This is a genomic window from Kitasatospora sp. NPDC017646, assembly GCF_044329365.1.
GTDB lineage: Bacteria > Actinomycetota > Actinomycetes > Streptomycetales > Streptomycetaceae > Kitasatospora.
The window spans coordinates 1-56,134 of the sequence record NZ_JBIRJC010000028.1; the positions used below are offsets into that span (position 1 = coordinate 1).

At 74.4% G+C, this 56,134-nt stretch carries 53 protein-coding genes and 1 riboswitch (1 of these 54 cut by a window edge); of the genes, 34 read left to right on the plus strand and 19 right to left on the minus strand.

Annotated elements, in window-relative coordinates:
• Positions 1-196: 196 nt before the first annotated feature.
• Positions 197-1,162: a ferritin-like domain-containing protein gene (locus ACH4J0_RS31260; protein ID WP_396244247.1), complete on the minus strand. Its 966-nt coding sequence runs from the start codon at positions 1,160-1,162 to the stop codon at positions 197-199.
• 290 nt (positions 1,163-1,452) lie between these two features.
• Here ACH4J0_RS31260 and rimP point away from each other — a divergent pair, with 290 nt between their 5' ends.
• From rimP to ACH4J0_RS31310, 10 genes are all read left to right on the plus strand, one after another.
• The gene (rimP, locus tag ACH4J0_RS31265) at positions 1,453-1,992 is read left to right on the plus strand and encodes a ribosome maturation factor RimP (protein WP_396244146.1); all 540 of its coding nucleotides are present in this window, start codon (positions 1,453-1,455) and stop codon (positions 1,990-1,992) included.
• 53 nt (positions 1,993-2,045) lie between these two features.
• Positions 2,046-3,065 (plus strand): transcription termination factor NusA, encoded by a 1,020-nt coding sequence (gene nusA / locus ACH4J0_RS31270; protein ID WP_396244149.1) that lies wholly within the window; start codon positions 2,046-2,048, stop codon positions 3,063-3,065.
• A 77-nt stretch (positions 3,066-3,142) separates the two neighbouring features.
• Positions 3,143-3,454, plus strand: a complete 312-nt coding sequence (locus ACH4J0_RS31275) for a YlxR family protein (RefSeq protein WP_396244151.1) — start codon at positions 3,143-3,145, stop codon at positions 3,452-3,454.
• 212 nt (positions 3,455-3,666) lie between these two features.
• Positions 3,667-6,801, plus strand: coding sequence for a translation initiation factor IF-2 (gene infB, locus ACH4J0_RS31280; RefSeq protein WP_396244153.1), 3,135 nt, complete (start codon positions 3,667-3,669; stop codon positions 6,799-6,801).
• Positions 6,802-6,970: 169 nt separating this feature from the next.
• The gene (locus tag ACH4J0_RS31285; RefSeq protein WP_030289887.1) at positions 6,971-7,267 is read left to right on the plus strand and encodes a DUF503 domain-containing protein; all 297 of its coding nucleotides are present in this window, start codon (positions 6,971-6,973) and stop codon (positions 7,265-7,267) included.
• Between the two features lie 153 nt (positions 7,268-7,420).
• Entirely contained in the window at positions 7,421-7,861 is a 441-nt protein-coding gene (gene rbfA / locus ACH4J0_RS31290; protein ID WP_030289888.1) for a 30S ribosome-binding factor RbfA, read from the plus strand.
• A gap of 2 nt (positions 7,862-7,863) precedes the next feature.
• The gene (locus ACH4J0_RS31295; protein WP_396244156.1) at positions 7,864-8,967 is read left to right on the plus strand and encodes a bifunctional oligoribonuclease/PAP phosphatase NrnA; all 1,104 of its coding nucleotides are present in this window, start codon (positions 7,864-7,866) and stop codon (positions 8,965-8,967) included.
• A 52-nt stretch (positions 8,968-9,019) separates the two neighbouring features.
• Complete coding sequence (truB, locus tag ACH4J0_RS31300; protein WP_396244157.1) at positions 9,020-9,949, plus strand: tRNA pseudouridine(55) synthase TruB; 930 nt, start codon at positions 9,020-9,022, stop codon at positions 9,947-9,949.
• 213 nt (positions 9,950-10,162) lie between these two features.
• Positions 10,163-13,729 carry a serine protease gene (locus ACH4J0_RS31305; protein ID WP_396244158.1) on the plus strand — a complete coding sequence of 1,189 codons (3,567 nt, stop codon included), beginning with the start codon at positions 10,163-10,165 and terminating at the stop codon, positions 13,727-13,729.
• 65 nt (positions 13,730-13,794) lie between these two features.
• A complete protein-coding gene (locus ACH4J0_RS31310; RefSeq protein ID WP_396244159.1) occupies positions 13,795-14,739 on the plus strand; it encodes a bifunctional riboflavin kinase/FAD synthetase in 945 nt (314 codons plus the stop codon).
• A 74-nt stretch (positions 14,740-14,813) separates the two neighbouring features.
• On the opposite strand, the gene ACH4J0_RS31315 is transcribed toward ACH4J0_RS31310, so the two are convergent.
• The 3 genes from ACH4J0_RS31315 to eccE form a co-directional block, all read right to left on the minus strand.
• A complete protein-coding gene (locus tag ACH4J0_RS31315) occupies positions 14,814-16,946 on the minus strand; it encodes a MinD/ParA family protein (protein WP_396244161.1) in 2,133 nt (710 codons plus the stop codon).
• Between the two features lie 130 nt (positions 16,947-17,076).
• The gene (locus ACH4J0_RS31320) at positions 17,077-17,844 is read right to left on the minus strand and encodes a hypothetical protein (RefSeq protein WP_396244163.1); all 768 of its coding nucleotides are present in this window, start codon (positions 17,842-17,844) and stop codon (positions 17,077-17,079) included.
• On the minus strand, positions 17,844-19,250 hold the full coding sequence (gene eccE, locus ACH4J0_RS31325) for a type VII secretion protein EccE (RefSeq protein ID WP_396244164.1): 1,407 nt from the start codon (positions 19,248-19,250) through the stop codon (positions 17,844-17,846). The genes ACH4J0_RS31320 and eccE overlap by 1 nt, the downstream gene beginning before the upstream one ends.
• Before the next feature lie 201 nt (positions 19,251-19,451).
• On the opposite strand from eccE, the gene ACH4J0_RS31330 reads away from it, so the two are divergent.
• The 7 genes from ACH4J0_RS31330 to ACH4J0_RS31360 all read left to right on the plus strand — a co-directional run bounded on the left by ACH4J0_RS31330 (position 19,452) and on the right by ACH4J0_RS31360 (position 26,770).
• Positions 19,452-21,185, plus strand: coding sequence for a type VII secretion protein EccB (locus ACH4J0_RS31330; RefSeq protein WP_396244166.1), 1,734 nt, complete (start codon positions 19,452-19,454; stop codon positions 21,183-21,185).
• A gap of 181 nt (positions 21,186-21,366) precedes the next feature.
• Entirely contained in the window at positions 21,367-21,669 is a 303-nt protein-coding gene (locus tag ACH4J0_RS31335) for a WXG100 family type VII secretion target (RefSeq protein ID WP_360432021.1), read from the plus strand.
• A 99-nt stretch (positions 21,670-21,768) separates the two neighbouring features.
• The gene (locus tag ACH4J0_RS31340) at positions 21,769-22,059 is read left to right on the plus strand and encodes a WXG100 family type VII secretion target (protein WP_396244167.1); all 291 of its coding nucleotides are present in this window, start codon (positions 21,769-21,771) and stop codon (positions 22,057-22,059) included.
• A gap of 91 nt (positions 22,060-22,150) precedes the next feature.
• Positions 22,151-23,434 (plus strand): S8 family serine peptidase, encoded by a 1,284-nt coding sequence (locus tag ACH4J0_RS31345; RefSeq protein WP_396244169.1) that lies wholly within the window; start codon positions 22,151-22,153, stop codon positions 23,432-23,434.
• Between the two features lie 97 nt (positions 23,435-23,531).
• Positions 23,532-24,065: a SigE family RNA polymerase sigma factor gene (locus ACH4J0_RS31350; RefSeq protein ID WP_396244248.1), complete on the plus strand. Its 534-nt coding sequence runs from the start codon at positions 23,532-23,534 to the stop codon at positions 24,063-24,065.
• Positions 24,066-24,171: 106 nt separating this feature from the next.
• Positions 24,172-25,440, plus strand: a complete 1,269-nt coding sequence (locus ACH4J0_RS31355) for a hypothetical protein (RefSeq protein ID WP_396244170.1) — start codon at positions 24,172-24,174, stop codon at positions 25,438-25,440.
• A gap of 154 nt (positions 25,441-25,594) precedes the next feature.
• Positions 25,595-26,770 carry a hypothetical protein gene (locus tag ACH4J0_RS31360; RefSeq protein WP_396244171.1) on the plus strand — a complete coding sequence of 392 codons (1,176 nt, stop codon included), beginning with the start codon at positions 25,595-25,597 and terminating at the stop codon, positions 26,768-26,770.
• Here the strand turns inward: ACH4J0_RS31360 and ACH4J0_RS31365 are convergent.
• The 4 genes from ACH4J0_RS31365 to ACH4J0_RS31380 all read right to left on the minus strand — a co-directional run bounded on the left by ACH4J0_RS31365 (position 26,767) and on the right by ACH4J0_RS31380 (position 29,123).
• A complete protein-coding gene (locus ACH4J0_RS31365; protein ID WP_396244172.1) occupies positions 26,767-27,213 on the minus strand; it encodes a GNAT family N-acetyltransferase in 447 nt (148 codons plus the stop codon). The two genes, ACH4J0_RS31360 and ACH4J0_RS31365, sit on opposite strands and share 4 nt — an antisense overlap.
• A gap of 46 nt (positions 27,214-27,259) precedes the next feature.
• On the minus strand, positions 27,260-27,574 hold the full coding sequence (locus ACH4J0_RS31370) for a hypothetical protein (protein ID WP_396244173.1): 315 nt from the start codon (positions 27,572-27,574) through the stop codon (positions 27,260-27,262).
• A gap of 117 nt (positions 27,575-27,691) precedes the next feature.
• Positions 27,692-28,426 carry a sensor domain-containing protein gene (locus ACH4J0_RS31375; protein ID WP_396244175.1) on the minus strand — a complete coding sequence of 245 codons (735 nt, stop codon included), beginning with the start codon at positions 28,424-28,426 and terminating at the stop codon, positions 27,692-27,694.
• A 109-nt stretch (positions 28,427-28,535) separates the two neighbouring features.
• Positions 28,536-29,123, minus strand: coding sequence for a GNAT family N-acetyltransferase (locus ACH4J0_RS31380; RefSeq protein ID WP_396244177.1), 588 nt, complete (start codon positions 29,121-29,123; stop codon positions 28,536-28,538).
• 42 nt (positions 29,124-29,165) lie between these two features.
• Between ACH4J0_RS31380 and ACH4J0_RS31385 the strand changes: the two genes are divergently transcribed.
• Positions 29,166-30,041 (plus strand): hypothetical protein, encoded by an 876-nt coding sequence (locus ACH4J0_RS31385; protein ID WP_396244178.1) that lies wholly within the window; start codon positions 29,166-29,168, stop codon positions 30,039-30,041.
• Between the two features lie 53 nt (positions 30,042-30,094).
• Here ACH4J0_RS31385 and ACH4J0_RS31390 read toward each other — a convergent pair whose 3' ends face one another.
• Positions 30,095-30,952 (minus strand): M23 family metallopeptidase, encoded by an 858-nt coding sequence (locus ACH4J0_RS31390; protein ID WP_396244179.1) that lies wholly within the window; start codon positions 30,950-30,952, stop codon positions 30,095-30,097.
• Between the two features lie 12 nt (positions 30,953-30,964).
• Positions 30,965-31,121: riboswitch (cyclic di-AMP (ydaO/yuaA leader) on the minus strand.
• A 195-nt stretch (positions 31,122-31,316) separates the two neighbouring features.
• Between ACH4J0_RS31390 and ACH4J0_RS31395 the strand changes: the two genes are divergently transcribed.
• The 11 genes from ACH4J0_RS31395 to ACH4J0_RS31445 all read left to right on the plus strand — a co-directional run bounded on the left by ACH4J0_RS31395 (position 31,317) and on the right by ACH4J0_RS31445 (position 41,374).
• Complete coding sequence (locus tag ACH4J0_RS31395) at positions 31,317-31,607, plus strand: YiaA/YiaB family inner membrane protein (RefSeq protein ID WP_396244180.1); 291 nt, start codon at positions 31,317-31,319, stop codon at positions 31,605-31,607.
• A gap of 109 nt (positions 31,608-31,716) precedes the next feature.
• A complete protein-coding gene (locus ACH4J0_RS31400; RefSeq protein ID WP_396244181.1) occupies positions 31,717-32,541 on the plus strand; it encodes an alpha/beta fold hydrolase in 825 nt (274 codons plus the stop codon).
• Positions 32,542-32,595: 54 nt separating this feature from the next.
• Positions 32,596-33,171, plus strand: coding sequence for a TetR/AcrR family transcriptional regulator (locus tag ACH4J0_RS31405; RefSeq protein ID WP_396244182.1), 576 nt, complete (start codon positions 32,596-32,598; stop codon positions 33,169-33,171).
• A 218-nt stretch (positions 33,172-33,389) separates the two neighbouring features.
• On the plus strand, positions 33,390-35,570 hold the full coding sequence (locus tag ACH4J0_RS31410) for a SpoIIE family protein phosphatase (RefSeq protein WP_396244183.1): 2,181 nt from the start codon (positions 33,390-33,392) through the stop codon (positions 35,568-35,570).
• Between the two features lie 282 nt (positions 35,571-35,852).
• Positions 35,853-37,070 carry a sensor histidine kinase gene (locus ACH4J0_RS31415; protein WP_396244249.1) on the plus strand — a complete coding sequence of 406 codons (1,218 nt, stop codon included), beginning with the start codon at positions 35,853-35,855 and terminating at the stop codon, positions 37,068-37,070.
• A gap of 68 nt (positions 37,071-37,138) precedes the next feature.
• Complete coding sequence (locus tag ACH4J0_RS31420; protein ID WP_030289775.1) at positions 37,139-37,552, plus strand: roadblock/LC7 domain-containing protein; 414 nt, start codon at positions 37,139-37,141, stop codon at positions 37,550-37,552.
• Entirely contained in the window at positions 37,549-37,896 is a 348-nt protein-coding gene (locus tag ACH4J0_RS31425) for a DUF742 domain-containing protein (protein ID WP_270145152.1), read from the plus strand. Before ACH4J0_RS31420 ends, ACH4J0_RS31425 begins: the two co-directional genes overlap by 4 nt.
• Positions 37,874-38,500, plus strand: coding sequence for a GTP-binding protein (locus tag ACH4J0_RS31430; RefSeq protein ID WP_396244185.1), 627 nt, complete (start codon positions 37,874-37,876; stop codon positions 38,498-38,500). The genes ACH4J0_RS31425 and ACH4J0_RS31430 overlap by 23 nt, the downstream gene beginning before the upstream one ends.
• Positions 38,497-39,987 carry a cytochrome P450 gene (locus tag ACH4J0_RS31435; protein WP_396244186.1) on the plus strand — a complete coding sequence of 497 codons (1,491 nt, stop codon included), beginning with the start codon at positions 38,497-38,499 and terminating at the stop codon, positions 39,985-39,987. Before ACH4J0_RS31430 ends, ACH4J0_RS31435 begins: the two co-directional genes overlap by 4 nt.
• Positions 39,972-41,063 carry a cytochrome P450 gene (locus ACH4J0_RS31440; RefSeq protein WP_396244187.1) on the plus strand — a complete coding sequence of 364 codons (1,092 nt, stop codon included), beginning with the start codon at positions 39,972-39,974 and terminating at the stop codon, positions 41,061-41,063. The genes ACH4J0_RS31435 and ACH4J0_RS31440 overlap by 16 nt, the downstream gene beginning before the upstream one ends.
• 50 nt (positions 41,064-41,113) lie before the next feature.
• Positions 41,114-41,374: a hypothetical protein gene (locus tag ACH4J0_RS31445; protein WP_396244188.1), complete on the plus strand. Its 261-nt coding sequence runs from the start codon at positions 41,114-41,116 to the stop codon at positions 41,372-41,374.
• 97 nt (positions 41,375-41,471) lie between these two features.
• On the opposite strand, the gene ACH4J0_RS31450 is transcribed toward ACH4J0_RS31445, so the two are convergent.
• Positions 41,472-42,296 (minus strand): isocitrate lyase/phosphoenolpyruvate mutase family protein, encoded by an 825-nt coding sequence (locus tag ACH4J0_RS31450; RefSeq protein WP_396244189.1) that lies wholly within the window; start codon positions 42,294-42,296, stop codon positions 41,472-41,474.
• Positions 42,293-42,748 (minus strand): carboxymuconolactone decarboxylase family protein, encoded by a 456-nt coding sequence (locus ACH4J0_RS31455; protein ID WP_396244250.1) that lies wholly within the window; start codon positions 42,746-42,748, stop codon positions 42,293-42,295. The genes ACH4J0_RS31450 and ACH4J0_RS31455 overlap by 4 nt, the downstream gene beginning before the upstream one ends.
• A gap of 166 nt (positions 42,749-42,914) precedes the next feature.
• Between ACH4J0_RS31455 and ACH4J0_RS31460 the strand changes: the two genes are divergently transcribed.
• The 4 genes from ACH4J0_RS31460 (at position 42,915) to ACH4J0_RS31475 (ending at position 45,898) form a co-directional block, all read left to right on the plus strand.
• A complete protein-coding gene (locus tag ACH4J0_RS31460; protein ID WP_396244191.1) occupies positions 42,915-43,739 on the plus strand; it encodes an NRDE family protein in 825 nt (274 codons plus the stop codon).
• 66 nt (positions 43,740-43,805) lie between these two features.
• A complete protein-coding gene (locus tag ACH4J0_RS31465; protein WP_396244192.1) occupies positions 43,806-44,009 on the plus strand; it encodes a hypothetical protein in 204 nt (67 codons plus the stop codon).
• Positions 44,010-44,143: 134 nt separating this feature from the next.
• Complete coding sequence (locus ACH4J0_RS31470; RefSeq protein ID WP_396244193.1) at positions 44,144-45,061, plus strand: undecaprenyl-diphosphate phosphatase; 918 nt, start codon at positions 44,144-44,146, stop codon at positions 45,059-45,061.
• Between the two features lie 99 nt (positions 45,062-45,160).
• Positions 45,161-45,898, plus strand: coding sequence for a glucose 1-dehydrogenase (locus ACH4J0_RS31475; RefSeq protein WP_396244251.1), 738 nt, complete (start codon positions 45,161-45,163; stop codon positions 45,896-45,898).
• Between the two features lie 88 nt (positions 45,899-45,986).
• Here ACH4J0_RS31475 and sigJ read toward each other — a convergent pair whose 3' ends face one another.
• Complete coding sequence (gene sigJ, locus ACH4J0_RS31480; RefSeq protein ID WP_396244194.1) at positions 45,987-46,883, minus strand: RNA polymerase sigma factor SigJ; 897 nt, start codon at positions 46,881-46,883, stop codon at positions 45,987-45,989.
• Positions 46,884-47,104: 221 nt separating this feature from the next.
• Between sigJ and ACH4J0_RS31485 the strand changes: the two genes are divergently transcribed.
• Positions 47,105-48,535 carry a PLP-dependent aminotransferase family protein gene (locus tag ACH4J0_RS31485; RefSeq protein WP_396244196.1) on the plus strand — a complete coding sequence of 477 codons (1,431 nt, stop codon included), beginning with the start codon at positions 47,105-47,107 and terminating at the stop codon, positions 48,533-48,535.
• A 54-nt stretch (positions 48,536-48,589) separates the two neighbouring features.
• Here ACH4J0_RS31485 and ACH4J0_RS31490 read toward each other — a convergent pair whose 3' ends face one another.
• From ACH4J0_RS31490 to ACH4J0_RS31520, 7 genes are all read right to left on the minus strand, one after another.
• Positions 48,590-48,790 (minus strand): DUF6126 family protein, encoded by a 201-nt coding sequence (locus tag ACH4J0_RS31490; protein WP_396244198.1) that lies wholly within the window; start codon positions 48,788-48,790, stop codon positions 48,590-48,592.
• A 31-nt stretch (positions 48,791-48,821) separates the two neighbouring features.
• Positions 48,822-49,457 carry a helix-turn-helix domain-containing protein gene (locus ACH4J0_RS31495; protein ID WP_396244199.1) on the minus strand — a complete coding sequence of 212 codons (636 nt, stop codon included), beginning with the start codon at positions 49,455-49,457 and terminating at the stop codon, positions 48,822-48,824.
• 88 nt (positions 49,458-49,545) lie between these two features.
• Positions 49,546-51,258, minus strand: coding sequence for a pyruvate dehydrogenase (locus tag ACH4J0_RS31500; RefSeq protein WP_396244252.1), 1,713 nt, complete (start codon positions 51,256-51,258; stop codon positions 49,546-49,548).
• Positions 51,259-51,404: 146 nt separating this feature from the next.
• Positions 51,405-53,810 carry a glycoside hydrolase family 65 protein gene (locus ACH4J0_RS31505; protein WP_396244200.1) on the minus strand — a complete coding sequence of 802 codons (2,406 nt, stop codon included), beginning with the start codon at positions 53,808-53,810 and terminating at the stop codon, positions 51,405-51,407.
• Between the two features lie 64 nt (positions 53,811-53,874).
• Positions 53,875-54,624, minus strand: coding sequence for an HAD family hydrolase (locus ACH4J0_RS31510; RefSeq protein WP_396244202.1), 750 nt, complete (start codon positions 54,622-54,624; stop codon positions 53,875-53,877).
• 103 nt (positions 54,625-54,727) lie between these two features.
• On the minus strand, positions 54,728-55,528 hold the full coding sequence (locus ACH4J0_RS31515) for a VOC family protein (RefSeq protein ID WP_396244204.1): 801 nt from the start codon (positions 55,526-55,528) through the stop codon (positions 54,728-54,730).
• 203 nt (positions 55,529-55,731) lie between these two features.
• On the minus strand, positions 55,732-56,134 hold the 3' portion of the coding sequence (locus ACH4J0_RS31520; protein WP_396244205.1) for an SRPBCC domain-containing protein. It continues 47 nt past the right edge of the window; 403 of the gene's 450 nt are visible here — the last part of the coding sequence; its start codon lies beyond the right edge, outside the window — the gene reads right to left on this strand; the stop codon is at positions 55,732-55,734.

A 56,134-nucleotide genomic window follows, 5' to 3' on the forward strand; every position in this document is an offset into this window, starting at 1 on the left:
TCTCGCCGTTGGCAGTCTGAAAATCACCCGTTACGCCCCTCTCCGCGGCCACCCCCTCCACCGCCCCTCCCGCAGCGCGTCCCTCTCGCCTGGGTGGGGTGAGGGGGTGGGGGTGGGGGGAGGGGGAGGGGGAGATGGGGGTGGGGGGTGGGGGGTGTGGTGGGCGCGCAGGGCGTTGCCCGCGTGGTCGGGTGGGTCAGCTCGGGCTCGTGACCGTGGGGGTGGGGAGGGGGTCGGGGATGCCGGGGAAGGGGGTGGTGGGGGCGCCCCAGTGGTGGGCGCGGAGGGTGCAGTCGCGCAGGGCGGTGGCGGCGGTTTGGCGGTGGGGGGCGGGGAGGTCGGCCACGAGGTCGGCGTAGACGGCGGTGAGGCGGGTTTCCAGGTGGGCGGCGAGTTTGGTGGCGGTGGGGGCGTCGGCGACGGGGAAGGGGAGCTGGTAGCCGCCGGCGGCGGGGGTGGGGGTGGTGCCGAGGGTGGTGAGGAGGCGCTGCCAGGCGTCGCGTTGGGCCTGGTGGGCGGCGTAGTAGGTGCGGGCGTCGGCGCGTTGCTGGTCTTCGGGGAGGTGGGCGCCGACGACGCCGTAGCCGTAGACGGCTGAGTGTTCGGCGCTCAGGGCCCTCTGGAGGGCGGGCAGTACCGTTCCGGGGGTGGCGGCGGGGGTCGGGGTGGGGGTCGGGCCGGGCTGGTCGGGTGGGGCGCCGAGGGTGGTGGCGTGGAGGGCGTTGGCGGCGGCGACCGAGGCGAGCAGGCGGGCGAGGGGTGGCCGGGCGGCGTCGAGGTCGGCCAGGTGGGACTGGGCGGTCCGGCGTTCCAGGACGGCCAGGGCGGCTGGGGTGGGGGTGGTGCCCGGGGTCGCGGTGGGGGTGCCGGGTGTCGGGGGGACGGAGCCGGCGGGTGTGCCGTGGGCGAGGGCGGCGCGGTGCTGGGCGGTCTCGGCGCGGAGGGGCTGGAGGAGGGGGGTCTGGGCACCGGGGGTGGCGAGGAGGGCGTCGTAGGCCGACAGCAGGGCGTCGGTGGCGGCGAGGGCGCGCAGCCGGACGGGGCCGTCCGGGTCGGGGCCGGGGCCGTTTGCGTCGCCGGGCGTCACGTCGGTGCCGGTGCAGGCGGTGGTGAGGGTGATCAACCCGAGGGCCAGGAAGGTCCGTCGGCTGGGCGGCTGCATCGGGGTCACTCCGGCGCGGGTAGGGAGGGCGGCCTCCCCTGCCTGCCCTCGGTGGCCCGATCTTCGCAGAATCCCCATGATTGCGGGGGTCCCGTGCGGTGGGCGGGCCGGTGTGAGCTTGCTCGCAGTGGGTGGCGTCCGGCTGGTCGGGCGAGGTCCGGAATCGGTGGTTCGCGGCTTCACCGGCTAGGCTTTGGGCCGAGCTGCCGTGACCCGGAGTGCGCCCGAGGGGCGCGGAGGGCGCGGGGCGACCTCTGACAACAGCAGACGCGGCCGAGGAGTCCACCCGGATGAGCACCACCCACACCGACCGGCTGCGCGCGTTGCTGGAGCCGCTGGCCGTCCAGGCCGGACTGGACCTGGAGGACGTCAAGGTCACCAAGGCGGGCAACCGCCGGCAGGTGCAGATCGACGTCGACACCGACGGCGGCGTGGACATGGACACCATCGCCGAGTTCAGCCGGGTGGTCGGCGAGGCCCTGGACGCCTCGGACGTGATGGGCGACGAGCCCTACCTGCTGGAGGTCGGCTCGCCGGGTGCGGAGCGTCCGCTGGTGCTGCCCCGGCACTGGCAGCGCGCGGAGGGCCGGCTGGCCAAGATCCACCTGGTCGACGGCGGGGAGATCGTCGCCCGGGTCCTCGAGGCGGACGAGGACGGTGCGCTGGTCGAGGTGCAGCCTGTGAAGGGGCGCGGCCGCCCGAAGGAGCGCCGTCTGGCGTACGCCGAGGTGGCCCGGGCGCGGGTCCAGGTCGAGTTCAACCGCAAGGACGACGAGCAGCTCCTGGACGAGGCCGCCGACTTCGACGAGGGGGACGACGGCGCCGAGTGAGTCGGCCGCCGTACGACCATCATGAACGTGACGAAAGACGAGGAGGCGTAGCCGTGGACATCGACATGAGTGCCCTGCGCACGCTGGTCAACGAGAAGAACATCCCCTTCGACCTGCTGGTCGAGTCCATCGAGTCCGCCCTCCTCACCGCGTACCACCGCACCGAGGGCTCGCGCCGCCGCGCCCGGGTGCACCTGGACCGCAAGAGCGGCCACGTCACCGTGTGGGCCACCGAGGACCCGGCGGAGCTGGACGAGGGCGTCGAGCCGAAGGAGTTCGACGACACCCCGAGCGGCTTCGGCCGGATCGCGTCCAGCATCGGCATCCAGGTGATGATGCAGCGCCTGCGCGACGCCGCCGACGACCAGACCTTCGGTGAGTACGCGGGCAAGGAGGGCGACATCGTCACCGGTGTCGTCCAGCAGGGCAACGACCCGAAGAACGTGCTGGTCGACATCGGCAAGCTGGAGGCCATCCTGCCGCCGCAGGAGCAGGTCCCGGGCGAGGACTACCGGCACGGCACCCGGCTGAAGTGCTACGTCGTGGCGGTTCGCCGAGGTGTCCGCGGGCCGTCGGTGACGCTCTCGCGCACCCACCCGAGCCTGGTGAAGAAGCTGTTCGCGCTGGAGGTTCCGGAGATCGCGGACGGCAGCGTGGAGATCGCCGCGATCGCCCGTGAGGCCGGCCACCGCACCAAGATCGCGGTCTGGTCGCGCCGGGCCGGGCTGAACGCCAAGGGCGCCTGCATCGGTCCGATGGGCTCCCGGGTGCGCGCCGTGATGGGCGAGCTGCACGGCGAGAAGATCGACATCGTCGACTGGTCCGAGGACCCGCGCGAGATGGTCGCCGCGGCGCTGTCCCCCGCCCGGGTGACCAGCGTGGAGATCGTGGACGCCGCCCAGCGCTCCGCGCGGGTGATCGTGCCGGACTACCAGCTGTCCCTGGCGATCGGCAAGGAGGGGCAGAACGCCCGTCTGGCCGCCCGTCTCACCGGGTGGCGGATCGACATCCGGCCGGACACCGAGGGCCAGGGCGAGTCCCAGCATGAAGACGGCGGGGCCGCGGCGCAGTAGTCAGTGTTGTTCCTGGCGGCCCCCGCCGGTCCTCCGGGATCAGCGGGGCGGCGCCATGTCGCTTCGGAGGGGTAGACTTGCCTTCGTCTGGCCGGACGCACGTCCGAGCACGCCCGGAACGCACCTGCGTGGGCTGCCGCAAGCGAGCGGCCAAGCACCAGCTGTTGCGTGTCACGGCGGTCGAGGGCGTCTGCGTCCCCGATCCCCGTGGCGCACTGCCGGGCCGGGGCGCTCACCTGCACCTCGACCTGGCCTGCCTCGACCTCGCGGTCCGCCGCCGGGCGTTCCCCCGGGCCTTCCGGCTCCAGGGGACGCTCGACACGGAGCGGCTCCGCGGGTTCATCGAGGAGCGGGTCGGCGGAGCCCCTCGGGCGGACCGCCTCCCGTGACGGCCGCCGCTCACCGCGGCGGAGAACCACCGCAACAAGCACAGCGCTCGGGCAGCCGCGCGCCGTGCCACCAGTCAGGTACCTCGCGATGTGGAAGTAGGTCGAGATTGCGATGAGCACTCGATGAGTACGCGATGAGTACGCGATGGGTACGCCCATGAAGTAGCGACAGTCCGGCGGACGAGACCCCCGGACTCATAGACAGGAGTGAAGTGGCTAAGGTCCGGGTTTACGAACTCGCCAAGGAGCTTGGCTTGGAGAGCAAGGCCGTCATGGCCAAGCTCACCGAGCTCGGTGAGTTCGTCCGTTCGGCGTCCTCGACGATCGAGGCGCCGGTCGTGCGCAAGCTGACTGACGCGCTTGGTGTGTCCCCCACCGGTGGTGGCGCTGCCAAGCCGGGCCCGCGGAAGACCGCGGCGCCCCAGCCCGCGGCAGGTGCCGCGGGTGCACCCAAGCCGGGTGCCCCGACCCCGGGTCCGCGCCCTGGCGCGACCCCTGGTCCCCGTCCGACCCCGGCCGCTGCGGCTCCCGCCGCTCCGGCCGCCCCCGCGGCTCCGGCCGCTCCCGCCGCCCCGCGTACGGGTGCGCCGACCCCGGGCCCGCGCCCGGCCGCGCGTCCCGCCGCCCCGGCGGCTCCGGCCGCGCCCGCGGCCGAGTTCTCCTCGCCGGCTCCGGCCGGTGACGCGCCGCGTCCGGCCGCCCAGGCCCCGCGCCCGGCCGGCCAGGCCGGTGGCGGCGCCCGTCCGGGCCCGCGTCCGGCCGGCCCGCGTCCGGGCAACAACCCGTTCACCTCGGGCAGCGCGACCGGCATGGCCCGCCCCGGCGACCGCCGTCCGGGCGCGCCGGGTGCCCGTCCGGGTGCTCCGGGTGCGCAGGGCGGCGACCGTCCGCGTCCCGGTGGCGACCGTCCGCGTCCGGCCGGTGCCCAGGGTGCCGGTGCCCCGCGTCCCGGTGGCGACCGTCCGCGTCCGGCCGGTGCGCCGGGTGCCGGTGCGCCGCGTCCGGGCGGCGACCGTCCGCGTCCGGGTGGCGCGCCGGGTGCCGGTGCCCCGCGTCCCGGTGGTGCCCCCCGTCCCGACGGCATGCCGCGTCCGGCCGCGCCGCGTCCCGGCGGGCCGACCCCGTCCGGCATGCCGCGTCCGAACCCGGGCATGATGCCGCAGCGTCCGGCCGGCCCGCGTCCGGGTCCGGGTGGCCGTGGTCCGGGTGGCCCCGGCGGTCGTCCGGGTGGTCCGGGTGCCGGCGGTGCCCGTCCCGGCTTCCAGGGCCGTCCGGCCGGTCCGGGCTCGCGTCCGGCCGGTGGCGGTGGCTTCGGCGGCCCGCGTCCCGGTGGCGGTGCCCCGGGTGGCGGCGGTGGCTTCGGCCCGCGTCCCGGCGGCTTCGGCGGCCGTCCCGGTGGCCCGGGTGCCCGTGGTGGCACGCAGGGCGCCTTCGGTCGTGGCCCGGGCGGTCGCCCGGCGCGCGGTCGCAAGTCGAAGCGGGCGAAGCGCCAGGAGTACGAGGCCATGCAGGCCCCGTCCGTCGGCGGTGTGATGCTCCCTCGCGGCAACGGCCAGACCGTTCGCCTGTCGAGCGGCGCCTCGCTGATGGACTTCGCGGAGAAGATCAACGCCAACCCGGCCGCGCTCGTCTCCGTCATGTTCAACCTCGGTGAGATGGTCACCGCGACCCAGTCGGTCTCCGACGCGACCCTCGAGCTGCTGGCCGGCGAGATGGGCTTCCAGCTGGAGATCGTCAGCCGGGACGACGAGGACCGCGAGCTGCTGGAGTCGTTCGACATCGACTTCGGTGCCGACGAGGGCGACGAGGACCAGCTGGCCCCGCGCCCGCCGGTCGTCACCGTCATGGGTCACGTCGACCACGGCAAGACCCGCCTGCTGGACGCGATCCGCAAGTCCAACGTGGTGGCCGGCGAGGCCGGTGGCATCACCCAGCACATCGGTGCCTACCAGGTGGCGACGATGGTGAACGGCGAAGAGCGCCCGATCACCTTCCTCGACACCCCGGGTCACGAGGCGTTCTCCGCCATGCGTGCCCGTGGTGCCAAGTCCACCGACATCGCGATCCTGGTGGTCGCGGCCAACGACGGTGTCATGCCGCAGACGGTCGAGGCGCTGAACCACGCCAAGGCCGCCGGTGTGCCGATCGTGGTCGCCGTCAACAAGATCGACGTCGAGGGCGCCGACCCGACCAAGGTCCGCGGCCAGCTGACCGAGTTCGGCCTGGTGGCCGAGGAGTACGGCGGCGACACCATGTTCGTCGACATCTCCGCGCGCCAGGGTCTGAACATCGACCAGCTGCTGGAGGCCGTGGTCCTGACCGCGGACGCCTCGCTCGACCTGCGGGCCAACCCCGACCAGGACGCGCAGGGCATCGCGATCGAAGCCCACCTGGACAAGGGCCGCGGCGCCATGGCGACCGTCCTGGTCCAGCGCGGTACCCTCCGCGTCGGTGACTCGATCGTCGTGGGCGACGCCTACGGCCGCGTCCGCGCGATGCTGGACGAGAACGGCAACAACCTCAGCGAGGCCGGCCCGTCCCGTCCGGTGCTGCTGCTCGGTCTGACCTCGGTGCCCCGCGCCGGCGACAGCTTCATCGTCGTCGACGAGGACCGCACCGCCCGCCAGATCGCCGAGAAGCGCTCGGCCCGCGACCGCAACGCCGCCTTCGCGCAGCGTCGGGTCCGGGTGTCCCTGGAGGACCTGGACAAGGCCATCGCCGCCGGCTCCATCGAGCAGCTCAACCTCATCATCAAGGGTGACGTCTCCGGTTCGGTCGAGGCCCTGGAGGACGCCCTCGTCAAGCTGGACGTGGGCGAGGAGGTCGAGCTCCGGGTCCTGCACCGCGGTGTGGGTGCCATCACCGAGTCCGACGTGGACCTGGCGATGGGCTCGGACGCCATCATCATCGGCTTCAACGTGCGCGCCGAAGGCCGTGCGCGCGCCGCGGCCGACAAGGAAGGCGTGGACGTCCGGTACTACTCGGTCATCTACCAGGCGATCGAGGAGATCGAGAACGCCCTCAAGGGCATGCTCAAGCCGGAGTACGAGGAGGTGCGCCTCGGCGCCGCGGAGATCCGCGAGGTCTTCCGCTCCTCCAAGTTCGGCAACATCGCCGGTGTCCTGGTCCGCGACGGCATCATCCGCCGCAACGCCAAGGCCCGCCTGCTGCGCGACGGCAAGGTCGTGGCGGAGAGCCTCACCATCGAGGGTCTGCGCCGCTTCAAGGACGACGCGACCGAGGTCCGCGAGGGCTTCGAGGCCGGTGTCACCCTGGGGTCGTTCAACGACATCAAGGTCGAGGACATCATCGAGACCTACGAGATGCGCGAGAAGCCGCGCGCCTAGTCGGTGTCAGCCGGGGCCGGTCGACGGGTGGTATTTCCGTCGACCGGCCCCGGTCTCGCTGTGTAGGGTCCGGGGTGTTCGGAAGTCACCTTCCGACCGTCCCGGCGCGGGCCCGGTCGCGGGCCGCGCCTCCCCCCGAGGCCTTCCAGGTCGGCGAGACCTGTCACACATGTTCGTGGGAACACTCACCTTCGACCTGCTGCTGGGCGACGTCCACTCGCTCAAGGAGAAGCGTTCGATCGTGCGGCCCATCGTGGCCGAACTGCAGCGCAAGTACAGCGTGTGCGCTGCCGAGACCGGGAACCAGGACCTGCACCGCCGGGCCGAGATCGGCCTCGCGGTCGTCTCCGGCGAAGCCGGGTACGTCACCGAGGTCCTGGACAGCTGTGAGCGGTTGGTCGCCGGCCGCCCCGAGGTGCAGCTCCTCTCCGCGAGGAGGCGCTACCACAACGACGACGACGAATGAGGGCTGTGGAGCCGGCCGGCGGAAGTCGCCGTTCTCACACAGATCAGGACCGAGAGCGCCCGCAAGGCCGGGCGCGGGCCGGTACTTTGGGGCATGGGCCCCGACGGGTGCGCAGCTCGCCCGGGTACCGGGCCCACTGCACGAGGAGGCAACGTGACCGACACCGCTAGGGCGCGCAAGCTCGCCGACCGCATCCAGGTGGTCGTCGCCCAGACCCTGGAGCGGCGGATCAAGGACCCGCGACTGGGGTTCGTGACCATCACCGACACCCGGGTGACCGGCGACCTCCGCGAGGCCACCGTCTTCTACACCGTCTTCGGCGACGAGACCGACCGCGAGGCCACCGCGGCCGCGCTGGAGAGCGCCAAGGGCGTGATCCGCTCCGAGGTCGGCAAGATCGGGGTGCGCTTCACACCGACGCTGACCTTCGTCGCGGACGCGCTGCCGGAGAACGCACGGAACATCGACGACCTGCTCGACCGGGCGAAGGCCATCGACGCGGCGGTGCGCACCACCGCCGCGGGCGCGACCTACGCCGGCGACGCGGACCCGTACCGGGTGCCGGCGTCCGAGCGTGACGACGAGGACGAGTAGTCATGGCGGGTGAGTCGGCGCAGGCCGCCTCGCGAACCGGATCGACCACGGGGGCACCCTCCACCAGCACGGTGGAGGGTGCCCTCGCGGCGCTCCCCGGGCCGCGCGCCGAGGAGAGCGGCTTCGAGCTGGTCTGGCAGCAGGTGGTGGCGGAGATCGGCCGGGCCCGTTCGATCGACCTGATCTGCCACATCTGCCCGGACGGCGACGCGCTGGGCTCCTCGCTGGCGGCCGCCCTGGCCTTGCGCGCGCTGGGCAAGCAGGTACGGGTCTCCTTCGGCGACGACCCGCAGATCGTGCCCGAGTCGCTGGCCTTCCTGCCCGGCCAGGAGCTGATCGTGCCGGCCGCCGAGGTGCCGGACGTGCCCGAGCTGGTGCTCTGCTTCGACGTCGCCGCGCAGAGCAGGCTGGGCCTGCTGCACGACAAGGCCTTCGCCGCGCCCGTCCTGGTGGTGTTCGACCACCACGCCTCCAACCCGGGCTTCGGCACCCACCAGCTGATCGACCCCTCCGCGCCCGCCACCGCCGTCCTGGTGGACGAGCTGCTGCGCCGGCTCGGCGTCGAGCTCGACCAGTCCCTGGCCACCTGCCTGTACACCGGGGTCGCCACCGATACCGGCTCCTTCAAGTACCGGGCCACCACGCCCGCGACCCACGAACTCGCCGGGCGGCTGCTGGCCACCGGCATCCGGCACGACCTGATCTCCCGCCAGCTGTGGGACACCTCCTCCTTCGGGTACCTCAAGGTGCTCGCGGCCGCGCTGGACCGGGCCGTCTACGAGCCGGACGCGGCCGGAGGGCTGGGCCTGGTGTGGACCTGGGTGCCGTACCAGGACCTGGTGCTGTTCAGCGTCACGGTCGAGGAGATCGAGGGGCTGATCGACATCCTGCGCCGACCGGCCGAGGCCGAGGTGGCGCTGGTGCTCAAGCAGGACCCGGACGGCACCCTGCGTGGCTCCTCCCGCTCCAAGGGCGCGGTCGACGTGGCCGCCGCCTGTGCCGAACTGGGCGGCGGCGGGCACGTCTTCGCGGCCGGGTTCAGCGCCCGGGAGGACGTCGCCGCGGTGGTCGAGCGGTTCCGGGGCGCGCTGCGGCCGGTACGTTGAGGGCTCCTTGCAGGTCCTCAGAGCTCCTGCACGTCTTGAGAGAAAGAACCCGATGAAGCGCAAAGGCACCGGCCCGGACGGCCTGGTGATCGTCGACAAGCCCGAGGGCATCACCTCCCACGGGGTCGTCGCCAAGATGCGGTGGCTGGCCGGGACCCGGAAGGTCGGGCACGCCGGCACGCTGGACCCGATGGCCACCGGCGTGCTGGTGATCGGCGTCGAGCGGGCCACCCGGCTGCTCGGCCACCTGATGCTGACCGCCAAGACCTACGAGGCGACCATCCGGCTGGGCCAGACCACCGTCACCGACGACCGCGAGGGCGAGGTCACCGCCTCGACCCCGGCGCAGGGCGTCACCCGGGAGGCGATCGACACCGGGATCGCGGCGCTCACCGGCGAGATCATGCAGGTGCCGTCCAAGGTCAGCGCGATCAAGATCGACGGGAAGCGCTCGTACGCGCGGGTGCGCGAGGGCGAGGACTTCGAGCTGGCGGCCCGGCCGACCACGATCCACTCCTTCACCGTGCACGGGCAGCGTGCGGCGGTCGCCGAGGACGGCACGCCGGTGATCGACCTCGACGTCACCGTGGAGTGCTCCTCCGGCACGTACATCCGGGCGCTGGCCCGCGACCTCGGCGCCGGACTGGGCGTCGGCGGGCACCTGACGGCGCTGCGGCGCACCAAGGTCGGGCCGTACGGGGTGGAGTCGGCGCGCACCCTGGAGCAGCTGGAGGCCGCCGTCACCGGCGAGCCCGCCGCGCCTCTGGAGGTGCTGCCGATCGCGCAGGCCGCGGCGGCCGCCTTCCCGCGCTGGGACCTGGACGAGGACTCGGCGCAGAAGCTGTCGCACGGTGCCCGGCTGAAGGCGCCCGGGCTGGGCGCGGACGGGCCGATCGCGGTGTTCGGGCCGGACGGGCGCTTCCTCGCGCTGGTCGAGGAGAAGGGCGGGCAGGCGAAGCCGGTCGCGGTGTTCGTCGGCTGAGCCGGTCGTTGGTGGCTGAACCCCCGTCGGGAAACCGGCGGGGGTTCACCTTTTCGGGCCCTTCACCCGAACGGGCGGCGTCACCCGCCCGGGGGAGCGCACGAGGTGAACGACCGTGGTGAGCGGCGCGGGGGCGGTGCGGGCGCCCCAGCGGCGGGCAGGCTCCCGGCGGCGAGCGGGCGACGGGCCCGGGCGACGGTCGAAGGGGCGTTCATGCCGGGGTTTGCGGAGGGCGATCCGGGGCGGTACCTGCTGCGGATCCGCGACCTCAACGGGCGGCTGCACGGCTTAGGGTTCGTCGCCGACCCGCAGGGCGGGGTGCTCACCGCGCACGAGGCCGTGACGGGCCTGGACCGGGTGGTGCTGCACACCCCCGGCGGGCAGACCCGGGTGCTCGGCCCGGACGCGGTGCTGCCGCTGCCCGAGCACGGGCTCGCCCTGCTGCGCACCGACGGGGTCGGCGGGCTGCCGGTGCCGCCGCTGCCGGTGGCTGCGGTGGGCGCCGGGCACGAGGTGCTGCTGCCTGCGCTCACCGGCGAGGACGGCCGGGCGGTCGTGCTGCGCTGCGGGCTGCGGGGCGTCAGCGGTGCGGCGTACGGCGGGCACCGGCTCGCCGGGGTGCTGGTGCTGGACGTGCCCGCGGTGGACGGCGTGGTGGTGCCGGCCGGCTCGCCGGTGCTGGACGTCCGCAGCGGCGCAGTGGTGGCGCTGGCCGCGCCCGGCCCGGGCGGCGGGGCGCTGTCGGCGGTGCCGGCCGGAGGAGGGGCGGTGGTCGCGGAGGCGCTGGCCGGCCTCCTGGCGCGCAACGCGGCGGCCGTGCCCGGGTACGGCCCGGCGCTGAACCTGGCCGGGGTGCTGCGGCTGGCCGCCGCCCAGCTGGCCGGCGCGGGGGCCGGACCGGACCGGGTGGCCGGGCTGGCCGCCGACCGGGTGGACCGGCCGGACGGGCCCACCACCGACGAACCGGAGGCGACCGTCACTGTCCTGGTCGGCGCCCCCGGCAGCGGGCGCTCCACCGAACTGGCCGCGCTCGCCGTCCGCCGCTCCGGCGGTGCCCGGCCGTTGCCCACCCTCTGGCTGCGCGGCGCCGACCTGCGCGCCGAGGACCGCTCGCTCGCCGAACCGGTGGAACGGGTGCTGGCCGCCGCCGCGGCCGAACTCGGCGTCCCGGCGCCCGCTCCGGAACCGGTGGCGGCCCTGTGCGCGGCGGCCGGGCGTCCGCTGTTGGTGCTCCTGGACGGCCCCGAGGAGGCCCCGGCCGAACCGGACCCGCGCTGGCTGCGCGGCGCCGGGCAGTGGCTGACCGGCTGCGGGGCACGGCTGCTCACCGCCTGCGGCGAGGAGGTCTGGGAACGGCTGGCGGCCGAGCCGTGGGGCAGCGGCGCCCACGGCGTCACCCGTCCGGCGGAACCGGGGCCTGACGGCGACCTGGTCAGCGCCCCCACCGTCCGGATGGACGGCGCCGGCCCCGGCGCACCGACCCTGGCCGGGCAGCGCCTCGGCCCGCTGCCCGCCGAGGCGGCCGAGCGGGTGCGCCGCCGCTACGGGCTGCCGCCGGGCCGCCCGACCGCCGCCGAGGACGCCCGGCACCCGCTGGCCGTCCGGATGGCGGCGGAGCTGTGGGCGCAGGGCCTGCACGACGGGCCGGCGCGGCGCGGCGACCTGTTCGGCGCCCACCTGGACCTGCGCTGCCTGCGGGTGGCCCAGCGGCTGGCCGAGGACGGCCGGCCGCGCCGCCCCGGTGCGCACCGCCGCAGCGCCGCCCGGCCCGCCGGACCGCGTCAGCGGCGGGTGCGCCGGCTCGCGGCGGCGGTCGCCGGGCGGGTGCACGAAGCGGCCCGGCGGATGCTCGGCGAGGAGCCGGGCGCGCTGGGCCGGGAGGCCTTCGAGGAGCTGTTCCCGGTCGACGGCGGCTGGGCCACGGCGGTGCTCGCCGAGGGGCTGTTCGTTCCCGCCGGGCCGGGATTCCGCTTCGCCCACGGGGAGTTCGCCGACTGGCTGCAGGGCCGGCACCTGGACCTGGACGCGGCACTGCGGATGCTGCTCGGTGAGGTCGAGGACACCCCTCCCGGGCCGGAGGGCTCCGGCCCGGCCGTCCCCCGGCACCGGGTCGGCCCGGTCGCCGCCGCGCTGCGCCGGGTCGCCGAGACCTGGGGCGCGCCCGCCCTGGACCCCTGGCTGCACCGGATCTGGCGTGCGCTGGACCTGCGCCCGCCGGGCAGCGAACCCGCCTGGTGGGCGGCCCGGTTGCTCACCGCAGGGCTCGCGGCCAGCCCCGACCCGGTCGAACACCGGGAGCTGCTCGACCAGTTGGCCCGCCGGATCGCCGAACGGGCCGCCGCCGCAGGAAGCGGGCAGGCGCTCGACGGGCTGGAACGCTTCGGCCCGGAGTTCTGGACCGGCCTCGGCCTGCCCGTCGCGGCCGAACTCGCCCTGCTGCGCCGCCTGGTGGCCGTGGACGGCCCCGAACAGCACTTCCTCGGCGTGGTCGCGGAGCGGCTGCGTGCCGACCCGGTCACCGTGTTCCCGCTGCTCTGCGCCTGGTTCGAGGACCCGGGCGGACTGCCGGGCCGCCCGGGCGTCGGGATCGCCGACCTCGCCCAGGACCTGCTGTACGCCCACCGGTGGCTGGCCCTGGACGAGTTGGCCGACGCGCTGGCCGACGCCGCGCACCCGAGGGCGGACGCGCTGCTCAACGTGCTGGCCGCCGAGGAGCCGTCCGCGCTCTGTCGCGCGGTGGACCGCTGGAGCCACGACCGGCGGCCCGAACGGCACGTCGCGGCCGCCGTGCACGCGCTGCGGACCGCCCCGTACGCAGGCGGGGCCGGGGCCGAACTGCTGCGCTACGGCGCGCTGACCCTGCTCGCCCGTGAGGACGAACCCGGACTGCACGGCGCGGCCCTGGCCCTGCTGGTCGGTGACCCAGCGACCCGGGCCGAGCATCTGGACGCCGCCCTCGCCCTGCACCGGGCGGGCGGCGACGCCTTCCTCACCCCGTACGCGCTGGCCCCGGCCCTGGAGAGCGACCCGGAACCCGTCCTGGCCGCCCTCGCCGACCGGCTCGCGAGCCCCGGCACGGCCCCCGCCGAGACCCTGCGGGTGCTCGCCGACGCCCGCGCCCCGGTCGCCGCCCGGCGGGGCGCCGAACTGGCCGCCAGGCTGCTGCGCCAGCAGCCGGAACTGGCCGGGCCGGTCGCCGTCGACTACCTCGGCCGACGCCTGCGGCACGCCGTGATCGACGGGCAGGCCGCCCGTCTGGAGCTGCGGCTGCTGCTCGGTGCCGCGCTGGCCGCCCGGACGGCGACGGTCCGCGGGCCGTTCGCCGAGGTGCTGTCCGCGCCGGTGGCCGACCCGGCGGCGGACGCGCTGCGCTGCGAGCTGCTGGACGCCCTGCTCGCCACCGAGACCGACCGGGCGGTGCTCACCGCCGCCGTGGAACGCCTCGCCGAGCACTGCGCGGCCGAGAACCCCGTCCGGGCCCGGGCCGTCCTGGCCCGGGTGACCCCGGGACTGCCCGACGCGGACGACCTGTTGGTGCGCTGCGCCGGGCGCTCGGCGGCCTTCGCCCAGCTGCTCGCCCAGTGGCCGTGCGACGCGGCCCCGACCGCTCCCGACGGCCCACGGCTGGCCCGGATGCGGGCCCTGGTGGCCGCCGGACGGGACCCGCAGTACGCCGCCGCCGAGGCCGAGCGGAGCGTCCCGCCGCGGGCCCTGCGCACACCGGTGCGCTCAACCCCTATTCCGGTGCCTGAGCCGGGGCAGGCGCATGGCACGCTATAGGGGTTCGGGTTTTGAGCGTTTGAGCGTACCGAGGGTACGCACCGTACGGAACGAGGAGCAGTCGGGTGCAGCGCTGGCGTGGCCTGGAGGAGATCCCCGCTGACTGGGGACGCAGCGTCGTCACCATCGGCTCGTTCGACGGGGTGCACCGCGGGCACCAGTTGATCATCGGGCAGGCGGTCGAGCGGGCCCGCGAACTCGGCCTTCCCTCGGTCGTGGTGACCTTCGACCCGCACCCCCGCGAGGTGATCCGCCCGGGCAGCCACCCGCCGCTGCTCGCGCCGCACCCGCGCCGGGCCGAGCTGATCGCCGAACTGGGCGTGGACGCGGTGCTGGTGCTGCCGTTCACCACCGAGTTCTCCCAGGAGTCGCCGGAGACCTTCGTCCAGCAGGTGCTGGTGGAGGCGCTGCACGCCCGGGTCGTCATCGAGGGCCCCAACTTCCGCTTCGGGCACAAGGCCGCCGGGGACGTCGCCCTGCTCACCGAGCTGGGCCGGGCGGACGACTTCCAGGTCGAGGTGGTGGACCTCCAGGTGTGCGGCAGCGCCGGGGACGGCGAGCCGTTCTCCTCCAGCCTGACCCGCCGACTGGTCGGGACCGGGGACATGACCGGCGCCAACGAGGTGCTCGGCCGCCCGCACCGGGTCGAGGGCGTGGTGGTGCGCGGCGCGCAACGCGGCCGCGAGCTCGGCTACCCGACCGCCAATGTGGAGACCGTGCCGCACAGCGCCGTCCCGGCGGACGGCGTGTACGCGGGCTGGCTGACCGCCCAGGGCGAGCGGATGCCGGCGGCGATCTCGGTCGGCACCAACCCGACCTTCGACGGCACCGCCCGCACCGTCGAGGCGTACGCCATCGACCGGGTCGGCCTGGACCTGTACGGGTTGCACGTGGCCGTGGACTTCCTGGCCTACCTGCGCGGGATGGAGAAGTTCGACTCCATCGAGGCGCTGCTCGACCGGATGGCCGACGACGTCAAGCACGCGCGTGAGCTGACCGACGCCGACTGACGTCCGGCGCCGGCTCCTGGTCGGTGCTGCGGCCGAGGGCCCGCCGACTCCTGGTCGGCGGGCCCTTCGTCGTCCTACTGCTGGGGCGGCTGCTGGGGCGGGTAACCGTAGCCGGGCGGCTGCTGCTGGGGCGGGTAGCCGTACCCGGGCGGCGGCGGGGGCTGGGGGGCCTGCTGCTGCGGGTCGGCGTAGGGCTGGGGCTGGGGCCAGCCGTAGCCGGGCGGGGGCGCGGGCTGGCCGGGCTGCACCCCCCACGGTGCGCCGGGCGCGGGCTGGGGGGCCTGCTGGGGGTCGGCGTACGGCTGGGGGTGGCCCGGCTGCTGCTGGTGGGCGGCCTGCGCCTGCTGTTGCCAGCCGGCCTGCTGGGCGGCCGCCTGCTGGGCCCGGACGATGTCCTCGCCGACCAGGGTGGCCAGCTCGAAGTACGCCTCGCGCACCTTGGGCCGCATCATGTCGAGGTTGACCTCGGCGCCGGCCGCCAGGCTCTCGTCGAAGGGCACCACGACGACGCCGCGGCAGCGGGTCTGGAAGTGCGCGACGATGTCCTCGACCTTGATCATCTTGCTGGTCTCGCGCACCCCGGAGACCACCGTGATGCTGCGCTGCACCAGGTCGGCGTAGCCGTGCGCGGAGAGCCAGTCCAGCGTGGTCGAGGCGCTGGAGGCGCCGTCCACGCTCGGGGTGGAGACGATGATCAGCTGGTCGGCGAGGTCCAGCACCCCGCGCATCGCGCTGTACAGCAGACCGGTGCCGGAGTCGGTCAGGATGATCGGGTACTGGCGGCCCAGCACCTCGATGACCTGGCGGTAGTCCGAGTCGTTGAAGGTGGTCGAGACCGCCGGGTCGACGTCGTTCGCCAGGATCTCCAGGCCCGAGTTCAGGTCCTGCGAGGTGAACTGACGGATGTCCATGTAGCTGCGCAGGTGCGGGATCGCCGTCACCAGGTCGCGGATGGTCGCGCCGGTCTGGCGCTTGACCCGGCGGCCGAGCGTGCCGGCGTCCGGGTTGGCGTCGATCGCGATCACCTTGTCCTGGCGCTCGCTGGCCAGGGTCGCGCCGAGCGCGGTGGTGGTCGTGGTCTTGCCGACCCCGCCCTTGAGGCTGATCACGGCGATCCGGTAGCAGCTCAGCACCGGGGTGCGGATGATCTCCAGCTTGCGGGCCTTCTCGGCCGCCGCGGCCTTGCCGCCGAACTGGAACCGTGGCTGCTGGCGCTGCTGCTTGGGCTGGCTGCGCAGCAGCCGGTCCGAGGACAGCTCGACGGCGGCGGTGTAGCCGAGCGGGGCGCCGTGCGCGGTCTGCTGCGGGGCGGCGGCCTGCTGGAACGCTGCGGGCTGAGGTGCGGCGGCGCCCTGCGGCGGCCAGGGCTGTGCGGGGCCCGGCTGCTGGGGCTGCGCGGGCTGGCCGGGCTGCACGGGCTGCATGGGCTGGCCGGGTTGGGGCGCGGCCGGGGGCGGGTAGGCACCGGGCTGCGGCCAGCCGCCCTGGCGCGGGTCCACCGCGCCGGACTGCGGCTGGAGCGGCAGCGCGGGCTGAGGCTGAGGCTGGACGGGCTGCGCGGGCTGGCCCTGCTGCGGCTGGGCGGCCCAGGCGGCCTGCGGATCCCACCCGGGCTGCGGGTCCTGGAGCGACTGCGGCACCGGCTGGCCCGGCACCGACTGGGCCGGAGGCTGCGCGAAGTTCTGCGGCGGTACGGGCTGCGCCGGCTGCGGCGCCGGCGTCGCGACGGGCGCCGGGTAGGACTGCGGCTGCGGCGCGCCTGGCTGAGGCGCGCCCGGCTGCGGCGCCGCCGGGGCCGGAGCGGGAGCCGCCGTCGGGAACGGAACGTGCTGCGCCTCGGCCTGGACGGGCGGGACCGGCGGAACCGCTGCGGGCGCCGGGCCCGGCTCGGCCGCCGGAGCAGGCGCGGGAGCGGGGGCGGGGACCTGGGCCGGGGCCTCCGCAGGGACCGGAGCCTGGGGCTGGGCCACGGGCGCTGGCGTCTGCTCGGCCGCCGGTGCCGGTGCCGGTGCCGGTGCCGCTGCCTGAGCCGGGGCAGCCCCCGGCCCGGCCGGCTCGGCCGCGGGAGCCTGCCCGGCAGCGGGCGGCGCCGCCGGACCCGACTGCACGTACCAGGACGGGGGAGTGTAATCGGGCGCGTCGGACCAGTCGTCGTCGTCCTCCGCCGCGTTGTCGCCGACGTAGACGCCGTCCCGATCGCTGCTCACTAGGGCTCCCTCGTGTTCGCCGCCGCTTGTTCAGCGGTGCCGTTGCCGCAACAAAGACTAGGCCGTTCGGCTGCCCCTGTTGAAGGCGGCTTCGGTTCCGGACCGGGATCGACCGGCCCGGACGCGCCCCTCAGTCCATCCGGCGCGGGCCTCCGAGCACCTGCTGTTCGGCCTGCCCGGCCACCGCCCGGACGTACTGACGCCGCATCCGGGTCGCCCACAGGGTGAGGTCGTCGCCGAGGGTGGGCAGCGCGGCCACGTCCTCCGGCGGCAGGGACAGCACCCGGCCGGTCAGCTCGGCCTCCTGCGGGGAGATCCGCTGCACGCCGACCAGGTCGGCCGCGTTGAGCACCCGGGAGGCGTTCGGCCCCAGGTAGGGCAGCAGGGTCAGGGTGGTCTGCCAGGGCGCGGCGGAGAGCCGGCTGCGCGGCGGGCGGGCGCCGAGGTCGCGCACCACCAGGACCGGCGAGGCCACCGAGGCGCCCTGCGGGCCGAGCCGTCCGACCTGGTGGATCGTCACGCAGGGCTGACCGCCGCCGGCGGCCTGCGCCATCGGCCCCCACAGCTGTGCGCGGGCGGTCTCCACCGCGACCCGGGCGCCGATCGCGGCCGCCCGCAGCGCGATGACCTGCGCCGTCCAGATGCCGCCGACCAGCACCAGGTCGTACGAGCTGGGGCGGAACAGGCCGAGCACCGCGGGCAGTCCCTGCGGGTCGACACCGATCACCACGCCGTCGTCGCCGACCGGGAAGGCCAGCGCGCCGAGGTCGGCGGCCTCCAGCACGTGCTTCTCCCGGCGCGGTCCGCGCAGCCCGAAGCCGGGCAGGATCCGCGGTCGGGGGCGCCGCTGCTCGGTGCCCGGCTGAGGGCCTGGGGACGGATAGGTCTGGTACGCCATCAGGACGCTCCTCCCAGCGGCAGGGTGGCGAGCATGCCGGGGGCCTGTTCGAGATCGAGCCGGACCAGGCCGAGGCCGGTGCTCTGGGCCCGCGCCTCCACCTGGCGGCCGACCTGGCCGACCTCGCTCTCACTGCGCCCGGTCACCCGCAGGTGCCCGCTGACGGTCACCGAGCCGCCGGTGCCGTGCCCGGCGGTGAGGCTGAAGGTGCTGGCCAGCGCGGGGGAGCCGGTGATCAGGTTGACCAGGTCCGGTGCGCCGATCCGGCCGGGGGCGCCGCCGGGGCGGCCGAGCAGCGGCCAGCGGGAGATCCAGTAGGTGCTGTGCCAGCGGTCGTCGATCCGCCAGAAGCGGTTGCCCTCCTGGGTGCGGCGGGTGGTGCCGCCGCCGCTGCCGGTGCCCTGGCGTCCGGCCACCGCGATCGGGTTGGCGCAGGTGGCGATGGCCAGCGCGGCGATCAGCTCGCGCTCGTCCAGCACGGTGGCGTTGAACCCGGCGCTGTTGAGCCGCCCGGCGAGCTGGTCGGTCACCCGCTGGAGCGCCTTGCGGGCGCCCTCCTCGCCGCCGCCGCGGGCCCGGACGGCGGTGGCCGCGCGCTCCGGGTCGAGCTTGAGGGCGACCCAGGTCAGCCGCAGCCCGGGGGTGGAGGTGCCGTCCGGCAGCTCGCGGTAGGCGCGGGCGGCCAGTGACTGCTCGGGCAGGTGCGGGGCCGGGGCGGGCTGGGTGTGCTGGACCAGCTGCACCGACTCCAGGGTGATGTCGTCCACGGTGAGCGCCGAGCAGATGACGTCCAGCGGCAGCGGCAGCGCGGTGCGCACCGGGCGCAGCGGCTGGTCCTTGGCCTGGACGAGCAGCACCGAGCTGAGGAAGGTGCCGTCGCCGACCATGCCGGTCTCGCGGCGGACGGGGCGCCCGCCGAAGTCGGCCTCGGTGGCGTGGGTGCAGGTGCGCAGCCCGGGTTCGAGCTCCAGCGCGGGCGCCAGGGCCGGGTCGGTGCCGGGCGGCGGCAGCAGCGACTTCGCCTGCTTGCGGCGGGACTTGAGGGCGGAGCGCACCCGCAGCAGTTCCGGGATGGTGCGGCCGCGCAGCGGGACGACCGCCAGCACCAGCAGGAGCAGGGAGACCGCGCCGAAGCCGGCCGCGACCGGGCGGCTGATCGTCCATCCGACCGCGACCAGGGCGGCCGCGACTTCCACCAGGACGATCTGCTGGAGCTTCAACCGGCCACCGAGCAGGCCGGGTCGGGGGTTGACGCGCACCTGGACGGCGCCGCCGGCGCTGCCCGTCGTCGGCTGGTGGACGGCCGTGGCCCCGGCGGGCGGGCCGCCGCGTCGGGCCCGTCCGGACCGGCGCGACCTTCCGCCGCCCGCGGTGCCGCGGCGTTCTGGAGCGGTCTGGCTTGGCATCCCCCGGTGGCCCTCTCTGATCCGTTGTCGCGGCCCGGCTGGCTGGTTCGCGGACCGTACCCGTACCGTACTCACCGTCTGCTGCCGCATCGTAGAGGGTTCGGGCCGGTTCCCGCCCGGCGGGTGCGGAGCACGGGGACGGTCGGGCCGACGGGAGGCCGACCGCGTCTGGCACACGTCTGACAGAGGGGGACGACGAGGATGGCATCGCGCCGGGACGAGCTGAACGCGTACACCTTCGCGCGCAAACGCACGGTGGGGGCGTTCCTGCTGCCCTCCGGCGGCGGCAGCGACGAGGACGCGCCGCGCCCGGTGAAGGCGGTGCTGCCGAGCGTGCTGGTCGGGGCGGTGGTGGTGGCCGGGTTCGGCCTCTGGGGGGTGTTCAAGCCCGCCGCGCCGCTGCAGTGGGACAACGGCAAGAACATCATCCAGGGCAAGCAGTCGACCACCCGCTACGTGGTGCTGACGGATCCGGACGGCAAGACCAAGCGGCTGCACCAGGTGCTCAACATGTCCTCGGCGCGGCTGGTCCTGCCGGCGGACGCCAAGGTCGTCGTGGTGGACGACGGGGTGCTGGACCGCTACCCCAACCACGGGCCGACCATCGGGATCCCGTACGCCCCCGACAAGTTGCCGAGCAAGGACAACGCCAGCCAGGCGATGAAATGGGCGGTCTGCGACCGGCCGGGCTCGGACGACAAGCAGGAGACCGTCAACCAGGCGGTGTTCGTGGCGGCCGGCCCGGACGCGGCGGCGCTCACCGCGAAGGACCGGATCCTCGGCCCGGACCAGCTGATGCTGGTGCAGCAGGCCGACGAGCAGCAGGTCTCGACCACCTCGGGCCAGTCCGCCGGGGGCGCCGCGCCGGTGTTCCTGGTCGACGCGCAGGGCCGCAAGCACGTGATCGGCCCGAAGTCGGACGACAAGGAGCGCAGGGCGCTGATCACCGCGGTCTTCGGGCCCAACGCGGTGCCGCAGCGGGTCAAGCGGGAGTGGCTGGACACCCTGGTGAACGCCAGCCCGATCAGCTTCCCGGACGTCAAGGGCATGACGGACAGCCAGGGTGCCAACTCCGGTGTGAACCTGGGCAATGCGGCGGACCGCCGGATCGGCCGACTGGTGCACTACCAGGACCGCAACTACGTGGTCGGCAAGGACAGCCTCTTCCTGATCACCCCGTTCCAGGCGGAGCTGATCCGGCAGAACCCGGCCTACCAGGTGCTCTACAAGTACGACCAGGACAAGCGGCCGCGCAGCGACGACATGACCCCGGACGACCAGTCCAGGTTCAACACCGACGTGAAGCTGCCCGACACCCCGGACGACTGGCCGCTGAAGTCCGGTGCGCCGGTGAACAACTGGCAGGACCGCCAGGACGCCCGGCTGGTCGTCTGCAGCACTTTCGACGGCATGGCCGAGGACGGGCACACGCCCAAGCGCAGCGTCTGGGCCGGGACGTCCTACCCCGCGGCGTACAACAACGGCGCGGGGGCGGCGTACGTGACGCCCGGCCACGGCCTGTTCTACCGGGCGGTGGACAACGCGGGCGGCGGCAACCAGCCCGGCGGCAGCCAGCCCGGTGCCAACGCGGCCGGTGCCAACTCCGGTGCGCCCGACGGCTCCGGCACCGACTTCCTGATCACCGAGACCGGCCTGCGCTACTCCGTCCCGGCGAACGGTGACGGCGGCCACGGCCCCAGCCCGTCGCCGGGTGCGAGCGGCGCCGCGAAGACGCCGGTCCCGCAGCAGAGCACCCCGAACCCCGGCGCCGGTGGCCAGCCGACGCAGAACCCGGACGACCAGCCCGGCGGCAACCAGGCACGACTGGGCTACCAGAACGTCCAGCCGCTGCCGGTACCGAAGGAGTGGTCGAACCTGGTTCCGGCCGGTCCGCCGCTGACGGCGAAGAGCGCCGCGCAGCCGCAGAACGCCTGACCGGCCGGTCCCGGCAACGGACTTGGCCCCAGTGTCATGGTCTGGTAACTACTCAGCGCTCGATGTTGGGTGAGTTGCGTGTGCCGACTACAGTGCTGCTCGACATCACACGGGTGATGCGGCGGCAGGACCCTGGGGCCCTCCGCACACACAATGTTTGTCTCATGGGGGATGGTGGAGCATGAGTGACGGCCAGTTCACGGTGACCGCACAGGAGATGATGGACTTCGCCGGCAAGATCGAGACGGCGATCGGCCAGATCGAGCAGGAGCGCTCCGCGCTCCAGACCTCGGTCCAGAACGTCTCCGGCGGTTGGAAGGGCCAGGCGGCGGACGCCTACAAGGCCCTGCAGGACCAGGTCGACAAGGACGTCAAGGACCTGAAGGAATCGCTGACCGCGATCAAGCACGCCATCGAGCTCACCACCAAGCACTACGCGAGTGCCGAAGAGGAGCAGAAGGCGCTGTTCGGCCCGCAGAGCTGATCACGGCAGTCCTGATATCCGCTCCGTTCCGACCTTCCACCCGCCGGGGCGCCCGCGGCTGAGCGCGGGGTGCTCCGCATCCTCGTCAAGGGAGACATTGTGACCGACCACATCCTCGTCAACTTCCAGAGCCTCCACCAGGCGTCGCAGGACGTGCAGAACTCGGCCAACAGGATCGAGCAGATGCTGTCCGACCTTCGCAAGGAGGTCGTCAAGATCTCCCAGGGCTGGCAGGGCCAGGCCCAGCAGGGTTACAACGCCCAGCAGGCCAAGTGGGACAACGCCGCCCAGAACCTGAAGGACACCTGCGCCAAGATCTCCGGCTCCCTGGAGAGCGCCGCGCAGAGCTACCACGCGACCGAGAAGAAGAACGCCGGTCTCTGGGGCTGATCGACCGTTCCCGGACGGGAACGACAGGGGCGGGTACCCGGGCTTCCGGGCACCCGCCCTTCGGCGCGTGGTGCGGCACGGGGTGGAGAACATGAGGGGTGGCAGGGTGTCCGGACGCCGGTTCCGTAGGACGGCCGCGGCGCTGGCCGCGCTCGTGGTGCTGGGCGGTCCGCTGACCGCCCCGGCGTACGCGGACGGGCCCGGGCTGGCCTCCGCCGGTGACTGCCCCAGGCCCGCGCCCGACGTGCAGACCGTGCCGTGGTCGCTCCAGCGGCTGCTGCTCGACGAGTTGTGGCAGGGCGGGAAGACCACCGGCAGCGGCGTGCGGGTCGCGGTCATCGACACCGGGGTGGACGACGGCAACCCGCAGCTGGCCGGCAAGGTGGACGCGGGCCCCAGCCTGCTGTTCGACAAGCAGAACAACAAGCCGGTCGACGGCACCTCCAAGAACGACACGGTCGGCCACGGAACCAAGGTGGCCGGCATCATCGCGGCGAGCCGCAGCGACCGGACCGGTTTCGTCGGACTGGCCCCCGACGCGCGGATCTACGCGATCCGGCAGAACGACAGCGAGGGCAACGGCGACGTCTCCAGCCTCACCGCGGCCATCAACGACGTCGTCAGGAACAACACCGACGTCGTCAAGAACAAGGGTCCGCAGACGTCCCTCATCAGGGTCATCAACATCTCCCAGGACGTACGCGGCGCGGGTGACGCCCACTTCGGCGGCTACCAGGAGCTCAAGGCCGCGATCCAGGCGGCCGAGGACGCCAGGATCGTGGTGGTCGCCTCCAGCGGCAACGACGGCAAGGAGGGCGACACCTACCCGGGCGCCTTCCCGACCGTGCTGTCCGTGGGCGCCTCCGACCGAAACAACGAGCGCGCGCCGTTCTCCCAGTACGGCTCCTTCGTGAAGGTCGCCGCGCCCGGCGTCGAGATGCTCTCCACGGTGCCCGGCGGCGGCCAGTGCGTCGACAACGGCACCAGCTTCGCCGCCCCGTACGTCGCCGGACTCGCCGCCCTGCTGACCGGCGCGCACCCGGACTGGACGCCGGCCCAGGTGCGGGCCTGGATCGAGCAGAGCGCCCAGCGCACCGAGCGCGGCCCCAACGAGTTCATCGGCTGGGGCGTGGTGGACCCGGTCAAGGCCGTCACCAAGGCGCCCGAGAACCCGCCGTCCGAGGCCGTCCCGGACGCCCCGGTGCAGCTGGCCTCCGCCCCGATCGTGCCGGCGCCGGTCGGCCTCGGCGAGACCCAGGCCGACCGGGACGGCCGCACCGCCACGTACGTGGTCGGCGCGGGCGCGCTGCTGGTGGCCCTGCTGATCGGCGGGGGCGTCGTGCTGCGCGACCACCGCCGCAAGTCCGCCGACTGAAAAACCCGCGGAACGCCTGTAACACCGGCGCCCGCCCACCGCATCCATCAGGTGTCAGGGGCACACGGACACGGGGGAGCGGCGGGCGATGGGGTGGATGAGGGGTGGCCGGGAGGCCAAGGACGCCGAGTTCCTGGAGCTCGTCTCCTGCCGCACCGGCCACCTCTACCGCTCGGCCTGTCTGCTCACCAGCGGCGACACCCACTACGCCGAGGACCTCGTGCAGGAGGCCCTCAGCCGGATGTACGTGCTCTGGCGGCGCAGTGCCTTCACCGGCGGCCGGAACCGGATCGAGAACCCGGCGGCCTACACCCACACGGTGATGGTTCGCACCTTCCTCGCCCAGCAGCGCCGCCGTTCCAGCGGCGAGCGCCCGACCGAGGCCCTGCCGGAGCGGGAGGGGCACGACGCGGACAGCAGTCTGCGGCTGACCCTGCTCGACGCGCTCGGGCAGATGTCGGCGAAGGACCGGGCCGTGCTGGTGCTGCGCTACTGGGAGGACCGCAGCGTGGAGGAGACCGCCGAGGTGCTGCGGCTGTCCTCCGGCGCGGTCCGGACCAGGACCACCCGGGCGCTGGCCCGGCTGCGCAACCTGCTCGGCGACTCGCTGGCCGAACTGGCCGCCCGCTGACGTCCTCCGCACCTCGGCCGACGTCCTCCGCACCTCGCGCCGACGTTCCGCACCACCCGCTGACCACATCTGGCACTTCCGCGATGCAAGGAGACGGTGATCCGCCATGTCCGAGCCGGACAAGTTCGAAGACGATCTTCTCTACGCCCTCACCCGCACGGGTGAGGGTTTCCGCCCCGACCGGGCCGACCAGCCCGGGATGGTCGCGGGCGGGTACCAGCGCGGCCGCCGCCGCTGGCGCCGCCGCTCGGCCGCCGCGGTGGTGGGCGGTGCCGCCGCGCTGGCCCTGGTGGGCACCGGGGCGGTGTACCTGACCGGCAACGGTTCGACGTCCGGCGGCACGGCCACGGTGGCCGCCGCCTCCACTGGGGCCGGGACCGCCCTGACCCCGGCCTCCGCCGGTGCGGGCACCCCCACCCCCACCCCCACCCCCACTCCCACCGCCGCCGCGGTGGTCACCGGCGACGAGGTGCTGTCCACCTTCAAGGCCCTGCTGCCCAAGGGCGGGATCACCGACGCCAGTGGCCGCGGCACCGACGACCCCGAGCTCAAGGGCACCTACGTGGGCGCCAAGCTGGTGTTCGACGACGGGGCCGGCAAGTCGCTCCTCATGGTCGGTGTCCAGAAGCACCGCCCGGGCCAGAGCCAGGACCGGTCCTGCCCGGAGCTCAAGCCCGGCCAGCTCGACGCGTGCTCGGTCACGACCCTGGCGGACGGCTCCAAGCTGTACCTCAGCGAGGGCTACGAGTACCCGGACCACCGCGCCACCACCAAGGAGTGGATGGCGTCGCTGACCGGGCCCGACGGCCGGGAGATCAACCTCAGCGAGTGGAACTCGCCCCAGGAGAAGGGCGCGCCCGACAGCCGTCCCAACCCGCCGCTCACCCTGGACCAGCTCAAGGCGGTCGTGACCGACAGGTCCTGGGACCGGATCGCCGCGGCGGTCAAGCCCGACGGCGTCGACTACGCCGCCATGAGCACCGGGGTGTCCCTGCAGGACCGGCAGGCGATCCTCTCCGATCTGCTGCCCGCCGGGGTGACCGCCACCAAGGTCGACGGCAACGAGGTCGTCATGAACGTCCAGCTCGCCCAGGGGGGCGCCACCGGCTCGCTGGTCGTGCGGGTGCAGAAGCTGTCGGCGCAGTCGGAGGACAAGGCGAAGGCGACGTCCGGGGGTGCGACCACGCTGCCCGGGGGCGGTCAGCTCAGGCTCTACGGCCCGGGGACGCCCAGTCCGGGGGGCGCGCCGATGGCCGACGTGGTGCGCGACGACCTCCTCGTCCAGGTCGGCGAGCCGCCGACCGGCAAGCCGCTGCTCAGCCTGGACCAGCTGAAGGCGATCGCCACCAGCCCGGCGTGGAAGCCCAAGAAGTAGCGGTCACGGACGTGGGGGGGGGGGGCGGGGGGGGGGGGGGGGGGGGGGGGCCCCGCGGGGGGGGGGGGGGGGGGGGGGGGGGGGGGCCCCCGGGGCCCCCCCCCCCCCCGGGCAACGACGGGGCGCAGAGCGGCGCGGACACAGGGGGCGGGCGATGGCGGTGGCACGGCGAAGGGTCGGCACGTCGGCGCTGCGGACGGCGCAGTGGACGGCGGCCGGAGTGCTGGGCGGTACGGGCCTGCTCGGGCTGCTGCTGTTCGCGCTCGGCCGGGCGCAGGCCTGGCAGGCGCTCGGCGGCGGCCTGGTGGTGGCCGGCGCCTCGACGGTGCTCGGCGGCGCGCTGGGCTTCCTGTTCGGAGTGCCCCGGGTGAAGAGCGGCTCCGGTGAGCCGCAGGGCTCGTACGCGCCCAACACCAATCTGGAGCAGGTCTCCGACTGGCTGACCAAGGTGCTGCTGGGCGTCGGACTGACCCAGCTCGGCTCGCTCGGCGAGCGGCTGCACCAGCTCGGTACGGCGCTGGCGCCCGTGCTCGGCGGCACGGGTGCCGCGGCGCCGTTCGCGGCCGCGCTGGTGCTGTACTTCCTGGTCCTCGGCTTCCTGGCCGGCTGGCTGGTGACCAGGCTGGCGCTGCCGCGGGTGCTGACCGAGACGGACGAGGCGCTGGACCTCTTCCTGGCCGGTCAGGACCGCGACCGGCGGGGCGACAAGGTGGGCGCCGACGACCTGCGGGTGCGCGCGATGCAGCAGCTCGGGATACTCGGCGGCAGCGCCGGTCAACCCGACGCGCTGGCCGCCCAGTTGCCGCCCGCCACGGGTTCCCCGGCCGGGCCCGACGGCGTGGTGGCGGAGGTCCGCTCGACCGCGAAGCGCTCGGCGCTGACCGCCGACCGGGTGCGGGACCTCTTCGCGGACGGCACCGAGGGCCGCCGGATCCAGGCGCTCGCGCTGATGCAGGGCGATCCTGCGCTGGCGGACCTGTCGAGCGTGCTGGACGCGATCGAGCACCCTCGCTCGGGTTTCGAGCAGTACCACGCGCTGCTGGCCGCCCGGGGCCTGCTCTCCCGGCTGCCCGGCGCCGAGGCTCAGCGGCTGCGGGAGGCGGTGGCGGCGCAGCTGGTCGATCCGCGGGGGATTCCGTACGGGTCGGACCGCAGCTGGCTGGCGGAGAAGATCCTCTCCCGGTTGCCGGCGACGGCCTTCGTCCCGGCGCAGCCGACGACCGCCGCGGGGAGCGGCGCGCCCGCGGGCGCTGCGCAGGGCCCGGGGCAGGGCTCGGCACAGGGCCCGGGCGAGGGCACTGCGCCGGGAGCGGGGCAGTCGGACTCCTAGACGGTGAAGCGCAGTTCGGGCTGCTCCCACGGGGTCCGGGGCTGCGGCGGGCGGGTGCCGGTGCGCTCGGCGCCGAGCTGCAGGTAGAAGCCCTCGGCGGGCGGGTGCGAGACGACCTTGACCGCCGTGATCCCGGCGGCCCGGGCGCGGTCGAGCATGTCGGTGATCAACGCCCGTCCGATGCCCAGCCCTTGGGCCTCGTCGGCGACGAACATCAGCTCCAGTTCGGCCGGTTCGTGGATCAGCGCGTAGAAGCCGAGCAGTCGGTCGTCGGTGCGGTCCACGGCCATCCGGACTTCGTGGCGTTCGACGTAGTCCGGTTCCACGGCATAGCCGTCGATCATCGCGAAGTACGCCCCGCGGTAGGCGCTGGAGGCCTGGATCAGCGCGGTGAGCCGGTCGGCGTCGGCCGGTCGGGCGGGCCGGATCGTGGTCTCGCTCATGAGGTGAGTATAGGGGCGAATATGGTCAGCGACCATTACATCGGGCTCAGCGGTGGCGCCGGCGGCCGACGGGGGCGACGGCGGTCGGCAAGCCCGGTCGGCGGCCCGCAGCACCAGGACCCTCCGGGTGCGGGGGAGGGCCGCCGGGCTCTGCGGGCCGCCCAGCGATCACCCGGCAGCCCAGCTCGCGGGCCTCGGCGGCCAGGCCCGCCGCGCCGCCCGGGCAGTCCAGCAGCGGGCCGGGCAGGGCGGCGAGTCCGGCGCGGGTGAGGCCGAACAGGGCGCAGTACTCGTCCAGCGGACGGGAGGTGACCAGGACGTCCGGCTCCGGGGCGGGCTCCTGGGCCGCGGCGGTGATCACCTGGTCATCCGAACACGGGACCGCCCCGCCCGCATCCGAAGCGCATCCGGATGCGGGCGGGGCGGGCAGGGGGGCAAGGCAGGCGGTCAGGACGGGGCAGGCGGGGGCGAGCGGGGCTCAGCGGCCGAGCAGCCCCCGGGCGGCGGCCCGGTTGACGCCGGTCAGGCCGTGGACCAGCCGCGCGGTGAGGAAGATCAGCAGCACCCCGACCACCGAGAACGCGGCGATCTGCCCGGTGCCCTCGACGTAGTAGGCGTGCCGGACGTGGTGGCTGTCGGTGTAGTCGAACAGCTGGTAGCCGGGCCAGGAGGTGTAGCGCGGGAAGACCCAGTGGTAGACCGGGTAGAGCGCCATCGCCCAGCCGAGCACCAGGAAGGTCAGGGTCAGGCAGAAGCTGAACACCGCCCAGGGGAACATCACCAGCTGGTGCAGCGCGGCCCGCCAGCCCGCCCCGTCGGCCAGCCGCGCGGTGATCGCGCCCCAGTTGCCCGGACGCACCTGGCGCACCGGCGCCGGGCCGGGCACGTCCAGGGCGAGCATCCCGCGCACCCGGGCGCGCTCCGCCCGGCCCAGACCGCGGGCGACGGTGGTCAGGCCGGCCAGCACCGGGAGGCCGAGGACGGTGACGAAGGTGCCCACGCCGAGGCAGAACAGGGTGATCGAGACGGCGAAGCCGACGATCGCCACCGGCAGGCCGGTCAGCGCGTATCCGACCTCGCGGTAGTACTGCCGGGAGAACGGCGCGCGCCAGAAGCCCGGCGGCTGCTCGGTCCGGCGGGCCCGGGCCGGACGGGTTCCGTCGCCGTGATCGTCCCGGTCGTACCACTCCTGACCCAGCGTGCTGTTGCTCATCTCGCGGCCCCCGGCCCCTCGTTCTCGCGGTCTCCCGTACTGACGGACTTCAGTCTGGCCGACACGCGACCCGGACGGCATCCGGGGGACCGGCGGACCGGAGGTGGGGTTAACCCCCCTGCGGCGGGGCGAGCGGGCCGGTCCACTCGTCGGCGAGCAGCGAGTACTGGTACGAGTCGGACCAGACGCCGCCCTTGTACAGGTCGTGCCGGACCCGCCCCTCCAGCTGGAAGCCGAGCTTGGTGAGCACCTTGGCCGATGCCGTGTTGTCCACGTCGACCCGGGCGACCAGCCGGTGCAGGCCCAGCGGGCCGAAGGAGAGCCCGCAGAGCAGCCCGGCGATCTCGCCCGCGTAGCCGCGCCCCCACACCGGGCGGCTCAGCACGTAACCGAGGTGGGCGGAGCGGTACTTGCCGAGGGTGAGGCTGGCGTGCGCCACCGGCAGCGCGTCCTCCGGGTCCTCGGCGTCCTCGCGCCGGACGACGGCGAGCCGGTAGGTGTCCCGCTCCTCGGCCATCGCCTCCTCCAGGTAGAGCTCGATCTGGTCGGCGCAGGTTTCGCGGTCGCGCGGCTCGAAGGGGAGGTAGCGGGTCACCTCCGGGTCGCTGTACAGCGCGTGCAGCGCGTCCAGTTCCGCCGGGGTGTGGTGGTACTCGCGGAGGGCGAGCCTGGGACCGGTGAGGCGTACGGGGACCATGGCTGCCGACCCTACCCCCGTCCGGCGGCTACCGTTCGGAACATGAACGACGAAGACCTGCGGCTCGCCCCGCGCACCAGGGCCGCCGACCTGCTCACCTGGGCGGCGGCCGGACAGGACCGCGCGCCGGTGGCCGAGGCGCCGCTGCGCGCGGTGCTGGCGCTGCTGGAGCTGGGCGAGGGCAGGATGCACGACGGCTGGCCCGAACTGACCTCCGACGCGGTGGAGCACCTGCTGTACGAACGGCTCCACCTCTACGTCCAACCCGCGCCGGAGGAGGACCCGCTCGCGTACGGCGACGCCGTACGGCTGCTGGTCGACCACCAGCGGGCGGCGAAGCGGCTCAACGCCAAGCGCCAGGAACGGCTGCACGCCGAGGCCGAGTGGCAGGGCGAGGTCGCGGCCGGGCTGCTGCGCCGCGCCGACCTGGTGACCTGGCCCCGGCTGTACGCGGTGCTTCTGCACGCGCACGGGGTGGACGTGACGGACCTCGCGGCCGTACGGGACTGGCTGACCGGCTTCGCCGGCCTCGACGAGGAGGAACGGCTGGCCGGGTACGAGGCGCTGGTGCCGACCGGCTGGCTGGACGAGCCGGACGAGCAGGGCTGGGGGCCGGGCCGGGTGCTGTCGGTCGGCATGGCCACCGACGGGGCACGGCGGCTGCTGGAGCAGGGCCTGATGCGGCGCAGCTACCGCAACCTGGCCGAGCTGACTGCGCTGGGGCGGCCGATGCCGGACGAACTGGCCGGGGGCTTCGAGGAGTTCGAGGCGGCGGCGGCCGCGGTGGCGCTCGATCTGCTCGGCGAGTGGACGGTGCCCGGGCTGCCGCGACTGCTGGTGGAGGAGTTCCCGGAGCTCGCGCCGGAGCCGGGGGCGGAGGAGATCGAGGCGTACCTGGCGCAGTTGCCGCCGGAGTGAGACGGCGGGGAGCCCCTGGGCGAGCAGGCCCCGGGGGCTCCCCTCCGAGCCCGTTACGGGTTGAGGCCGCGCTGCTGGAGCCAGGGCTCCGGGTCGACCGGGGCGCCGCCGCCGGGGCGGACCTCCAGGTGCAGGTGCGGGCCGGTGACGTTGCCGGTCGCGCCGACCTTGCCGATCTGCTGGCCGGAGGTGACCTGGCCGGAGCCCTTGATGATCGAGGACAGGTGGCAGTACCAGATCTCGGTGCCGTCGGGCAGGGTCTCGACGATCCGGTAGCCGTACGCACCGGACCAGCCGGCCGAGGTGATGGTGCCCTGGCCGACCGCGTGGACCGGGGTGCCGGTGTCGGCGGCGAAGTCCAGGCCGGTGTGCAGATGGGCCCAGTAGCGGGCGCTCTGACCGTAGTGGGCGGAGAGGCTGTAGTCCTTCACCGGCAGGGTGAGGGCGGCGGCCTCGGCCCGCTCGGCCTCCTCGGCGGCGCGCTTGGCCTCGGCCTCCTTGGCGGCGGCCTTGGCCTCGGCCTCCTGGGCGGCCTGCACCCGGGCGCTCTCCTCGGCGGCGGTGCGCTGGCTGTCGGCCTGCTGCTGGATACGGGCGGCGAGCGCGAGTCCGGGGTCGGCGGCCAGGGCGACCGGGGTCTCGTCCGGGGCCTCGACGGCGGGCGCGGCGGCCGGGGTCGCGGAGGCGAAGCCGGTGGCGCCCAGGGTGGCGGCGACGGCGGTGACGCCGAGCAACGGGGAGGCCCCGCGGGTCTGACGCGGCATCCGGTGGCGGTTGGCCTCGGCCTCCGGGGCGAACGGGTCGGCGGGCCCGGCGTCGCGGGGCTCGGAGCCGTTCGGGCCGGGGTGGTCGAGGAGCTGGGTACCGGCTGCGGGGCCGGCCGGGTGTGCCGGGGTGTGCGTCGACGCCACGGAGGCGCGCTCCTTTCCTTCCTTCGCGCCTACCGGGTTAGCTGACGGGTTCGGAGCAGGAAGGTCTCCTACGGCCGGGCCGGAGCCCTGCCGATTCACCCCAAGGAACGGTTCCCCGGCTCCCTGACCTGCCCGGAGGCCGGCCGGCGGGATTAGGCGACGCGCACGGTGCCGTCTGGGTACGGCATTGACGACCGCGCTGCGTTATCAAACGTTAATCCTAGGAGGCCCTGATTCCAAGCCATCCGTCCGCGACGGCCGGGGAACAGGTGATCGGACGTCAACGAACGACCCCTCAACCGCCCGGCCCATCTGAGTACTCCTACTCATGTGCAGCCCGGCCGCCCCGCCGCATCCTGACGCCATGAGCGCACCGATGCAGTCACGCACCACGGCCGCGTACTACGCCCAGGCCGTCCTGTCCTTCGCCATCTCCGGCACGGCCCTCGCCGCCGGGATCGCCTACCTGCCCGTCGGCGGCTGGACCCGGGCCTTCCTCGGGATCGGTCTCCTCTACACCGTCACCTCCTCCTTCACGCTGGCCAAGGTGATCCGGGACCGGCAGGAGTCCTCGGACACCGTCGCCCGGGTCGACCAGGCCCGGCTGGAGAAGCTGCTCAGCGAGCACGACCCGTTCAGGGTCGAGGGGGCCTGAGCGGCGGCTTCCCGCGACCGGTGACGGCCTTGACGGCCTTGACGGCTAAGGCTATTAGCCGTAGCTTTATGGCTATCGGCAGCATCGAGCGAGCCAGTGGAGGCCCACCATGAACGGCACCGTCACCCCGAGCACCCAGTACCTCGACGTCCCCGGCGGCCGCCTCGCGTACGACGACACCCGGCAGGGCGACGGCGCCCCCGTCGTCCTGCTCCCCGGGATGCTCGACTCCCGTCGCGCGTACCGGCACCTCCACCCGCTGCTCACCGCGGCCGGACGCCGGGTCATCACCATGGACCTGCGCGGCTTCGGCGAGTCCTCGATCGCCTGGGACGACTACAGCCCCTCCGCCGTCGCCACCGACGTCCTCGCCCTGCTCGACCACCTCGCCATCGAGCGGGCCGTCCTGGTCGGGCAGTCCTACACCGGCGCGACGGTCGTCAAGCTCGCCGGGGACGCACCCCAGCGGGTCACCGGGATCGCGCTCATCGACGCCTTCGTCGAACACCGGACGAACGCGCTCATGAAGGGCGTCATGGCCGTCATGGGCGCCGCGATGGTCCGGTGGCCCGCGGTCTGGGGCTACTACCTCCGCAAGATGGCCTTCCCCGGCCCCCGGCCCGCCGACCTCGACGGCTACGTGGACGGGCTGGTCGCCGCCCTGCGGACCCCCGGCCGCAGGACCGCCACCCGCGGCCACGTCACCGGCGACTCCGCGCCGATCGGCTGGAGCGCGGCCGTCCGCTGCCCCGCCCTCGTGCTGATGGGCAGCAAGGACCCCGACTTCCCCGAGCCCGAGGCCGTCGCCGACCTCCAGGCCGAGAAGCTCGGCGCGCGGAAGGTCATGATCGAGGGATCCGGCCACTACCCGATGGCCGACAACCCGCAGGCCGTCGCCGACGCCCTGCTGCCCTTCCTCGCCGAACTCGCCTGAGCCCGCCCGGACCCGCCTCCTTCACTCTTCACGCACCACGGAGAACCCGAAGCCATGCCCCGCGTAGGACTGACCCCCGAGCAGGTCGTCGACCACGCCCTCGCCCTCATCGACGAGCAGGGCGCCGAAGCCCTCACCCTGGCCTCCGTCGCCGCCCGCGCCGGAGTCGCCACCCCCTCGCTGTACAAGCACGTCAGCGGCGGGCTCGCCGAACTCCGCCGGCTCGTCGCCGTCCGGGTCACCGGGGAACTGGCCGACCGGCTCGCGGAGGCCGCGCTGGGGCGCAGCGGGGACGACGCCGTCACGGCAGTCCTGCGCGCCTACCAGGCCTACGCCACCGAACACCCCCACCGCTACACGGCCCTCCCCCAGGCCCCCCAACCCGACGACGACCTCACCCGCGCGGCCACCCGCCTCGTCGGCGTCATCGTCGCCGTCCTGCGCGGCTACGGCCTCGACGGCGCCGAGGTGATCCACGCCGCCCGCACCGTCCGCTCCCTCGCCCACGGCTTCGCCGCCCTCTCCATCACCGGCGCCTTCCAGCTCGCCGAGGACGTCACCACCACCCACGACCGCCTCATCACCACCCTCACCACCGGCCTCCACTCGTGGCCGAAGGCGGCGGAATAGGAAGTCGGCCCCGTCGACTTCCCACACCCCACCCGCCCGGCGGACCGGCCCGCCGGCGCCGCAGCGGCGCATGCGAGGAGACAGCGGCAAACGGCGCCCCGGTGCGGGTGGTTACGTGGCGGCGAGCGGGCGCGTGAGGAGTCGGGTCCGTCGACTTCGCGGGGGTGGGGTGGGGACGGGTGCGGCCGTCGGGGGTGGAAATGGGGTATGAAGATTTGGTGCCCATCCCCGAGGACGAGAGCCGGACGAGCGGCCGCAGCCCGATGCGCTGCGTCCGCTTATTGCTGGGTTGCACCAGTGCTGCCGAGTTGCTCGGCACCGTGCTCGCGGAGGGGCCGGGATGGATCACCGGGGAGGGCTCGGCGCTCTATCTGCTGGACTCCGCGGGGATGCTGCGGCTGACCGCCTCGCACGGGTTGCCGGACTGGGCGCACGAGCGGTACGGGCTGGTGGATCCGGCCGGGGACCTGCCGGCCGCGATGGCGCTGCGGCTACGGCGCCCGTACCTGCTGAGCCCGGAGCACACCAGCATCGACTACCCGAACCGGAACGCCGGCATGGGGACCGGGATGGTCGCGGTGGTGACCCTGCCGCTGGTGGTGGACGAGCGGGAGATCGGGGTGCTGGCGCTCGCGCTGGCGCACCGGGGCACCGTGCCGCCGCGGGACCTGGACGTGTTGGAGACGATCGCCGGGGCCTGCGCCCACCGGCTGCACCACCTGCTCGACCACGTGGGGGACCGGGCGGACGACCGGCCGCCGCGGGAGGCGGGGCCGGATCCGGCGCTGGCGCACCCGCTGCTGTCCCTCGCGGTGCGGGCCGCCGGGCACGGTGCCTTCGAACGCGACCTGGTCACCGGGGAGAGCTACTGGGACGCCGCCGCGTTCGCGGTCGCCGGCCGGCCGGTGGCCGCGGACGGGGCCGCGCCGGAGCTGGAGCGGATCGTCCACCCGGAGGACCTGCCGGACGTGCAGGCCGCCCTGGCGGAGGCGCTGGCGAGCGGCGGGCGCTACCGGATCGGCTACCGGGTGCTGCGCCGGGGCGGGAAGGTGGCGCGGGTCGAGGAGTCCGGTGAGGTGATGCTGGACGTGCACGGCCGCCCGGTGCGGATCGCCGGGCTGCTCGCCGACGTGGACCACCGCGGGGAGCGGCACGCCGGTGCGCGGCGCGACCCGGCCGGGGCCCGGACGGCGCTGCTGCTGTCGCTCACCCGGGCGCTGTCCCGCGCGGTGACCGTACGGGACGTCACCGCCGCCGTCACGGACGTCGCCCGCCCGGCCTTCGGCGCCTCCGGCATCGTGCTGGACCTGGTGGACGAGGGCCGGCTGCTGCCGGTCTCGCACACCGTGTACGGCGGCCCGCGCCGCGCCGAGCTGACCCGGCTGGCGGAGCTGTCCGAGGGGGTGATGCAGCGCTCGCTGGCCCGCTCGGCCCCGCTGTTCAGCGAGCCCGGCGGCAAGCCGGGGAGCGCGGACGCCCCGGCCGCCTGGGCGGTGCTGCCGCTGGTCGCCTCGGGCCGGCAGGTCGGCTCCTGCCTGATCACCTTCGCCGCCGAGCGCGCCTTCAGCCGAGAGGACCGCACCCTGTACTCGGCCTTCGCCGGCATCCTGGCGCAGTCCCTGGAGCGGGCCCGGCTGTACGACACCCACCACCACCGGGCCGGTGAGCTGCAGCGCGCGATGCTGCCGCGCACCCTGCCCCGGCTGCCCGGGATCGCCACCGCCGCCCGCTACCTGCCGAGCACCGAGGGCATGCAGATCGGGGGCGACTGGTACGACCTGCTGAAGCTGCCGGACGGCCGGATCGGGCTGGTGATCGGCGACGTACAGGGCCACAACGCCGAGGCCACCGCGGTGATGGGCCAGCTGCGCAGCGGGTTGCGGGCGTACGCGACGGACGGGCACGACCCGGCCGCCACGCTGGCCCGGACCAGCCGGCTGCTGGCCGAGATGGACACCGAGCTGTTCGCGACCTGCCTCTACCTGACCCTGGACCCGGCGGACGGCAGCCTGACCGCGGCCCGGGCCGGGCACCCGGCGCCGGTGCGGATCGCCGCCGACGCCACCGCCGTCGAGCTGGAGCTACCGGGCGGCCCGCCGCTGGGGGTGGACCCGGAGCAGCCGTACCCGCTGGCGACCGGACGGCTGGCGGGCGGCGAGACGCTGCTGGCGTACACCGACGGGCTGGTGGAGGACCGCGAGGAGGACTACGACGAGTCGGTGCAGCGGATGCTCGGCGGGCTGGAGCTGTGGGCCCGGCAGACCGGTCCGGGGCGGATCGGCCCGGCGCCGGCGCTGGAGCGGCTGGCCGATCTGCTCACCCTGAACGTGACCGAGCGCCGGTCCCGGCCGGACGACGTGGCGCTGCTGCTCCTGCACCGGATGCCGCCCGTTCCGTGAGGCGGGGCACCGAACCGCTCCCTGTACGGAATGTCGTCCGTTCAACAACGGCGTGCACACCAAATCCACACATCCCAGGATGCGAATCAGCCATCACCGGTCCTGTCGAAGCGGGCCGGAAGACCCTGGACGAACGACCGGAGGGCTCGTCGGGGCGGTGGGATCGCGCCCGAACGACACCGGGATGACGGCATATTGACTCGATATTGACGAGATCCAGTCACATGGCGAGATCCGTTCACACCTTCGTAGGATCATCGCCCTAGAATTCGCCGCGTGACGATGACTCAGTGGTGCGCAACGGCTACCGGCGTGCTCGCCGTCCTCGCCCTCGTGGCCGCCTCGCGGTACCGCGCCGTGTCCGTCACCCAGCGCGGCCGGGCCGACCGGCTGGAGGGCGAACTCGCCGGGCTCCAGGAGCAGCTGGCCTCCGAGCTGTCCCGCCGGGGCGCCGACCTGGCCGCCGTCCAGCAGGAGCAGGAGCTCACCGCCTCCACCCAGCGGGCCTTCCTCAGCGTGGCCCGCAGGATCCTCGTCATGGCCCACGACCAACAGGCGCTGCTCGACGAGATGGAGCGCACCCACGACGACCCGGCGCTGCTGGAGGGCCTGCTCAAGGCCGACCACGCCGCCGCCCAACAGGCCCGGCTGGCCCAGACCCTGGCCGTGCTGTGCGGCGCCCGGGCCGGGCGGCACTGGCCGGAGCCGGTCTCGCTGGAGGACGTGGTGCGGGGCGCCCAGTCGCGCATCCTGCCGTTCCAGCGGGTGGTGGTCCGCAGCCGGATCGAGACCGCGGTGGTCGGCGCCGCCGCCGAGGCGCTGATCCACGCCATCGCCGAACTGCTGGACAACGCCACCCGCTACTCCCCGCCCAGCACCCAGGTGTTCGTCACCCTGATGCCGGTGCACAACGGCGCCGTCATCGAGATCGACGACGGCGGCGTCGGCATGCCCGAACAGGCCGTCGCCAAGGCCGCCGCCGCGCTCGCCGGGGGCAGCAGCCTGGAGGTCTCCCGGCTCGGCGAGGTGCCGCAGCTGGGGCTGGCCGCGGTCGGCCGACTGGCCGAGAGCTACGGCTTCCGGGTCACCCTCAGCTCGGCGCCCTCGCCGTACGGCGGTGTGCGCGTCGTCGTGCTGCTGCCGAACGCCCTACTCACCGAGCCGCTTCCGCCGACCGTCCCCGGGCTCGGGCTCGGCGGGGACGACCCGGCGTTCACCCCGGACCCGCAGCCGGCCGCCGGCGGCGGTCACCCGCTGGTGGAGCCCCCGCCCACCGGTCGGCCGGCCGCGACCGGCGACGCCCCGCCGCCACTGCCCCGCCGGAGCCACCGGCGCGACCGCGGGAACCGCACCGCCCAGCACGCCACTCCTCCGCCGCCGCCCGAACCGCCGTACCGCTCGGCCCGGGACGCGCAGGCGTTCATGTCGATGTTCCAGGCCGGGACCGCCAACGGCCGGTCGGCCGCCCGCGCCCGGGGCCGGTCCCCCGGCCCGCACTGACCGTTCCCGCCCCGTTTCCCCCGAGTTCCCCCGGCTTCCCCGACTTCCCCAGCGCTCCGGAGAGTTCCATGACCACCACCCCCGATCTCGGCTGGCTGCTCGCCGACATCATCGCCGTCCCGCAGGTCCAGCACGCGGTCGTCGTCTCCAACGACGGCCTGGAGATCGGCCGCAGCGCCGACATCGCCCGCGAGGACGCCGAACGGCTCGCCGCCGCCTGCTCCGGACTGCAGTCGCTGGCCCGCGGCGTCGCGGCCGGTTTCGGGGGCCCGGGCAGCGCCACCCGCCAGATCATCATCGAGTACGGCGGCGGTTACCTGTTCATCGTCGCCGCCGGGGCCGGTGCCCACCTGGCCGTGGTGACCAGCGAGGCGGTCGACGCCGGGCTGGTCGCGTACCAGATGCAGGTCCTGGTCGAGCGGATCGGCACCCACCTGACCAGCCCGCCGCGCGTCGACCACGCGGCGGGGGGTCACCGGTGAACGGGCCGGTCCGGCCCTACGTGATCACCGGCGGCCGCAGCCGCCCCACCCGCCCCGACCTGGCGATCGAGAGCCTGGTCAGCGCGTTATCCGAGCCCCCGGCGCTGCCCGAGCACGTCCTGCTCAACCGGGAGCACCGGCGCATCCTCGGGCTCTGCCACAGCCTGCTGTCCGTCGCCGAGGTGGCGGCCCACCTGGGGCTGCCGCTCGGCGTCGTCAAGGTGCTGGTCGGCGACCTCTGGGACCTCGGCGCCGTGCAGGTGCTCCCGCCCGTCCCGCAGGCCGAACGCCTGCCCACAACCCTCCTGGAAGAGGTGCTCGTTGGCCTCCGCCAACTCCGCTGAAGCCCCCGCCTCCCGGCCGTCCGGGCCGCAGTACCTGCCGTCCTCGGTGCAGGGGGCGGTGAAGATCCTGGTCACCGGCCCGTTCGGGGTCGGCAAGACCACCCTGGTCGGCTCGCTCAGCGAGATCACCCCGCTGCGCACCGAGGAGACCATGACCGCCGCCAGCAGCGGCGTGGACGACCTCACGGGGCGCGGCGACAAGACCACCACCACGGTCGCCCTGGACTTCGGCCGGATCACGCTCAACTCCCGGCTCGCGCTGTACCTGTTCGGCACGCCCGGGCAGCAGCGGTTCTGGCCGCTGTGGGACGACCTGTCGCGCGGCGCGCTCGGCGCCATCGCGATGGTCGACCTGCGCCGGCCGGACGAGAGCTTCGACGTCCTCGGCCGGCTGGAGGAGCAGCGCATCCCCTTCGCGGTGGCGGTCAACACTTTCCCCGACACGCCGAGTTACCCGGAGGAGGAGCTGCGCTCGGCGCTGGACCTGCTGCCTGACGTGCCGATCCTCTACTGCGACGCCCGGGACCGGCGGCAGTCCTACGACCTGCTGATCGACTTCGTCGACCACCTGCACCGCAGCTCCCTCCTGGAGCTGCAACCGTGACCGCACCCGAGCCACCCCGGGCACCTGGCGGCTGCCCGGTCGCGCACGGTGCCGCGCACGGCGGCGGCCCGGCCCCGTACGGTGGCGGGCTGCCGACGGGCGTCCCGCTGACCCCGCTGTACGGGCAGGCCGTCGCCGACGACCCGCACGGCCTGTACGCCCGGCTGCGCGAGCGCTACGGGCCGGTCGCACCGATCGAGCTGGAGCCCGGGGTGGAGGCCTGGCTGGTCCTCGGCTACGGCGAACTGCTCGAACTCACCCGCAACGAGGCGCTGTTCTCCAAGGACTCGCGGCACTGGCGGGTCCCCTCCGAAGGCCGGCTGGCCCCCGACTCGCGGCTGCAGCCGATGACCGCCTGGCGCCCCACCCTGCTCAACCTGGACGGCGCCGAGCACCAGCGGCTGCGCGCGGCCGTCTCGGACACCCTGGCCCAGATCGACCACCGGCAGCTGCGCGAGACCACCGAGGCCGCCGCCAACGGGCTGATCGACAGCTGGGGCCCGGACGGCACCGCCGACCTGATCGGCCAGTACGCCCGCGCGCTGCCGCTGCTGGTCTCGACCCAGCTGGTCGGCCTGCCCACCGGCAGCGGGCCGCGGATGATCGAGCTGATCAGCCACTTCGTCGACAGCGGGCCCGAATCGGTGCGCGCCGCCGGGGAGTTCCAGTCGACCCTGGCCGAGCTGGTCCGGCACCGCCGGGGCGCCCCCAGTGCCGACCTCACCTCCTGGCTGCTCGCCCACCCGGCCGCGCTGACCGACGAGGAGGCGGTGCACCACCTGGTGGTGCTGATGATCGCGGGCAACGAGACCTGCATCAACTGGATCGGCAACACCCTGCGGCTGCTGCTCACCGACCGGCGCTTCCGGGCCACCCTGACCGGCGGGCGGCTCACCGTCTCCGACGCGCTGGAGGAGGTGCTCTGGCGCGACCCGCCGACCCAGAACTTCCCCGGCCGCTGGGCCACCGGGGACACCGTGCTCGGCGGCCAGTACGTCAGCGCCGGCGACATGCTGGTGCTCGGCCTGGCCGCGGCCAACGCCGACCCGGCCGCCCAGGGCGCCGCCTCGGCCGCGCAGAGCTCGCTCGGCGGCAACCGGGCCCACCTGGCCTGGGGCGCGGGCCGGCACGTCTGCCCGGCCCAGCACCCGGCCCGGATCATCGTCGAAACCGCGATCGAGACCCTGCTGCACCGCCTTCCCGACCTCCAACTCGCAGTACCGGCTGGCGAGTTGGCCTGGCGACCGTCCCCCTGGTCGCGGGCCCTGGTCGCCCTGCCGGTGCTCTACAGCGCCTTCACCCCGCCCCGCCCGCCAGCCCCCGAAAGGCCCGCATGGACACCGCCGACGACTCCCGCGGCTCCCGACCCGAGCCCGTCCGGCTCGACCCCTTCGGACGCGACCAGCACGGAGAGAACGCCCGGCTCCGAGCAGCCGGCCCGGCCGTCCTGGTGGAACTCCCTGGTGGGGTGGTGGTCTGGGCGGTAACCCACCACGACACCCTGCAGTCGCTGCTGGCCGACCCCCGGGTCGGAAAGAACCCCGCGCTGTGGACCACCTTCCGGGAGGGACGGCTGCCGCACGGCTGGCCGCTGCTCAACTTCGTCACCGTACCCGGCATGATCACCGCGGACGGCGAGGACCACAAGCGGCTGCGCGGGCTGGTCAGTCAGGCCTTCACGCCGCGCCGGACAGCCGCGCTGGCCCCCGCCGTCGAGGCCCGGACGCTCGCCCTGCTGGACGCGGTGGCGGAACTCGACGGCCCGTTCGACCTGCGCGAGCACTTCGCCTACCCGCTGCCGATGCAGGTGATCGGCGAACTGCTCGGCCTCGCGGCGGAGCAGCAGGACCGGCTGCACGCACTGTCCGACACCCTGGTCTCCAGCTCCGCCACCCCGGAGGCGGCCCTCGCCGCCCAGCGGGACCTGAACGGGCTGCTGGCCTCCGTGGTGGCGGCCAAGCGGGCCGAGCCCGGCGACGACCTGACCACCGACCTGATCGCCGCCCGCGAGGCCGGGGACGGGCTCAGCGAGGCGGAACTCGTCGGCACCCTGCTGCTGATGCTGGTCGCCGGGCACGAGACCACCCTTAACCTGATCACCAACGCGGTCCGGGCCCTGCTCGCCCACCCCGACCAGCTGCGGCTGGTCCTGGACGGCGCGCAGCCGTGGTCGGCGGTGGTGGAGGAGACGCTGCGCTACGACTCGCCGGTCGGCCAGTTCCCGCTGCGCTACGCGATCGAGGACATCGAGGTCGGCGACACGGTGATCCGGCGCGGGGAAGCGCTGCTCGCCTCGTACGCGGCGGCCGGACGCGACGGCGGCCACTACCCGGACGCCGACCGCTTCGACCTCACCCGGCAGCCCGCCCGGCACCTGTCGCTCGGCCACGGCCCGCACTTCTGCCTCGGCTCGGGGCTGGCCCGGCTGGAGGCGGAGACGGCGCTGCGGCACCTGTTCGGGCGGTTCCCGGGGCTGGCCCTGGCAGAGGGCGAACGGCCGGAGCCGATCGGCTCGTTCGTGAGCAACAGCGTGCGGACCCTGCGGGTGACGGCCCGAGGGTGATGGTTCGCCCTGCGGGGTTACCTGAGGGCGGCCCGGTCGTTCGGCAGGGCATGAAGAAACTCGCCACCCTGGCCGCCCTCACCATGGCGGGCCTCGTCCTCGCCGCCCCGGCGGCCTCCGCCGCCAGCCGGATCGCCAGCTCGCCGGACGCCACCGGCGGGCTCACCGACGGGCTCGAACTCTCCCCCGCCGACCTCGCCCTGAAGACCGCGAGCAAGCTCCCGGTGGTCGGCCACACCGCCGACGAGGTGGAGGCGATCGGCACCAACCAGATGTCCCACCCGGGGCTCAGCGGGCAGATCAACCCCTGATCGGCCGCCATCCGACCGGCCGCCACCCCACCGTTCGCCGTGGGCCGGGCGGCTGACCGACCCCCGTCCGGTCAGCCGCCCGTCGCACCCGGTGCGCTCAGCCCGTGAAGAGGCCGTTGAGCTCCGGGTAGGTCAGTCCGCCGTCCAGGGAGGCGTACGTGCCGCTCGCGTACACCTCCTCGGCCGCGCGGCGGACCGCCGCGTAGGCCACCTTGGCCAGTCCCGGGCCCAGGCTGATCCGGGCCACGCCGAGCCCGGCAAGCTCGGCGACCGACGGGGAGCCGGGGGCGGCGAGCACGTTCAGCGGGGCCGGGACGGCCCCGACCAGGGCGGCGATGGTCTCCGGGTCGGCGACGCCGGGGACGAACACGCCGTCCGCGCCCGCCTCGACGTACGCCCGCAGCCTGCGGACCGCCTCGTCGAGCCGGCCCCCGGGCTCGCCCAGGCCGTGCAGGAAGACGTCGGTGCGGCCGTTGACGAACAGCGGGACGCCCGCCGCGTCGGCCGCCGCCCGGGCGGCCGCGATCCGCTCGGCGGCCTCCTGCGGCGTGTGCTCCGCGTCCTCCAGGTTCACCCCGACCGCGCCGGTGGCGAGCAGCGCGGTGACGGTCTCGCCGACCCCGGCCGGGGTGTCCGCGTAGCCGCTCTCCAGGTCCGCGGTGACCGGCAGGTCGACCGAGCGGACCACCTCGGCGGTGCGGGCCAGCACCTGCTCGCGGTCGGCGCCGCCGCCGTCCGGACTGCCGAGCGACCAGGACACGCTCGCGCTGGCCGTCGCCACCGCCCGCGCCCCGGCGCCGACCACCAGCCGGGCGCTCGCCGCGTCCCACACGTTGGCCAGCACCACCGGCTCGCCCGGGCGGTGCAGCTCCCTGAGCAGCCGGGCCTTCTCCCGCTGGGTGGTCGTCGCGGCCCCGCTCACTTCGCGGCCGGGCTCATGCGGGTGGACACGCCGATCCGGTTCCAGGCGTTGATGGTGGCGACCAGCGCGATCAGCTGGGCCAGCTCGGCCGGCTCGAAGTGGGCGGCGGCCTCGTCGTACACCGCGTCCGGCACGTGGCCCCGGGTCAGCAGGGTGACCGACTCGGTGAGGGCCAGGGCGGCGCGCTCGCGGGCGGTGAACCAGGGGGTCTCGCGCCAGGCCGGGAGGGAGACCAGGCGGTGGTCCTGCTCGCCGTTCTTGCGGGCGTCGGTGGCGTGCATGTCGATGCAGAAGGCGCAGCCGTTGATCATCGAGGCGTGCACCTTGACCAGTTCGGCGAGGACCGGGTCCAGGCCCTGCCGGGAGGCCCGGTCCACGGCGATCATCGCCTTGTAGAAGTCGGGGGCGAGCCCGTCCATCCGCAGGCGCTGCTCGGGGGCCGGCACGGTCATGTTCGGGGTGCTGTTCGTCGTCACGGTGGCCAGCCTAGGAGTCCACTGGCCCGCATCCCTGGTGCATTCGCCGCCCGTCTCCTTGGGCCACTTCCGGTATGCGAACAGGCGTGCGAGGATCACTGGCAGGGATCTTCGGCAGGACTGCGGCAGGGGGAACGGGACGGTGTGCACGGCCTTCGTCAGCATCGATCCGGAGGCGGCGGTACCGGTGCTGCTGCTGTCCGTCCGGGACGAGTACCTCGGACGCGCCTGGCTGCCGCCGGACCACCACTGGCCGCAGCGGCCCGAACTGCTCGGCGGACTGGACCTCGCGGCCGGCGGCACCTGGCTGGCCGTCGACCCGGCCCGGCGCACCGCCGCCTGCCTGCTCAACGGCTTCGGCCCGCTCGCCCCCGCCGGCACCCGGCTCAGCCGCGGCGAACTGCCGCTCACCGCCGTCCGCGAGGGCGGGATCGGGCACCTCGACCTGACCCCGTACGATCCCTTCCACCTCGTCCAGGTCCGCCCCGACGGCGCCCGCGTCACCAGCTGGGGCGGCGGACTGCTCACCGAGCACGAACTGCCCGCCGGGCTCAGCGTGGTGCTCAACGACGGACTGGAGGGGATGGCCGCCAACCGCACCGCCTCCGAGCGGATCCGGTCCCTCATGGCCGCGCGTGCCGACCACTTCCGGGCCCGCTTCGCCGCCGCGCCCCGACCGGGACCGGCCGCCGAGGGGGCGACCGAGCGGGCCTGGGGCGACTGGCTGCCGATCGTCGCCGGCGACGGGCTGGCGCTGGACGAGGACACCGCGCTGATCCAGCGCCGGGACTTCGGCGACGGGCGGATCTGGGGGTCCTCCTCGATCTCCCTGCTGGCGCTCGGACCGGAGCTGCTGCGCTACGACTTCGCGTCCGCGCCGGTGCCGGGCGACGGGTCGGGGTGGCGGCGGGTGGACGTGGCGGCGGCGGGTGGGGGACTGGACCGGGCGTTCCCGGAAAGGACTTGAAACTGACGCTGCGGGAGGCTGCACCGTGGGTGTCCGTCGACCCCTCGTCCTCGAAGGAGCCCCCCGATGGACCGACCGCGCCGACCGTCCGCTCTGCTGCCGGCCGTCCTGGCCGTCGCCCTGCCGCTGGTGGGCGCCCCGGCGACGGTGACCGCCGGAGTGCTGCTCGGCGGCGCCGTGCACCGGGCCGTACCGTCCGCCACCGCGCCGTCGCCCGGACTGCCGGGCGTCGTGGCCGGGCTGCTGGTCCGGGCTGCCGGGGGCCGGTGACTCGGAGCCGGTGACACCCGGACATACGCTCGATGAACTTCTGACGGCGGGGCTGCCGGGCGTCTACATGCCGGTAGTAGCTTCGCGGAGGCCCCCGGAATCGGCGGGCCGCAGACCCCGAGCGAAGGTGCGCGATGTCCACCCTGACCTACCCGGAAGCGATAGGCGTCGGCCTGCTGCAGGGTGTGACGGAACTCTTCCCGGTCTCCAGCCTGGGCCACAGCATCCTGCTCCCGGCCGTCATCGGCGGGAAGATCCAGCGCGACCTCGACATGACCGCCGACGGCTCCTCCTACCTCGCCGCGCTGGTCGCCCTGCACCTGGCCACCGCGCTCGCCCTGGTGGTGTTCTTCTGGCGGGACTGGGTCCGGGTGGTCAGCGGACTGTTCGGCTCGATCCGGCACCGCCGGGTGCGGACCCGGGACGAGAAGCTCGCCTGGCTGCTCGTCATCTCCACCATCCCGGTCGGCGTGGCCGGCCTCGTCCTGGAGAAGGCACTGCGGCACGCGCTCGGCAAGCCCGTCCCGGCCGCAGTGTTCCTGGCGCTCAACGGACTGGTGCTGCTGGGCGCCGAGCGGCTCAAGCGCGGAGGCTCCGGCCGCCGCCGGGCCGGGCACGCCGCCCCCGTCGACGCGCCGGGCCTGGACCCGGCGGTCGCCTCCGACGTCCGGCTGACCAGGCTCGGTTACGGCCGGGGCGCCTGGATCGGCGCCGCCCAGATCCTCGCGCTGTTCCCCGGCATCAGCCGCTCCGGCGTCACCATGAGCGCGGGCATCCTGCGCGGGCTGCACCACGAGGACGCCGCCCGGTTCTCCTTCCTGCTCGCCACCCCCGTCATCCTGGCCGCCTCGGTGCTGAAGGTGCCCGAGCTGTTCAAGCCGGAGAACTCCGCCGTCCTCGGCCCGGTCGCCGCCGGCAGCGTCGCGGCGTTCGTGGCCGGCTACGTCTCGGTGCGCTTCCTGACCAAGTACTTCGAGACCCGCAGCCTGACCCCGTTCGCGGTCTACTGCTTCCTGGCCGGCGTCGGCAGCGCGGTGTACCTGTCGCTCTGAGCCCCCGTTCGGACGGATTCGCGCCCGCCGACCGGCCGCGTCGGCGACGATGTCCCCGACAGGGCGGGTGACTTCACGGCGGGAGGACAGGTGCTCAAGGTGGTCGAGGGCAAGGCGGCGGTCGTCACGGGCGGCTCCCGGGGCATCGGACGGGCGATCGTCGAACGACTGGCGCGCGAGGGCGCGGACGTCGTCCTCGGCTACGCCGAGGACGAGGCGGCCGCCGAAGCGGTGGTCGGCGCGGTGGCGGCGGCCGGCGGACGCGCCTGGGCGGTACGGGCCGACCTCGGCGTGGCGGGCGCCGCCGAGCAGCTGATGGCCGCGGCGGAGGAGCGCCTCGGCGGGCTGGACATCCTGGTCAACAACGCCGCGAAGTCCTTCACGCCCACTCCGCTCGCGGACCTCGACGACGCGGCCTTCGACGCCGTCCTGAGCGTCAACACCCGCGCCGTGTTCGCCACCGTCCGCTACGCGGCCCGCCGGATGCGCGACGGCGGACGGATCGTCAACATCTCCAGCATCAACACCGCCCGCGCCGTCCCCGGCGTCGCCGCGTACGCCGCCAGCAAGGGCGCCGTCGAGCAGCTCACCGCCGTCGCCGCGGCCGAACTCGGCCCGCGCGGCATCACCGTCAACACCGTCTCTCCCGGCGCCACGGACACCGACCTGCTGCGCGGCACCAACCCGCCCGAGGCCCTCGAACGGGTCGCGGGCGTGACCCCGCTACGCCGGCTCGGACAGCCCGAGGACATCGCCGACGTGGTCGCCTTCCTGGCCGGGCCGGACGCCCGCTGGATCACCGGGCAGAACCTCCGGGCCACCGGCGGCCTGGGCTGACCGACGGCAGCCCGACGGGCCGTCCGGCAGGTGCCGGACGGCCCGTCGGCGTTCACGTCCACGCGGTGAACGGTTGCGCGGTGTGCGGCTACCCGGTGAGGCCGAGGGCGGCCAGCCGGGTCGGGTCGGTGAGGATGTCCAGACCGGTGATCCGGCCGTCGTGGATGGTGAACGACATGACCGACAGCGCGCGGCCGCCGGCGAAGGACACCACCCCGGGTGAGCCGTTGACCAGCACCAGGCGCGCCTCGGCGGCGAAGCGGGCGAAGGTGACCGCCTGCGCGGCGACGTCCGCCGCACCCCGGCGCAACACGCCCGGCACCAGCGTGCCGCCGTCGGAGCGGGCCAGCACCTCCGGGTCGAGCACGGCCAGCAGGGCGTCGAAGTCGCCGCCCCGGGCGGCGGTCAGGAAGGCCTCCACCACCGCGCGCTTGCGGCTGTCTTCGGTGTCGGCAGCCGGGGTGGCGCCCCGGACCCGGCGGCGCGCCCGGGAGGCCAGCTGGCGGGTCGAGGCCGAGGTGCGGCCGAGCACCTCGGCGATCCCGTCGAAGGGCACGTCGAACATGTCGTGCAGCACGAAGGCCAACCGCTCCGCCGGGGAGAGCGTCTCCAGGACCACCATCAGCGCGATCCCCACCGAGTCGGCGACCAGGATCCCGTGCACCGGGTCCGACGTCGCCAGCCCGCTCACCACCGGGTCCGGCAGCCGTACCTGTCCCTCCGGCTCGGGCAGCGGGTCCTCCCGGCGGGAGGACCGGGAGCGCAGCTGGTCCAGGCAGACCCGCCCGACCACGGTGGTCAGCCAGGCCCCCAGGTTGCGCACCTCCGCCACGTCAGTGCGGCTGAGCTTCAGCCACGCCTCCTGGACGGCGTCCTCGGCCTCGGCCACCGAACCGAGCATCCGGTAGGCCACGGACCGCAGGTGGGGGCGCTCCGCCTCGAACTGCCGGGCCAGGAGGTCCGCTCGGGAGATCTCCCCGCTCATCTGTCACATCCTCGCGTCGGGATCCGTCGGTTCAGTGACGGACGCTAACCGACGCGGTCCGGGACGCCGCCGCCGGCCACCGCAACGAGGAGCAGCTCTCCACGATCGTCCTGGTGACCGGCCCGATCGGCCTGACCGACTTCTCCAGCCGGGCCCGCACCACCGTCGAGGAGCCCGCCGGCGCCTCCCGGTGAGCCCGCGCGGCACGGGACAATGGGCCCGTGAACGGCTCCTGGACCTCCTTCGGCGGCGACCTGCACCTGGACCTCACCGAGCGGCGCACCTCCGGCACCGGACTGCGGGCCGCCCTGGAGGACGCGCTGCGAGAGGCCGTCCAGGACGGACGGCTCGCGCCCGGGACCCGGCTGCCCTCCTCCCGGGCCCTCGCCGAGGACCTCGGCATCGCCCGCAACACCGTGGTCGAGGCGTACGGCCAGCTCACCGCCGAGGGCTGGCTCGACTCCCGGCAGGGCTCCGGCACCACCGTCGCCCGGCGGGCCGCCCCCTCGCCCGCCGTACGGACCGCCAAGCCGCGGGCCCGGCGGCCGGCCGTCCGGCACGACCTGACGTCCGGGCGGCCCGACCTCTCGCTGTTCCCCCGCACCGCCTGGCTCGCCGCCGCCCGCCGCGCGCTCGCCACCGCGCCGCACGAGGCTCTCGGCTACGGCAGCCCGCTCGGCCGGATCGAACTGCGGGAGGCCCTCACCCACTACCTGGCCCGGGTCCGCGGCGTGCGCACCGACCCGGACCACCTGCTGATCTGCAGCGGAGTCCAGCAGGGCCTGGGCCTGCTCTGCGCGGCGCTGCGGGAGCGCGGGGCCCGGTCACTGGCCGTCGAGGCGTACGGGCTGCCGCCGCAGCACGCCGTGGTACGGGCCGCGGGGCTGTCCACCGTCGCGCTGCCGCTGGACTGCGAGGGCGCGCTGGTCGAGCGGCTCGACGCCCGCTGCGGGGCCGCCCTGCTCACCCCCGCCCACCAGTACCCCACCGGCGCCCCGCTGTCCGCCGACCGGCGGGCGGCAGCGGTGCGGTGGGCGCGCGAACAGGACCGGTACGTGGTCGAGGACGACTACGACGGCGAGTTCCGCTACGACCGGCAGCCGCTCGGCGCCATGCAGGCGCTCGACCCGGAGCGGGTGGTGTACGCCGGGACGGCCGCCAAGAGCCTCGCCCCGGGCCTGCGGCTGGCCTGGCTGGCGCTGCCGGACGCGCTGGTCGAACCGGTCGCCCGGCTGAAGGTGCTGGCCGACACGATGTCCCCGGTGCTGGATCAGCTCACGCTGGCCGAACTGATCACCTCGGGAACGTACGACCGGCACGTGCGGCGCTGCCGGCTGCACTACCGGCGCCGCCGCGACCGGCTGGTCGCGGCCCTCGCCGAACACGCCCCGCACGTCCGGGTCACCGGGATCGCGGCCGGCCTCCACGCCGTCCTCCAACTCCCGCCCGGGGCCACGCCGGAGGCCGAACTCCTGGCCCGCGCGGAGGCAGCCGGGCTGGCCCTCAGCGGCCTCGGCTGGCACCGCGCCGACCCGCGGGCGCGGGAGGCGGAGGATGCCGGGCCCGCCCTGGTGATCGGCTACGCGACCCCGGCGGAGCACGCCTTCCCGGCTGCCCTGGAGGCCCTGTGCGGGGTGCTCCGCACGGGGTGAGGGAACGCCGGACGTCCGCCTCCGACGGGGGCGGAGGCGGACGTGCCCGGGGGGCTAGTGGTGCCGGTTGCCCAGTTCGAACAGCAGCATGATGAAGCCGGCGAAGACGTGGATGCCCGCGGTGTAGATGACCAGGCGGAGGTAGACCCGCTTGTTGGCCCACTTGCCGGCGTCCATGGTCTTCGGGCCGGTGGCGGTGTCGGCGGCGCCGACCGGGACGGCGGCGGTAGTGGCGGTGGTGGTGGGATCGGCCATGGGGATCTCCTCCGATGGGGCTGACGGCAGGTCAGTGGGTCGCGGCGGGGCCGCCGCCGAGGCAGAGTTCGCCGCCGGGGCTCTGCAACAGGGTGTGGATGAAGAGCAGTTCGACGCCGGAGCCGGACTCGGCGGCGATGCAGTGCGGGGTGAGCGAGTCGTAGTGGGCGGAGTCGCCGGGGGCGAGGTGGTGGACGCGGTCGCCGAGGGTCACCCGCAGCTCCCCGCGCAGTACGTACAGCCACTCCTCGCCGGGGTGGACCCGGACCACCGCGTCCTGGACGCCCGGCGGCACGTGCACCCGCAGGGCCTGCATGGCACGGCCGGGGGCGCCGGCCCGGCGGTAGCCCCAGCCGCCGGCCCGGCCGGGCTCGATGGCGCCGCCGCGGACCACCGGGTCCGGCTCGACCACGGCCTCGCCGAGCAAGCCGGAGACCGAGGTGCCGTAGGCGCGGGCGAGGCCGAGCAGCACGGGCAGCGAGGGCTGGCGGCGGCCGGTCTCCAGCCGGGACAAGTAGGCTGGGGAGAGGCCGACCCGGCCCGCCGCGACCTCCAGGGTGAGCCGACTGCTCAGCCGGTGCTCGCGGAGACGGGCGGCGAGTCCGGCGACCTCCTGGTCGCCGAGCTGGTCGCCGACGTCGGGGGTGCCGGTGGAACTGGTGGTCATGTGACCAGTGGACACCTGCCCTGCCGCTGGGGCAAGAAACTTGCCTCTGAGGCAAACCGCCGCAGTTCTCCCGTGCCCGTCCCGGCGCTCACGGCCGGGGGATGTTGCGCAGGTTGCTCCGCGCCAGGTCGACCATCCGCCCCACGCCGCCCGACAGCACCGTCTTCCCTGCCGCCAGCGCGAAGCCCTTCAGCTGGGCGGCGGTGATCCGCGGCGGGATGGACAGCGCGTTGGGGTCGGTGACCACGTCCACCAGGGCCGGGCCGGGCCGCTCCAGCGCCTCCGCCAGCACCTCCCGGACCCGGGCCGGTTCGGCGACCCGCTTGGCCGGGATGCCCATCGCCCGGGCGATGCCGGCGTAGTCCACGTCCCCGTTGTCGATCTCGGACTCCGGGTAGCCGGAGACCAGCATCTCCAGCTTGATCATGCCGAGCGCGCCGTTGTTGAAGACGACCGTCTTCACCGGCAGCCGGTGCTTGGCCACCGTGAGCAGCTCGCCGAGCAGCATGCCGATCCCGCCGTCGCCCGCCATCGCGATCACCTGCCGCCCCGGGCAGGCGAGTTGGGCGCCGATCGCGTGCGGGAGGGCGTTGGCCATCGAGCCGTGCAGGAAGGAGCCGATCACCCGGCGGCGGCCGTTCGGCTGGAGGTAGCGGGCGGCCCAGACGTTGTTCATGCCGGTGTCCACGGTGAACACCGCGTCGTCGGCGGCCACCTCGTCCAGCACCGAGGCGACGTACTCGGGGTGGATCGGCAGGTGCTTCTCGATGTCCCGGGTGTAGGCGCCGATCACGTCCTCCAGGGACCGGCAGTGCTTGCGCAGCATGCCGTCCAGGAAGGAACGGTCCTGCTTGGCTTCCAGCAGCGGCAGCACGGCCCGCAGGGTCGCCGCGACGTCGCCGTGCACGGCCAGCTCCAGCGCGGTGCGGCGGCCCAGCCGGGTCGCGTCGTGGTCGACCTGGACGGTGTGCACCTGTGGCAGGAAGGAGTCGTACGGGAAGTCGGTGCCGAGCATCAGCACCAGGTCGGCCGAGTGCAGCGTCTCGTGGCAGGCGCCGTAGCCGAGCAGACCGCTCATCCCGACGTCGTACGGGTTGTCGTACTGGATCCACTCCTTGCCGCGCAGCGAGTGCCCGATCGGCGCGTTCAGGGCCTGCGCGACCGCCATCACCTCGGCATGGGCACCGCGCACCCCGGCGCCGCAGAACAGGGCGACCCGGCGGGCCGCGTTGAGCAGCCGGGCCAGCTCCTGCACCTGGGACCAGGGCGGCGCGGCGACCGCCTGCTCGGTGAGGAAGTGGCTGGTGCCGGTCGGCCCGGCGGCGGGCAGGGCGGCGACGTCCCCGGGGAAGGCCAGTACCGAGACGCCGTGCGAACCCAGCGCGTGCTGGATCGCGACCCGCAGCAGCCGGGGCAGCTGGGCGGGGGTGGAGAGCATCTCGCACCAGTTGCTGCAGTCGGTGAACACCCGCTCTGGGTGGGTCTCCTGGAAGAAGCCGGTGCCGATCTGCCCGGACGGGATGTGCGAGGCCAGCGCGAGCACCGGCAGGCCGCTGCGCTGGGCGTCGTACAGGCCCTGGACGAGGTGGGTGTTCCCGGGGCCGCAGGAGCCGGCGCAGACCGCGAGCCGACCGCTGAGCTCGGCCTCGGCGGCGGCCGCGAAGGCCCCCGCCTCCTCGTTGCGGACGTGCACCCAGCTGATGCCCTCCGCCCGGCGGATCGCGTCCACCACCGGGTTGAGGCTGTCGCCGACGACGCCGTAGACCCGCTCCACCCCGGCCTGCCGGAGCACCTCCACCATCTGTTCGGCCACGGTCGCCACGGGGACTTCCCTTCGATCGCCACAGGACAGTTGCAGCCTCGGCCGGGTCCGGGGCCCCCGCACACGGGGCGGGGCGAACGGGTGAGGCTGCGCCGCCGCGTGCGGGGGGTGGGGGTGGGGGTGGGCTACTCCGCCGCCAGGTGGTCGTGTTGGCCGAGCTTGCCCGCGACCAGGCCCGCCTGGGGCTGACGCCGGGCGGGTTCGCGGCCCGGGGGCTGGGCGCAGCGCTCCTGGGCGGGCGGCGCGGTGGTGGGCAGGGTGACCGGGGATCCGGCCTTGACCTGCACCGACTCGCCGTCGTGCCGCAGGTGGATCACCTCGCCGCGGCACAGCGTGTAGGTGGTGCCCTCGTGGGTGATCCGGACGCCGAGCAGCTGCTCGCGCACCAGCAGGGAGAAGCTCAGCTTCATCAGCCCGGGGGGCAGCCGGGGGCGGAAGTCGAGCACCTCGTCGTGGTCGCGCAGTCCGCCGAAGCCGGCCACCAGGGCGATGCAGGCGCCGGCGAGCGAGGCCATGTGGAGGCCGTCGCGGGTGTTGCCGCCGAGGTCGTGGAGGTCCATCAACGCCGCCTCCGCCGTGTAGTCGTAGGCGAGGTCGAGCTGACCGACCTCGGCGGCGATGACGGCCTGGGTGCAGGCGGACAGCGAGGAGTCGCGGACGGTGAGCCGCTCGTAGTAGGCGAAGTTGCGGGCCTTCTGCTCGTCGGTGAACGCGTCGCCGCGGACCTGCATGGCGAGCACCAGGTCGGCCTGCTTGACCACCTGCTTGCGGTACAGGTCGAAGTACGGGTAGTGCAGCAGCAGCGGGTACTTCTCCGGCGGGGTCTCCTCGAAGTCCCAGACCTGGTGGTGGGTGAAGCCGTCGGCCTGGGGGTGGACGCCGAGGTTCTCGTCGTACGGGACGTACATCGCGGCGGCGGCGTCGCGCCAGGCGGCGGTCTCCTCGGTGTCGACGCCCAGTTCCCCGGCCTCGCGCGGATGGCGGACGGCGGCCTCGGCGGCGGCGCGCAGGTTCGTCTGCGCCATCAGGTTGGTGTAGACGTTGTTGTCGGCGACGGCGCTGTACTCGTCGGGGCCGGTGACGCCCTCGATCCGGAACTTCCCGGCGGAGTCGTGGTGGCCGAGCGAGCGCCACATCCGGGCGGTCTCCACCAGGAGTTCGAGGCCGTACTCGCGCTCGAACTCCTGGTCCCCGGTGGCCCGGACGTAGCGGGCGACGGCGGTGGCGATGTCGGCGCCGATGTGGAAGGCGGCGGTGCCGGCCGGCCAGTACCCGGAACACTCCTCGCCGCGGATCGTCCGCCAGGGGAACACCGCGCCGGCCAGGCCGAGTTGGGCGGCACGTTCGCGGGCCAGCGGAAGGGTGGTGTGCCGCCAGCGCAGGGCCTGGTTGACGGCGCCGGGCAGGCAGTAGGTGAGCACCGGCAGCACGAAGGCCTCGGTGTCCCAGAAGCTGTGGCCGTCGTAGCCCGGTCCGGTCAAGCCCTTGGCGGGGATGGCTCGTTCCTCGCTGCGGGCGCCGGCCTGGAGGACGTGGAAGACGGCGAACCGGACGGCCTGCTGGAGTTCGACGTCGCCCTCGATCTCGATGTCGCTGGTCTCCCAGAACTCCTTGAGGTACTCGGCCTGTTCGGCGACCAGGCCGTCCCAGCCGGTGTACCGGGCGGCGGTCAGCGCGGCCTCGACCTGGTCCCGGACGGCGGGCAGCGAGCGGGTGCCGGACCAGCCGTAGGACATGAACTTGACCAGCCGGAGCTTCTGTCCGGGCTCCAGCACGGTGGTGACGCTGATCCGGCAGTGGTCGGACTCGGCCTCGGCGACGGTGTCCAGGCGCTCCGGGCCCTCGATGACGTGGTCCATCCCGGCGGCGACCCGGATGCCGCTGAACCGGGTGCGGTGCACCAGGACGGCCTTGGTGCCGCCGGCGTGGTGCACCTCGGGCTGCAGCGGGGCCTCCAGCACGGCGGCGGCCCGCGGGTCGCCCTCGGGGCTGCCGGGCAGCTGCTCGTTGGCGACCAGCTCGGACTGGACCACGATCCGCACCGGCCCGTCCACCGCCTCGACGCTGTACTCAACGGCGGCGATGGCTCGCTGGGTCAGCGAGACGAGCCGGGAGGAGCGCACCCGGATGGTGCGTCCGGCCGGCGAGGTCCATTCGCACCTGCGGTGCAGCAGGCCTTCGCGGAAGTCCAACCAGCGCGTGTGGTCGACGAGTTCGCCGTACCGCAGGTCGAAGGGCTCGTCGTCCACCAGCAGTCGGATGATCTTGCCGTTGGTGACGTTGATGACGCTCTGGCTGGACTCCGGGTAGCCGTAACCGCCCTCGCCGTACGGCAGCGGGCGCAGCTCGAAGACGCCGTTGAGGTAGGTGCCGGGCAGACCGTGCGGCTCGCCCTCGTCCAGGTTGGCGCGCAGGCCGATGTGCCCGTTGGAGAGCGCGAAGACGGACTCGGCGCGGGCCATCGAGGTCGCGTCCACGCCGTGTTCGGTGATCTGCCAGGGGTCGACCGAGAAGTTGTCGGCGGGACTCATCCACCCACCTCGCTGCGCTCGGCAGAGGCGTTCGCCCACACGCACCGCTCGATGACTCGCTCGCTCATGACTCCGCCTCCCCCAGCAGCTCGGAGAGGTCGTCGACGACCACCGTGGCACCGTCGCGGCGCAGTTCGGCGGCCTGGCCGGTGCGGTTGACCCCGACCACCGCGCCGAAGCCGCCGGCCCGGCCGGAGGCGACCCCGGCGAGGGCGTCCTCGAAGACGACGGCGTGCGCGGGTTCGACGCCGAGCTCGCGGGCGGCGTACAGGTAGGTGTCCGGGGCGGGCTTGCCGGGCAGGGACTGCTGCTTGGCGACCACGCCGTCCACGATCAGGTCGAAGGCGTCCAGGAGGCCCGCCGAGCGCAGCACGTCACGGCAGTTGGCGCTGGAGGAGACCACCGCGCTGGGCAGCCCCAGCTCGCGCAGCCGGCGCACGTAGGCGACCGAGCCCTCGTACGGCGCGACGCCCTGCTCGCGGATCAGCCGCAGCACGGTGTCGTTCTTGGCCCGGCTGATCCCCTGCACCGTGCGGGCGTTCGGCGGGTCGTCCTCGGTGCCCTCGGGCAGGTCGATGCCCCGGCTGTGCAGGAACGCCCGGGTGCCGTCGAGGCGCGGGCGGCCGTCCACGTAGGTGTCGTAGTCGGTGACGGCGTCGAAGGGGACGAACTGCCCACCAGTGCGGGCGGCTTCGGCGCGCAGGAAGGCGTCGAAGGTGTCCTTCCAGGCCGCGGCGTGCACCGTGGCGGTCTGGGTGAGCACCCCGTCGAGGTCGAAGAGGAAAGCGCGGATGTCGTCCGGTAGCCCCAGCATGGGTGCAGTCTGCCCCAGGGAGCGCGGGGGATGCCGCCCATTCCCGGCGGCGCGTCGCGGGAAGGGCGGCGTCCGGTCGCCGCGGCGGAGACGGGCGGCGGGATCAGGGCGAGTCGGGCAGCTGGGCCTCGGGCGCCTGGATGACGGCGAAGACCGCGCCCTGCGGGTCCTTGACCACGGCCATCCGGCCGGACTGCATGTCGAACGGCGGCTGGATCACCGTGCCGTTGCGCTTGACCACGGCGTCCACCACGGAGTCGGTGTCGTCCACCGAGAAGTACGGCATCCAGTGCGAGGGCGTGCCGGCCTCCAGGTACTTCGGGATCTCCTGCATGCCGCCCACCGTGCGGTCGCCGACGTTCAGCGAGTAGTAGCCGTCCATGCCCTGGATGGTGGCCGGGCGCAGGCCCAGGGCGGGCTGGTAGAAGCGGCCGGCCGCTTCGGTGTCGGCGGTGTTGAGCTCGTTCCAGACCAGCGCTCCGGGCTCGTTGACCACGCCCGCGCCGATGAAGTCCATCGCCTGCCAGACGCCGAACACCGCGCCGGTCGGGTCGGCGGCGACCATCATCCGGCCGATGGTGCCGACGTCCATCGGGTCGTACAGGACCGTGCCGCCGGCCGCGGTGATGGCGGCTTTGGCCGCGTCGGCGTCGTCCGAGGCGAGGTAGGTGGTCCAGGCGACCGGCGGCAGCGGCTGGCCCTCGGGCCCGGACTGCGCCATGATCCCGGCAACCGGGCGGCCGTCCAGCGTGCACACGGTGTAGCCGCCGAACTCGGCCGGGCCGATCTCGCCCTGCCAGCCGAACAGGTCGCGGTAGAAGTCGAGCGCGGCCTGTTGGTCGCTCGCCATCAGGTCGATCCAGCACGGGGTGCCGGGCTTGTACGGGTCGGTCACTACGGGCATTGCTGGGCCTCCCGGAGGCGGTGGTGGCCGGCTGTGGTCGTCGGGCGGGCGGGGGCCCGGCCCGACCGGTACGGCCGTCCGCGCGGACGGCGGTACGACGGAGGTACACCGCCCACCTTCGGCCCGCCGCCGCGTTCCCGCCACCGGACGGCGCCCTGGCGGGCGACCCTCGGCCCGGCGGCCACCGGCCGCTCACCGGCCGCTCACTCCTCGTCGTGGCGCCGCGCGGTGACGAAGTACGGCTGCACCTTGCCGCTCTGCGCGTAGTCCTTGAGCCGGACCAGCAGTTCGGCCCAGGTGCCGGCCACCATCGGGACGCCCTCCTCACTGCCCGGCTGCCAGCCGCCGTGCCGGAACAGCAGCCGGGTGCGGTCGGGCGCGTCGGGCTGGTCGGCGAGGTCCCAGCTGATCCAGGTGCCGGCCCAGTGGGGCGGGAAGACCCCGGCGTTGGCCCACAGCACCCGGTCCAGGTCGGCCCGCTCGCGGCGCAGCCGGAACGGCTCGGGCACGCCGGGGAAGTCGAAGAGCAGCACGTCGCCCTCGCGGTCCACGCCGGTGGTCCACCAGCTGGTCAGCCCGTCGTGGGTGTTGAGCGCGTCGAGCACG

Excerpts from the sequence above, each read along its gene's own strand:
- ACH4J0_RS31405 (WP_396244182.1), top strand. The coding sequence starts at position 32,596 with ATGCCCCGCGTAGGACTGACCCCCGAGCAGGTCGTCGACCACGCCCTC.
- ACH4J0_RS31470 (WP_396244193.1), top strand. The coding sequence starts at position 44,144 with ATGTCCACCCTGACCTACCCGGAAGCGATAGGCGTCGGCCTGCTGCAG.
- ACH4J0_RS31505 (WP_396244200.1), bottom strand. The coding sequence starts at position 53,810 with ATGAGTCCCGCCGACAACTTCTCGGTCGACCCCTGGCAGATCACCGAA.
- truB (WP_396244157.1), top strand. The coding sequence starts at position 9,020 with ATGAAGCGCAAAGGCACCGGCCCGGACGGCCTGGTGATCGTCGACAAG.
- ACH4J0_RS31260 (WP_396244247.1), bottom strand. The coding sequence starts at position 1,162 with ATGCAGCCGCCCAGCCGACGGACCTTCCTGGCCCTCGGGTTGATCACC.
- ACH4J0_RS31510 (WP_396244202.1), bottom strand. The coding sequence starts at position 54,624 with ATGCTGGGGCTACCGGACGACATCCGCGCTTTCCTCTTCGACCTCGAC.
- ACH4J0_RS31395 (WP_396244180.1), top strand. The coding sequence starts at position 31,317 with ATGAGCGCACCGATGCAGTCACGCACCACGGCCGCGTACTACGCCCAG.
- ACH4J0_RS31445 (WP_396244188.1), top strand. The coding sequence starts at position 41,114 with ATGAAGAAACTCGCCACCCTGGCCGCCCTCACCATGGCGGGCCTCGTC.
- ACH4J0_RS31335 (WP_360432021.1), top strand. The coding sequence starts at position 21,367 with ATGAGTGACGGCCAGTTCACGGTGACCGCACAGGAGATGATGGACTTC.
- ACH4J0_RS31360 (WP_396244171.1), top strand. The coding sequence starts at position 25,595 with ATGGCGGTGGCACGGCGAAGGGTCGGCACGTCGGCGCTGCGGACGGCG.
- ACH4J0_RS31490 (WP_396244198.1), bottom strand. The coding sequence starts at position 48,790 with ATGGCCGATCCCACCACCACCGCCACTACCGCCGCCGTCCCGGTCGGC.
- ACH4J0_RS31320 (WP_396244163.1), bottom strand. The coding sequence starts at position 17,844 with ATGGCGTACCAGACCTATCCGTCCCCAGGCCCTCAGCCGGGCACCGAG.
- ACH4J0_RS31355 (WP_396244170.1), top strand. The coding sequence starts at position 24,172 with ATGTCCGAGCCGGACAAGTTCGAAGACGATCTTCTCTACGCCCTCACC.
- ACH4J0_RS31400 (WP_396244181.1), top strand. The coding sequence starts at position 31,717 with ATGAACGGCACCGTCACCCCGAGCACCCAGTACCTCGACGTCCCCGGC.
- ACH4J0_RS31295 (WP_396244156.1), top strand. The coding sequence starts at position 7,864 with ATGGCGGGTGAGTCGGCGCAGGCCGCCTCGCGAACCGGATCGACCACG.
- ACH4J0_RS31500 (WP_396244252.1), bottom strand. The coding sequence starts at position 51,258 with ATGGTGGAGGTGCTCCGGCAGGCCGGGGTGGAGCGGGTCTACGGCGTC.
- ACH4J0_RS31345 (WP_396244169.1), top strand. The coding sequence starts at position 22,151 with ATGAGGGGTGGCAGGGTGTCCGGACGCCGGTTCCGTAGGACGGCCGCG.
- ACH4J0_RS31285 (WP_030289887.1), top strand. The coding sequence starts at position 6,971 with ATGTTCGTGGGAACACTCACCTTCGACCTGCTGCTGGGCGACGTCCAC.
- ACH4J0_RS31350 (WP_396244248.1), top strand. The coding sequence starts at position 23,532 with ATGAGGGGTGGCCGGGAGGCCAAGGACGCCGAGTTCCTGGAGCTCGTC.
- ACH4J0_RS31380 (WP_396244177.1), bottom strand. The coding sequence starts at position 29,123 with ATGGTCCCCGTACGCCTCACCGGTCCCAGGCTCGCCCTCCGCGAGTAC.
- ACH4J0_RS31515 (WP_396244204.1), bottom strand. The coding sequence starts at position 55,528 with ATGCCCGTAGTGACCGACCCGTACAAGCCCGGCACCCCGTGCTGGATC.
- ACH4J0_RS31385 (WP_396244178.1), top strand. The coding sequence starts at position 29,166 with ATGAACGACGAAGACCTGCGGCTCGCCCCGCGCACCAGGGCCGCCGAC.
- ACH4J0_RS31455 (WP_396244250.1), bottom strand. The coding sequence starts at position 42,748 with ATGACCGTGCCGGCCCCCGAGCAGCGCCTGCGGATGGACGGGCTCGCC.
- eccE (WP_396244164.1), bottom strand. The coding sequence starts at position 19,250 with ATGCCAAGCCAGACCGCTCCAGAACGCCGCGGCACCGCGGGCGGCGGA.
- ACH4J0_RS31415 (WP_396244249.1), top strand. The coding sequence starts at position 35,853 with ATGACTCAGTGGTGCGCAACGGCTACCGGCGTGCTCGCCGTCCTCGCC.
- ACH4J0_RS31375 (WP_396244175.1), bottom strand. The coding sequence starts at position 28,426 with ATGAGCAACAGCACGCTGGGTCAGGAGTGGTACGACCGGGACGATCAC.
- ACH4J0_RS31330 (WP_396244166.1), top strand. The coding sequence starts at position 19,452 with ATGGCATCGCGCCGGGACGAGCTGAACGCGTACACCTTCGCGCGCAAA.
- ACH4J0_RS31465 (WP_396244192.1), top strand. The coding sequence starts at position 43,806 with ATGGACCGACCGCGCCGACCGTCCGCTCTGCTGCCGGCCGTCCTGGCC.
- ACH4J0_RS31420 (WP_030289775.1), top strand. The coding sequence starts at position 37,139 with ATGACCACCACCCCCGATCTCGGCTGGCTGCTCGCCGACATCATCGCC.
- ACH4J0_RS31495 (WP_396244199.1), bottom strand. The coding sequence starts at position 49,457 with ATGACCACCAGTTCCACCGGCACCCCCGACGTCGGCGACCAGCTCGGC.
- ACH4J0_RS31365 (WP_396244172.1), bottom strand. The coding sequence starts at position 27,213 with ATGAGCGAGACCACGATCCGGCCCGCCCGACCGGCCGACGCCGACCGG.
- ACH4J0_RS31305 (WP_396244158.1), top strand. The coding sequence starts at position 10,163 with ATGCCGGGGTTTGCGGAGGGCGATCCGGGGCGGTACCTGCTGCGGATC.
- sigJ (WP_396244194.1), bottom strand. The coding sequence starts at position 46,883 with ATGAGCGGGGAGATCTCCCGAGCGGACCTCCTGGCCCGGCAGTTCGAG.
- rimP (WP_396244146.1), top strand. The coding sequence starts at position 1,453 with ATGAGCACCACCCACACCGACCGGCTGCGCGCGTTGCTGGAGCCGCTG.